Source organism: Sulfitobacter sp. M85 (assembly GCF_029285915.1).
GTDB classification, from domain to species: Bacteria; Pseudomonadota; Alphaproteobacteria; order Rhodobacterales; family Rhodobacteraceae; genus Sulfitobacter; species Sulfitobacter faviae.
The window spans coordinates 1-55468 of the sequence record NZ_JABECQ010000011.1 but is presented as its reverse complement, the minus strand read 5'-3'; the positions used below and the strand labels follow the sequence as shown (position 1 = coordinate 55468).

The window sequence follows — 55468 nt, the reverse complement described above, 5'->3', positions numbered from 1 at the left end:
AAGCGGCGCAAGCGCCATCGAAAACACGCTTTCCCAATTGGGCATTTGCTGAGAATTCAGCAGGCACAACCACGTCTGCAATCGGCGCGCCCTCTTCCGTCTGCGAAAGATCAGGCGTTGTCATTGTGTGGCCGGGCATCGAAGACGATGGCTGCAATTGCTGCCAGATCACAACCGCGCCACCGACGACAAAAAACGCCGCAATCAGGATGCCGGACTTCGACATCAGATTAATCGTACCTGCGTGCCGACCGGTGTCCTTTCGAACACCTCGATGATTTGCTCGTTGTAGAGACCGATACACCCGCTTGAAGAGCGTCTTCCGATCTTGCGCGTATCATGGGTGCCGTGAATCCTGTAGTACGTCCAACTCAGGTGCAGGGCACGGACGCCCAACGGGTTATCCGGCCCGGGCGGCATATAGGCTGGCAAAGACGGGTCACGTTCGCGCATGGAGGGTGTAGGGGTCCAGTCAGGTTCGGGGTCCTTGAACGTGACTGTCGTGTAGCCGCGCTTTGTCAGCTCGTCAGACAAGGGAACCGATGTCGGATAAATGCGCATTTCGCCATCGGCCGTCCAGTGTTGCATCACGCGGGTAACGGTGTCTGCGATGATGATACCCTTGTCCAAAGCGTCAAAGTGGTCTTGCCAAGCGTGTGTACGAAACGATGAGATATTCCTTCGGACACTGGTTTGATCCACCTGCGCACGCAGGATGGACGGGGCCGCGAAAGCTGCCGATGCGGCACCTGCCGTGAATGCTCGACGCGTTACACGTGTTTGCTTGCGGGTCATCATATGGCCTCATGTTGTTGTCTGCCTATCCACTAGACTACCCGCCTGGTCGCATTTCATGAACAGTCCGGGGCCTGATATTATGTAACGATATGTATCCCGGCCAACGGACACGTCTTCGCGCTGCTGCCTCAAACCTCGATGGGTTTCAGGACAACACGCGTGTCGAGCGGGACCTTCTCATAGAGTTCGATGATCTGATTATTGGTAAGCCTTGCACAGCCGTTTGAGACACGTCGACCAATCGTCTTCGGATCCGTTGTGCCGTGAATTCTCAGGTAGGTGTCCCCACGCCCTGGCTGGTAAAGATACAAGGCGCGGGCACCGAGTGGATTGTTCAGCCCACCGGGCACACCGCCCGCAAAACGAAGATATCGGTCAGGATCTCTGGCTATCATGGCGGGTGTGGGCGTCCACCGCGGCCACTTTTGCTTGCGCGCGACATAGAACTCGCCGGATTCATAGAGCCCCTCCCGGCCAATTCCGACGGTATACCTGATTGCCCGATTGTTCGGCAAAGTCCAAAATAAAGCGAACTGGTTCGGATCGACATGTATTTCTCCCGGTTTGTCTGCCTCGGTGAACGGAACCTGGCGCGGCAACTGCTCCGGGGGCACCACAGATGGCCCGACGCGCCGGTCGTGCTCTGCGTCACTATGCGCGAATGCTGTTTTTCCACTCACCGAAAGAGCTGCAACAGAAGTCAGGAAATATCTTCGTTTCATATACTTGCCTCACTAAACTAGTCGGGTTTGAGGTGACGAACAACCCGCGCCATATGTGGCGAGCCTTCCTCTTTCGGGGCTGACTCGGCGCTTTGTTTGACGGGCAGCGTGATTTCAGCGCGCAGACCCCCATCAGTGCGGTTTTTCAGTTCGATAGAACCACCGTGCTCAAGGATGATGCTGCGCGCAATCGACAGCCCCAGGCCATGACCGCCGGTATCCTGTGATCGCGACGTCTCGAGCCTGACATAGGGTCCGAAAACAGCCTCCAGCTGATTGTCGGGAATACCGGGCCCCTGATCGTCGATGGCGACCACTACCTCACTGCCCATGCGTTGCCACGAAACCCTGGCCTCACTCCCGTAGCGGATCGCGTTCTCAATCAGGTTTCTCAACGCGCGCCCCATCGCGCTTGGTTTCACGGATACGATGAGTGGACCTTGGCTGGTCACCTGAACCTTGTCCAAGCCCATACCAGTGATCAGATCGTGCAAATCAACCGATTGGACCTCTTCATGCTGTCCGACGCCCTTCGCGAAATCGAGGGTCGCATCGACCATCCGTTGCATCTCTTCACTTGACGCCACCAAGGACGTGCGCGTGTCTTCGTCGTCCACCATTTCGGCCCGCACCCTAAGCGCCGTCAAAGGCGAGCGCAGATCATGCGCAAGCGCTGCAAGCATCTGGGTCCGGTCACTGACAAATCGCGTCAGGCGATCCTGCATGATGTTGAATGATCGGGTCAGATCCCGAACTTCCTTCGGCCCTACGACCGGCAGATCGCCCTTGGCGGCGCCGCGACCCAGACGTTCGGACGCAGTCGCGAGATCGTTGAGTGGTCCGGTCAATCGGGACAGGAGAAACCAGAAACTTGCAACCAGCAGAAGTCCCGCAGTCAGTGCAAAGGATATGTTGGACGCCAGCGACCTTTGCAGAGGCGGCCGTTCGAACCGCGTCTCGATGTTGAGCCAATTCCCACCGGACAGCGCAATGGACAGCTCCATCTCGATGGCCGCAAGGCTGCCCTGCATCATTTCGGCGTGCATTTGCGCCATTTCCGGTGACAGGTTCGGAAGGGGCAGCAGACCTCCCTCGATTTCATGAACCTCAACCCGGATATCCCGGCTGTAGCTTTCCTGAAGCAGTGCCCGTATCCGCGCTTCGACCGCTCCACCGTCATCGTGTTGTCCGTGTGCAACCGACGGCTCGTCTGTAAGGTCGAACCGTACGAGCGGAGACGTTGCCGCGCGGACGATCTGGGCATGCAATTCCGGGGGTGCGCCTTCAATCAACTGTGCGACATTTGCGGCCCTTCCGGCGGCTTCGGCACCGATGGCGGCCTGAATGGCTAACGAGCGTTCATCAACGAAAAACCAAAGACTCAGAGCTTGCGCGAGGATCAAGACACCGAGGACCAGAAGGGCAATCTGTGCACGCAACGTCCGCGGAAGCAGCTTCATTCGCAAATCTCGACATCGCAGGAAAGACTATACCCCCCATGCCGGACAGTCGCGATGATCTTCGGGCGCAAAACGTCCTCTTCCATCTTCCGGCGCAACCGGCTCACCTGATTGTCGATGGTTCGGTCCAATGGACCGGCGACCCGGCCGGTGCTCAATTTGAGCAGCTCGTCGCGGCCAATGACCGTCCTTGGCCTTTGCAGGAACAGGGTCAGGAGTTTGAGTTCACCGGATGTAAGTTGCGTACGCGAACCGCCTTGGTCAATCAGTGTGCGGCCATCGAAATCCAGCTTTAGGTGTGCAAACTTCAACGTTTTCCCCGCAAAACCATTCGGTTTTGGGATCAGCTGCGTCCGACGCAATATCGCGTTGATCCGCGCCACCAGTTCCTTGGGATTAAACGGCTTGGCGAGATAATCGTCTGCCCCGCCATCCAGACCCGCGATGCGGTCTTCGTCGTCACCCAATGCGGTCAGCATCAGGATCGGAATATGCCCTTCCTTGCGCAATCGCCTGCACGCGGACAGCCCGTCTTCCCCCGGCATCATCACATCGAGGACAATCAGATCGAAATGCGCTTCCGCCAGCCTTGCGTCCATCTCAACTGCATTTTCCGCCGCTGAAGCACGCATGCCGTTGCGTTCCAGATAACTGGTGACGGATTTCCGAATCTCTGAATGGTCATCGACGACAAGGATGCGTGGCAGATCGCTCATGCCGCCAACATAGTCATTTTCACCAAGGGACGCCCATCCCGTGTTTGTAGCCAAATGTAACAGCGCGGGCAGTCGACTTCGGGATACCGAGCAACTATTTAAGGAAGAACATCGAGGAGTTTTAAGTGAACCGACGTGAATTTGGCCTTACGGCACTCAGCCTGGCCTTGGCCGGGCCTGCTTTGTCGCAAACCGCCGCACCCACGTTGCAGGTGACAAAGACACCGACCTGCGGCTGCTGCGGCGCTTGGGTAAATGAGATGATCGCTGCCGGTTTCAAGGCATCGGTCGAGGACGTGGATTACGACACGCTTCAGGTTCTGAAGCAGAAACACGGCATCGCGCCGGAACTGGCAGGATGTCACACTACGTCCGTGGGCGGATATTTCGTCGAGGGTCACGTGCCTGCGGCTGACATCGGGCGGTTGCTGAGCGAAAAACCTGTCGCGCGCGGACTGACAGCACCGGGAATGCCCATGGGTTCGCCCGGCATGGGCCCCCAAGGTGATCCCTATGATGTGCTGCTTGTACTGATGGATGGGTCGACGCAAGTCTTCGCAACCCACGGCTGACGTGTTTGCCCGCGATACGTTCCGACAAAGTTTTTCGCCGACCTTACCATTCGGCAGATTTTGTTGGAACGTATCCGTTCTGAGCTTGGCAAGCATATTGCCGTTCCTGCTTGTCTACATCCTCGCAACGCCTGGTTTTGCGACGCTGCTGCTGACGAATGGGACCGCGCTCTCGCGCTTCCTCCGGCAGGTCTTTACCAATGGGTTTGTGGTCGTTTTCCTCGTGAATTACTTGGGGTTCGTTTCCGCATCGGTCGCGCTGAAGCAGTACCAGCATCGGCCGATTGTTTACCTGGTTTTAGATGGCCTGCTGCGGAGTGTCGCATTCATTGGGGTTCACATTGCCGTCTATGTGATGTCGGCCGATCTGTTCGGCTCGTTCAACGGCAGCCGTGCAACAGCTTTGAGCGTGGTCGGACCAACGCTCGAGCGGTCGTTCATGTTTGGGAACATCTCGGGCGTATATCTCTATGCCCTGGTGCCCGGCACCTTCATCGCGCTTCTGGTGGTTCTGACAGAACCTTCTGGCGAGGCATCGAAGCCTACCATGTTCAGGACAATGAGCATGGCCTTGCTGTTCAGCCTGACCCCGATCCCCCTCGTCACATTCCTGTCCTATGCGTTGGATCTGGCAACCTGACGGGCCAACTTGGTCAACGACCCGCAGGCTGTCATCTGATCAAATTGTATCCGAATGTACCCTTGACCTTGCCTCACTGGAATGTCGCAGAAGAACACGAGCATATTCTGGAGAGCTACATGTCTGACAATCAAAGTCAAAAATCCACCGGTTCATCGAAACTGATGCAGTATGGTATGATGGCCTGTTGTGCCGTTATGTTGTTTCCAGTCGCCGCATTCTTTATTGCAGGCGGCACGATCGCGGGTCTGTGGGGCAACGTCGGCCTTTTTGCGCCGCTCGCACTTTGTCTTGGTGCGCATGTCGTCATGCACAGGATGATGGGAAAGTCGTGTCACGGGTCAAGAGTTGAACAGGCGAACGAGGCGACTGTGGATGCAGAATTTGAAGATGGCCAAGCTCCCGAACGAGAACTGGTACGCGCCCGCTAGAACGCGGCTGACAATCGGAATTCCGATTGCAGGTATTCTGGCCCTCGGCGGTTGTGCCCAGTCGGCCTCGGGCAAGCTTTGCCCACTTGAGCCCCCTTCCGTGACACGGGATGCGGCACACGACGTCATGCTTCCCGTAGGATGTCGCTTGGTCGGTCAGTCTGAAGGTACTACCCACGAAATAGTCTGTGACGACGGCCGGACCGGATGGGCTTTCGATTAAGCGCCAAACCTTGATCCTGCCTCACATTCACCTGCACAGCGACGGTCGCCCACGCCACTACGGGCGCAACCGTTCCAACGCGCTTTGCACGGCTTGACGGCGCGGGTCATCTCCCGGCACCTCCGACAACAGGATTTCAGCGTGTTCAAACGCCGCGATTGCCGGCGCGGTATCACCCAGAACCGAATAGGCATTGCCAAGCCGCATCCATCCATCAAGATCGTCAGGCTCATCTTCCAGCCGCGTGGCCAGCCGTTCGACCATCGAGCGGATGAAATCCTGTCGTTCCTCCACACTCATGTCCTGCGCGTTTTCGATGTCTTCCTGTGTCGGGCCGGACGCACTGGTCTTCGGGGCATAGTCGGCCAGCGAGATCGGAGCCTTGCCGATCTTCGCGCCAATCCGGTTGGCTTCGCCAACAAAGCTTTCCATCCACGGGAAAAACCTATCCGCATCGTCCAGCCGGGCCACCAGCGTTTCGTGAGCCCGAGCCTCATCGCCCTTCTGCTCGAGCGAGACTGCCTTGAAAAAGGCAGCACCGGGATTGGAAGGATCCAGTTCGTACGCCCGATCAATCGCGGTGTCCGCTTCAGGTGTCACCACACCTTGCTCTGCGTAGATCAGAACCTCGGCCAACATGGAGAAGACGGCGGAATCGGCCTCCGGTCGTTGTGCGACAACTCTATATGCATCGGCTGCATCCGCATACCGGCCCATTTTCGAATAGGTTTGCCCCAGCAGCATCCAGCCTTCCGAAGGCCCGCCTTCGGGGTCTGAACTGAGCCGGACGTACAGACGATCTGTCAATTCGGCGATTTCCGCCGCTTCCTGCCGTTCAGTGGCACGTTCGGCAAAGGCGACACCTGGGATCTCTGGCGAGCCCATTGCGGAGTAATATCCAAAAGCGAAGACCGGCACGAACACTGCGCTCAGAACGACCATCAAGCGGCCCCCTGCCGCCGGTTTCCCATCTGACAGAACGGACCGGCGCGACTGCACGAGGATCCGTCTCTTGATCTCCTGCTCCGCCGCCGTGGCCTCGGTGTCGGAAATGACACCGCGCTCAAGATCCCGCCGAACCTCATCCAACTGATCCATGAGGACCGCATCCGTGGCGTCAGCCGGGACGGGTGTCCGCGACGACCGATGGCGCAGCGGCAGGCCCATGAAAAGCAGACCTACAACGGATAACAGGGCGAAAACCAACCAGATCATGAACCGTCCTTTGAAGCGTTCTCTTCAATGAAACGCGCAATTTCCGCTTTTTCGTCATCGGAAAATCCCGTTGCGGCAGCCCTGCGCCGGCTTCTCGAAATGACGGTCCAGCCGACAAGCAGCGAAACAAGCGCAAACACGAAGGGCGCCATCCAGAGCGCGAGAGTGGCGCGATTCAGGGGCGGGCGCATCAGGACATAATCGCCATACCGGGCGTGGATGTACGCGATGACCTCCTTGTCGCTGTCACCGGCAACAAGCCTTTCGCGCACCAGTATGCGCAGGTCCCGCGCAACCCCGGCGTTGGAGCTGTCGATGTCCTGATTCTGGCAGACAACGCAGCGCAGTTCCCGTGATATTTCACGGGCGCGTTGCTCCAGTACAGGATCCTGCAACATCTCGTCTGGCTCGACCGCCAAGGCCGTCACCGGAAGCAGCAGGAGGAAAGCAAATGCGATATACCTCATCCGTTCTGGCCCCTTGCTAACGCGCCAGCCTGGATCAATGCTTCCCTGAATGTGGAAATCGCCGTTTCGCCCACGACGGGGCCGACATATCTGAACAACACCGTCCCGTCAGAGCCGACAATGAATGTTTCAGGTACGCCCGAAAGGCCCCATTCAATCCCCACTCTGCCGCTCAGATCAGACCCGATCCTTTCGTAGGGATTGCCAAGCTCAGCAAGCCATTTAGTCGCATCCTCCGGCTTGTCCTTGTAATTGATCCCGAACAACGTCAGCCCGTCCTTTTCGACCATCTGGGTCAGAACCCCGTGTTCGGCCCGGCAGGGCACGCACCACGAGGCAAACACGTTCACGATGACCGGTCGCGGGTTCCCGACCAGATCGGCGCGGGAAAGCCCTGGCGTCTCCAACCCGTCGACAGCGGCCAGATCGAATTCGGGTGCCGGCTGCGAGATCAGAACCGAAGGAATGTTGTTCGGGTCCCGGTCCGGGTTCAAGCCCCACAGAAAAAACCCCCCGAAAATGGCCGCGATTGCCAGCGGAATGAATGCCAGTATACGTCCCATGCCTACTCCGCAGGAAGTGCTGCGGGCGCTGTCGCCTTGCGACGGGGTGCCCCGACGCGCAACCGCCGGTCAGACAGCGAAAGACCCCCACCAAGCACAAGCATCGCCGATCCGATCCAGATAAAGTTGACCAGAGGTTCATACAGGATGCGCAGGGTCCAAGCCCCTTGCGTGCTCTCGTCCTCGGCGGCCGGATTTGCGATGGACGCATAGAGATCACCGGCCATTGTCGATCTGATGGCGCTCTCTGTGGTGGTGGTTTGCGCGACCGGATAGGTACGCCGCTCCGGGAAGAGATCGGTGACATAGTTCCCCTCCCGGGCCACACGAAGCGTGCCACGATCCGCGAAGTAATTTGGCCCACGCACACGTTCGGCCCCCTCAAAGGTGACATCGAACCCACCAATGCTGACCTCTGTACCGGGCCGGACAAAGATGATTTCCTCGGATTTCCAGACCGTCGAGCCGATAAATCCGAACATCGCCATCGCGAGCCCCGCATGAGCCAGTGTCATCCCATGAGAGGATCTGGGCAGGTTGCGTGCACGGCGCACCGATTCCGGGAACGGTGCCTCAAACAGCTTTATGCGCATCGCCCATTCCCGCAGGGTTGAGAAAAACAGCCAGAATGCAAGCATCAGCGACAGATACCCCAACACCGGACCGCCCTCGGCGAGATACCAGGTCACCAATGTCGCGAGCACGGCCAGAACGACCACGAAACGCAACCGCTGCAGAACGCCCGCCAGATCGGCACGTTTCCAGGACAGGTAAGGCCCCAGCCCCATCGCAAAGACGAGCGGCAGCATCACGGGAATAAAGGACGCATTGAAGAAGGGCGGCCCCACCGACAGTTTTTCACCGCCCGTCGCGGCTTCGTAGAAGAGCGGGTACAAGGTGCCGAACAGCACAATGCCGGTGGCCGTGGCCAGCAGCAGGTTGTTCACCAATAGCCCCGCTTCCCGGCTGATCGGCTTAAACAGGCCGCCGGGCTCCATTGTCGGCGCGCGCCAGGCAAACAGAGCAAGGGAACCGCCGATCGAAACGGCCAGCAATCCAAGGATATAAAGTCCCCTTTCCGGGTCGACCGCGAATGCATGCACAGAGGTCAGCAGGCCCGATCGGACAATGAACGTGCCCAAGAGCGATAGGGAAAAAGTCAGGATCGCCAGAAGGATTGTCCAGCTTTTGAACGCATCCCGTTTCTCCGTCACGATTGCGGAATGCAGCAGTGCCGTGCCCATCAGCCATGGCATGAAACTGACGTTCTCAACGGGATCCCAGAACCACCAGCCGCCCCAGCCAAGCTCATAATAGGCCCACCAGGATCCCAGCGCGATGCCTGCGGTCAGGCTCATCCAGGCAGCCAGCGTCCACGGACGTACCCACCGTGCCCAGGCCGCGTCCACCCGCCCTTCGATCAGGGCGGCAACCGCGAACGAAAAGACAATCGAGAACCCGACATACCCGAAGTAGAGAAGCGGCGGGTGCATGGCGAGACCGACATCCTGCAATAATGGGTTGAGGTCCTGACCGTCGTCTGCCGGAGGGAAAACGCGGTCGAAGGGATTGGACGTCAGCAGCATGAAAGTCAGGAAACCGACACTGATCCAGGCCTGCACCGACAGCGTTCTTGCCTTCAGCGACAGAGGAATGTTCGATCCGAAGAGGGCGACCGCCGCACCAAACACCGTCAGGATAAGGGTCCACAGCAACAGGGATCCTTCGTGACTGCCCCAGGTGCCTGCCACCTTGAACAGCATCGGTTTGAGTGAATTGGAATTCTCCACCACGTTCTTGACCGTGAAGTCGCTTGTGACGAAGGCTTGCATCAGCGCCAGAAACGCGATGCCGACAAAGAAAACCTGACCGAACGAGGACCATCTGGCAGACTGCATCCACAGGATGTTTCCGCGCCCCGCACCGAGGATGGGCAGCACACTTTGAACAAGCGCCATGGCCAAGGCCAGTGCCAGCGCGAAATGACCGATTTCAGGTGTCAAAGGATCATCAGCCTCTTCAATGAATTCACTGGATCGACGTCTGTCTAGCAAATCGTCCGGCGAACTGTGAGTGGTTGCTTTGTCACCGTTTGTAACAGGATGCTGTGACAAATGATTACAAAACGGCCCGCGCTTGGCCTTTAATCAAAGCGCTATAACGCCAATGTATCTAGGGTAAGTCTGAAAGGAATGAGAAATGAAAAAACAAGAAATTATTGCGCTTGGCGTGGTGATCGCGGTTGGCATGGCGCAAACAGCATTTGCGGAATCCGACGGGGCTGCCGACAGCAAGCCTGACAGCGGGAATATGTCCGGCATGGCGATGGGCGATGGCGACAATCAGATGGGCATGATGGGCGGGGACATGATGCCGATGATGCGAAAAATGATGAAGATGCATGCCGCTATGATGGGTGGCCAGGGCAACATGATGGGAATGATGGATCGGGACATGATGTCGACAATGATGTCCGGTGGACAGCCTCATGAAATGGCCGCGCAGATGTCCGAAAAAATGCGGGAGTTCGATGCGAATTCCGATGGAGCGTTGACACTTGACGAGTTCGAAGCCTTGCATATGGACGCAATGCGCGCGCGCATGGTAGATCGCTTTCAGCATCTCGATGCGGACGGTAACGGCCAGATCTCTCAGGACGAGATGGAAGATGCCGGTACACGGATGAGCAAAATGAACGGTACTTCCACCGGAACGGACATGGAAGGTCATCATGACAGCGAATAAGGGTCAAGCCTGCGGCACTCAGCTTGATGGGGGCAAATTATGGCCTTCTTTCTGACGCGCCGCGGCGCAAGCCTTGCGATGTTGGCCAGTTCCGTTGCACCTTTCTCGGCTGTCGCCCAGACCGCCGAGGTCTGGTCGGCGGACATGGCAGCAGATGCGCTGCAACAGGACCTGATCCGGATGATCGACGTTCGGTCGCGACCGGAATGGACCGACACCGGCGTTGCCGACGGTACCTGGCCCATCAGCCTGCATGAGGACCGTTTCGCCGAGCGGCTTTTTGCCGCCCGGGAACGGGCCGAAGGGCGGCCTGTCGCGCTCATCTGTGCGACAGGCGGGCGGTCTGGCCGCGTCATGCGAAGTCTTCGGCAGGCTGGCTACAGCGGCTTTCTTGACGTATCCGAAGGCATGCTCGGTTCTGCCGCCGGACCGGGCTGGATCGCGGGCGGTTATCCGGTCGTCAGTGTCGATATGGCTCTGGCGGCGCTGCCAGAGGAATTGAGTTGAAGTGAAACTGTTGAACCGTCGAGAACTGTTGGGCCATGCCGCAGGCTTTGGGGCTGCATTTGCCCTGCCATCGGCTGCATTCGCGGCATCGGACAAGAGGCTCGCGTATCCTCCCCTTCTCGATGCGACGACATCCCGGCTTTTTCAGCTGGAAGCCCGCACGGGCGAGACCCGTTTTGACGACGGTGCCGCCAGCGAAACGTTCGGCTACAACCAGGGATACCTTGGCCCGACGATCCGGGTGCAGGCCGGGGTCGAGACACGGGCAGAGGTGCACAACACGCTTGGCGAGCCGATGTCGGCGCATTGGCACGGGTTGGTTGTTGCCGGTGAGTTCGATGGCGGACCACATCAGGCCATCGCACCGGGAGACACCTGGAAGCCGGTGCTGGACCTTGACCAGCCCCCGGCAACGGCCTGGTATCACAGCCACATTCACGGCGCGACGGCACGGCAGGTCATGCTGGGGCTGGCGGGTGTTCTGCAGGTGACGGATGACGCGGATGACGCCCGTGGATTGCCATCCGCCTACGGGGTCGATGATCTGACCCTTGTATTGCAGGACCGTCAGTTCAACTGGCGCGGACGCCTGAAATACGATCCCGGCATGCACCAGTCCATGAACGGGTTTCAGGGCGACACAATGGTTGTGAACGGTCAAATCGGCGCGTCGGCAGCGGTTCCGAAGGGGATCGTGCGGTGCCGTGTCGTCAACGGCTCGAATGCGCGGGTTTACCGCCTGTCCATGTCTGACAGCCGGTCGCTTCATCTCATCGCGACAGATGCCGGATTTCTGGATCGACCGATTGCGCTGAACCGCCTGACCCTTGCACCAGGAGAGCGCGCAGAAGTGCTTGTGGATTTCACAAGCGGGCGGGACAGTGTTTTGAAGTCCGACGATATCATTAATTCGGCCATGGGCGGAATGATGGGCGGCGGCGGTTCCGGCAGTCCATTCACCGTGCTGCCTTTCGCTGTCGACACAACCCTTCCGGTTCGCATCGACGCCCTGCCCGGCTCTCTGGACGGGCAGTTGCCTGATCTTGCGGTCAAGGACGCGCCAGTCCGACGTCTGTCACTGGATATGTCGATGGGCATGGGGATGATGTTCTCGCGGTCCGGTAACCGATTTTCGATCAACGGCGCGTCATACGATTCGGGAACGCTCAATTTTTCCACCAAACTCAACAGCATCGAGCGTTGGATTGTGCGTGGGGCCATGATGATGCACCCGTTCCATGTTCACGGCGTCCGGTTTCAGGTCCTGTCGGAAAACGGTACGGCACCGCGTGCAGAGAACAGGGGTTGGAAGGATACGGTACTGGTGGATGGTGAAGTGGAGCTTGCGATGAAATTCGAAAAACCTGCCTCAGCGGCTGCGCCCTACATGTATCACTGCCACATTCTGGAACACGAAGACGGCGGCATGATGGGGCAATTCAGTGTTGCTTAGCGCAGAAATCCCTTTACCCTCCGCTGACAGGAACCTTTAGGGGAATCCTATTCCTCGATAGAGGTTTGAGATGAAAACCGAATTGCACATCAAGCGGCTGACCCTCGCCGGCGGGCTGTTGATCGTCATCTCTGCGCCTATGCATTTCATCTTGCCCGAGCAAAGGCCAATTGTCTTCGCAGCTCTCTTTCTTTTGGTGCTCCATGCCGCTTAGCAAACCGCGCCTGCATCGGGTTGGGCTATGGTTGGTGGTTGCGCTTGGCGTACTTTTGATAGCCATATGGGCAATGGGATATGGCCCGGCGATAGCCCGCGAGACTATCGAGGTCTGGATAGAGCGGGCCGGCGCTTTGGGACCGTTGCTCATCATCGTGCTCATGATGGTTTCGATCGTGGCAAGCCCCATTCCAAGTGCACCGGTCGCACTGGTGGCAGGCGCGGCGTATGGTCATGTTGCCGGAGCTGTCTATGTCGCCATCGGGTCGGAACTGGGTGCACTCGTGGCATTCATCATCGCCCGCTATATCGGGCGCGACCACGTTGAGCGCTGGCTTGGGGATAAGGCCGGTTTCGGGTTATTGGGCTCTCAAAATCTGTTGATGTTGACGGTGTTCGCGTCTCGCCTCTTGCCCTTCATCTCGTTTGACGCAATGAGCTACGCTGCCGGTCTCAGCCGCCTGCGCCTTTGGCGGTTCCTGATCGCAACTCTGGCAGGCATTCTTCCAGCCGGTTTCCTGCTCGCGCATTTCGGAGCAGAGGCCATGTCGGGAGATTTCGGCACTGCTGAGTGGATCATCATCGGTCTTGGATTGATGACTGCCGCACCGTTGCTGGTCGCAGCGCTCTGGCGAACAAATCGGTCAACCAACGCTTCCTAAGTCTGAGTATGTCAGCAAAAATGAAAACCGTGATTGCCTACTTTACCATTGACCTTCCCCCACAGGAAGCTGCGACCGTGAATCGCTATGGATACACAAACACCACAACTCCGCCGGGATTTCCTGTACTACGCCACCGCCGGAACGGGCGCGGTTGCCGTAGGGGCTGCGGTCTGGCCATTGCTCAATCAGATGAACCCATCCGCCGATGTCCGCGCGCTGTCCCAGATCCGCGTCGATATCTCCGGTGTGGAACCCGGAACGCAATTGACTGTCAGTTTTCTCGGCAAGCCGGTGTTCATCCGGCACAGGACCGACGCGGAAATCGCGCAGGCCCGTTCGGAAGATGTGCTTTCCCTTCCTGATACCGTCGCCAGAAATCCCAACATATCCGGAGATGACCTGGCCACCGATGCAAACAGGGCAGTGGCGGGAAATGAGAATTTCTTGGTCATGATAGGCGTTTGCACGCATCTGGGATGTGTACCACTTGGTGACGGAGCCGGCGATTTTGGTGGTTGGTTCTGTCCCTGTCATGGCTCCCATTATGATACAGCAGGACGCATTCGAAAGGGTCCGGCACCGGAGAACCTGCATATTCCCACGATGTCCGTTTCGGAAGACATGATACTGACCCTGGGCTGACAGGAGCTTCGCGCATCGCGAAGGCCCATAAAATTCATACGCAGCGTTGTCGGAAGAGTCTTGACCCTCCAGTAACTGGAAGGGTTATGTGTTCAATTGTCTTGAAAACGGGAATTAGAAGATGGCCACGGACCAAGAACATCATCACGACATGACGCGCACCTCGACCGCATCAGACCCAGATACAGCGACCGACCCGGTGTGCGGCATGACCGTCGAGATAGACGAAGACACGCGCAGTGCCGAGTATGATGGAGAGGTCTTTCATTTCTGCTCGGAAAACTGCGAAACCAAGTTTGGCAAAGACCCATTTTACTATGCGTCGGGAAACGCCCAAAAGACACCAGCACATGGCGAGGCCGGTACGCAATGGACCTGCCCGATGCATCCGCAAATCCTGAAGGATGAGCCCGGGTCCTGTCCGATCTGCGGCATGGCGCTTGAACCGATGCTTCCATCGGACGAGCCGTCAGAAGAGTTGTCCGATTTCACAACACGCATGTGGATCAGCGCGGCAGCCGCCGTTCCGCTGGTTATCCTGACGATGGGTGAACTGGTCGGCCTACCTGTGCGGGAATGGATCGGACATCAGACGGCTGTCTACATCGAATTCGTCCTCGCAACCCCGATCATTCTCTGGGCGGCTCTTCCCTTCTTCAAAAGGGGGTGGGAATCGATCAGGAATATATCGCCGAACATGTGGACCCTGATCGCGCTTGGCGTCGGGGCTGCCTATATCTATTCGCTTGCCGCAACATTCCTGCCCGGCATTTTCCCCGAAGCGTATCGAAACGGCCAAAGCGTCGGGACATATTACGAAGCTGCGGTTGTGATCGTTGCGCTGATCTTTGTCGGTCAGGTGCTCGAGTTGCGCGCCCGCGAACGGACGGGTGATGCCATCCGTGCATTGCTCGATCTCGCACCAAAAACGGCGCGGCGGATCCTGCCGGACGGGACGGAATATGACGCACCTCTCGAACACATTGTTGAGGGTGACAGGTTGCGGGTACGCCCCGGCGACAGCATACCCGTCGATGCCGAGGTCCTCGAAGGGCATTCATCTATCGACGAAAGTATGATCACCGGAGAGCCGTTGCCGGTCGAGAAAACACAAGGCGACCGGGTCACAGGCGGCACGATCAACAAGAACGGCACATTGGCGATCCGGGCCACACAGGTCGGTGCGGACACGGTCCTGTCCCAGATCGTGGACATGGTGGCAGGTGCAAAGCGGTCGCGCGCGCCGATTCAGGGTCTGGCGGACCGGGTATCGTCCGTCTTTGTTCCGACGGTTGTCGTCATTGCGATCATATCCTTCGTTGTCTGGCTGTTCTTAGGGCCCGATCCCGCGCTCGCCTTCGCTGTTACTGCAGCCGTATCCGTTCTTATCATTGCTTGCCCCTGTGCCTTGGGCCTTGCGACGCCCATTTCGATCACAACGGCGGCGGGCCGCGGGGCACAGGCTGGCGTTCTGATCAAAGACGCCGAAGCACTGGAACGCATGGCGCGTGTCGATACCGTCATCGTTGACAAGACCGGAACACTCACCGAAGGGCGCCCCAAGCTGACAGACGTGGTGCCCACGGGGGACAAGGCTGAAAATGACCTGCTGACAATGGCTGCGGCCCTCGAACGGGGCTCCGAACATCCGCTGGCCGAAGCAATAGTCGAGGGTGCGCTGGCACGGGGGCTGACGCTTCCGAACGCAACGGAATTCGAAGCCGTGACTGGCAAGGGCGTGAAAGGCATGGTCGATGGCCAGGTCGTGGCACTTGGGAATCCCGCCATGATGGCAGAGATCAACGTTGACGCTTCGATTGCGGAATTTGCTGCGGACGACCTTCGTGAATCTGGAAAGACAGCAATGCTTGTGGCGATAGATGGCACTTTTGCCGGCATTGTCGCTGTTGCCGATCCCATCAAGGAGTCCACGGCAGACGCCATCGATGACCTTCATCGCCTCGGTCTCAGGGTCATAATGGCAACCGGTGACAATCAGAAAACCGCCGAAGCCGTCGCCGCAAAGCTGGGTATTGATGAAGTCCACGCAGGCGTCTTGCCCGAAGACAAGAAGGCATTGGTGGACTCCCTCAGACAAGAAGGGGCCCGGATCGCCATGGCAGGAGACGGCGTGAACGATGCCCCTGCCCTGGCGGCGGCTGATGTGGGCATTGCGATGGGCACCGGTGCCGACGTTGCCGTGGAAAGCGCAGGCATCACCCTTCTGGGTGGTGATCTTGTCGGCATCGTGCGTGCGCGCCGATTGGCAAAGGCAACGGTGCGAAACATCAAGCAGAACCTGTTTTTTGCCTTCGCCTACAATACCGCAGGTGTGCCCATCGCGGCTGGTATTCTCTACCCGTTTTTCGGCCTTCTTCTGTCGCCGATGATCGCCGCCGCCGCGATGAGCCTGTCTTCGGTCTCCGTCATTAGCAATGCACTGCGGCTGCGACGGGTACGGCTTTAGTCGCAAACTAAGGAGATAGATGATGGCAGGCGGACATCAGGGGCATATGCCGTCCGGCGGCAAGGGGCTGGCGATATCAGCCTAGTTGACCGGCATCTATTTTGTGATTGAACTGGCGATTGGCCTATGGACAGGGTCAATCGCGGTCATCTCCGACGCGTTCCATACCTTTTCGGCCGTGGGCGGTGTGCTGGTCGCCATTGTCGCGGCGCGTATGGCGTTGCGTCCGGCGGATGAAGAGCGGAGCTTTGGCTGGGCGCGCGCCGAAATCATCGGCGCCCTTGTGAATGGCGGCTTCTTGCTGGCCATGGCGGTTGTTGTCATCGCGATGGCTGCCATGCGCATGTCTGCGCCAATTGATCTTCCAACGGGTCCGATGCTGATTGCGGCTGCCGGGGGGCTCTTTACGGAGTTCATTTCGCTTGCGCTGATCTGGAAGCAAAGCAAGGAAGATCTGAACACGAAGGGAGCGTTCTGGCATATCATCCAGACCTTTGTTGGCAGTCTGTTGATCATCGTGACCGCCCTCGCAATCGAATTCACCGGGTTTCTGCTGATCGACCCGCTGCTTGGCATGGCGTTCGGGTTTGTCCTGCTATGGGCGAGCTGGGGATTGCTGAAAGAAGCGGCGCATCTTTTGATGGAAGGCACGCCTCCCGAAGTGAGTCTGCCTGAAATCAAACGTACCCTTGAAGAACTGCACGAGGTTTCCGATGTTCACCATATTCATGCCTGGGCGCTGACAAGTGGCAAGCATGTCTTCTCCGCGCATCTGCGTGTCACAGATCAAGAAGAGGTCCTGCAAACCGCCTACGACATGCTGCGTAAGGACTTCGGGTTCTTTTTCGCAACCCTGCAGATCGAAACACGGTGCTTCGACGAAAGCGGCGCTGAGGCAATCGACCTTTCAGCGGCGAGCAGTAAGACAGGGCATAACGGCGATCTTTGAAAACAGGTCATCGTCGCGGGCAGCAATTCTCATTGTTATCGGGCAAGCGAAATACCCGCCAAGCTTTGCTACCGCACCTTTTGTTATCTCGAACCGGGCATGGTCCGGCTGATCCATTCAGGGGCGCAAATGATACGTTCCCCGGGTCGGATTTGCGATCCGGCCATCATTCACAAGCTTTCGCAAGGCCCGATAGGTGGCCTCGTGCGAAAGGTGCAGCGCGCTGGCAAAATCGACAACGGAGCTTTCAAGCAGGCCCGCCACCATACCGGCATAGACCCGTTCTTCTGCGCGGCGGATGCCTACGATCTCAAGCGCCTGACGTTGCGCTTGTATCTGCTGTGCCGCTTGCCGCGCATAGGCGCGTGCAAAATCCGGATCTGCAAAGGCAGACAAGACCGCCGCTTTGTCGATCTGTACAAACGCCCCAGCCTCCGCCACGACCGCATCGCAGTGGTATCTATCCGAAAACACCGATGCTTCGGCAAGGCTCATCCCGGGCTCGGCACGGTAGATGATAAATCGTTCGCCATCCGGGCCGACACGCTCAAGATGAACGCGCCCGCACTTAACAACATAAAGGCCGCAGGTCCGCGCGCCCTGACGAAAGACCGTATCCCCTGCGGCCCTCGTCAGCGGACGCAAGGCGGAGGGCGGTATGAGATTATAGGGTTCAGGCATCATATGATCCAAATCATATTTCAGGGTCCGATCAGGTACTAGGCTGAATCCGAATACACTCAGGAAAGGCTGGTCCATGCGACTGATACCCGTTCTCTTCGCTGTCTTGCTTGCGACACCCGTTACGCCGCAACAAATGCATTCATCCATGGGTCACGCGTCCGACGCCCCAGGAAACCGGCCAGTCCGCCTTCGCCGCATTGGCCGAAATAGTTGTGCTGCTCCAGGCCGATCCCGAAACCGATTGGGGCGCCGTCAATATCGACAAACTGAGGGACCATCTGGTCGATATGGACCTTTTGACACGAAAGGCAGAGGTCACCCGCATTCTGCGGCCCGACGGGGCACGGTTCGAAGTGCGTGGCAGCCCGCGTGTCCTGTCGGCCATCAACACAATGGTTCCCGCCCATGCACCGTTCCTTGCCGGTGAAACAGGCTGGAGTGTTGCGTCAGAAGAAATGGAGGATGGTGTCGCACTGATCGTGGGTGGCGATGGTGAACAAATACAGGGCCTTGGTTTCTTTGGTCTGATGACAATCGGTGTACATCATCAAGAGCACCATCTGATGATTGCGAAAGGACGCAAGCCGCATCATTGAGCACGCGCCCAAGGCTCATATGCGGACCCAGGCCGCAATGGTCACTTCGCCAACACTACGCTCGGATATTCACAAAGAATCTGATGTCGACACCAGATCCGCAGAATTAACCGTCACACGCCTGCGGGACCATACGATCAGGGCCGCGCCAAGGATAATCATCGGCAACGACAGCAGTTGGCCCATTGTCAGCCCATAGCCCGCCCAATGAACCGCATGTCCAATCGGGTTGTCCTGCGTGACGAACTGCATATCAGGCTGCCGGAAGAACTCGACAAGGAACCTTGCGCTTCCGTATCCCGCCAGGAACAGGCCAGTAAGGCTTCCGGGAAAGCGCAGCCAACCGCGTTTCCAGGCCAGAAAGATCAGGACCGAGCCAAGCAGGATACCCTCCAGAAGAGCCTCATAAAGCTGGGACGGATGGCGGCCACACAGGCCCACGACGCCCGCACAGGACTGGGCCGCCTCGCCGGGGAATGCCACCGCCCAGGGCACATCGGTCGGACGGCCCCAAAGCTCGTTATTGGTGAAGTTGGCCAGCCGACCGAGGAAAAGACCCGGTGGTGTTGCAACAGCGAGCAGATCCGCCGTTGATAGAACGGGTGCGCCGTTGCGATAGCAAAAAAGCAAGGTGGCCACGACCACGCCGAAAAAGCCGCCATGAAATGACATACCACCCTGCCAGACCATGAAGATTTCGACGGGGTTCTGAAAATAGTACTGAGGTTGATAGAAAAGCACGAACCCCAGCCTGCCCCCCACGATCACGCCCAGAATGATCCATGTCAGCAGGTCTTCCAGTTGCTTGGGTTGCAGCGGCGGCGCCCCGGCCCCCCAGACTGACGAAGAGCGGACCAATGCGACACAGATGCGCCAGCCGATAAGGAGGCCAACAATATAGGCCAGCGCATACCAACGCAGGGCAAAGCGGAACGATCCGATATCAACGGCAAAAATCTCTGTTCCGATGTCAGGAAATTGGATAATCGAAGTCAGCATTCTTTGTTACCTTTGCCTGTTTCACACAAGGCCACATTTTGTTTCCCGCAACGGACGTTGGCGCGTTCAACCCTGTTGTCCCCAGCCCAAAGCGCTGTGGTGAATGTGCCATCCTTGCGTGCGGGAGTCGGTTCCGTTGAACCAGAGATGACGCACATCGGCACCCGCGTCCATGTGTTCAGGCGCTTGTATCCCATGAGTTTTGTACTTGTTTGTAACGGTTGGAAGCTCCGCCGCCTACTGGATCCGTCCGTCGCGGGAAATCAGCCGATCAAGGTCGCGCTCCATGATCTGAATTCGTTCCCGCGTCCTGCAACGACCATTGCGCAACCACATCTATGATCACGGATATGTTCATTGAAGTTGCGCGCGCCCGGCACAATTCAACGGATCATGACGGCACATAATGGTGATAACCGGGATCAAAGCAGGACCAGCGGCATCGCAAAAGGAGTTCAGATGTTTATACGGTCCCTCGCAGCGACACTTTTCATCGCTTTTGTTGCATTAGCTGCAAACGCCCCGCCCCTCTATGCGCAAGGAAAGACAATTCCATTCGATGGAAGCTGGAAAGAACAGGGCCTCTTGCGGCTCTTTTCGAACGAGTACGGCCTGCAAGGTCGGCGGCTGGACGTGATTTCCGATGGCACGGTTTCGGTTCTCTGGCGTCCGGTCAGCGCAGCCCTTGGCACCGCAAAGGCAGCAATGTGGGAATGGTCCGTCACGCAGGGTGTTAAGGGAACCGACCTCACACGGCGCGGCGGCGATGATCGCAATCTTGCTTTGTACTTCATATTCGTCGATCCGCAGACCGCAAGCACGCTTGGCCGAACAACGGCGCGCAAATTGCTGCGTGATCCCAATACGCGGGCGCTGGTTTATGTCTGGGGTGGCAATCATGCGAAAGGCGCATTGCTGAACAGCCCCTACTCGACGGGTCTCAAATCGAAAATTCTGCAAACGGCACAAACCGGCAACTTCACCGAGAATGTGAACCTGGATCGCGATTTCGTGCGTGCGTTCGGGGACATGCCAAAGGTTCTGGTCGGTCTTGCGGTGACAGCCGACAGCGATGATACCGACGGAAAGATCCTTGCGGCCATTCAGGACCTGCAGATACGTTAGGTGCTCTCCGGTATTCCGCCAAACCTGGGCGCCGATCTGCAATGTATCAATATATCTCGCCGGGACGCCCTTCCGCAACGGTGGGGGATGTGGGTTGCAGGCCCCAGAAACGGAATACACGGAAACCCATGCTTAAGCGTCTTCAGATGATGGTTGCGCTTGGCGCAGCCACGCTCCCCCTGCCCCTGAGTGCGGCTTCGGTGCCTGTCACCCTGACGCCCGGCCTTCACCCGGATCGGGTCGCGGGACATTGCAATGCTTGGATTCAATGGCACCTGTCCCGGCCCCGAAATCAGACAGCGCCAGAACGATATTCTGCGGGCGCGGGTGGAAAACGGGCTGGAGGACGGGACCCTCGTACACTGGCATGGCATTCGGTTGCCCAACGCGATGGACGGCGTAAACGTGCTGACACAGGATGTCATCATCCCGAATGAGGGTTACGAGTACCGGTTTCCGGTTTCCGGTTCCCGATGCCGGAACCTACTGGTATCACTCCCACTACCTTTCCTACGAACAGGTCGCCCGCGGACTGTTCGGCCCCTGATCGTCGAAGAACCTGCCCCGCCAGACGTGGATCAGGACATCACGGCCATCCTCTTCGACATTCGGCTTGATGACACCGGCCAGTTCGACATGGAATTCGACCGCGCTGATTTCATAACAGCAGGTAGGCTGGGGAACTTGATGACCACCTTCCTGTCGTCTGAGCAGGCGCGGCTGGGGGATCACATCCGGTTGCGTCTGATCAATCCGACACCGGATCGCATTTTCGAGATACGTATCGACGGGCTGACGGGCTTTTGTGTGGCCTATGACGGGATGCCGCTGCCCGAGCTGGTTTCGCTGGGCAATCTAAAACTCGCACCGGCGCAGCGCATCGACATCATCGCAGATGTGACGGGTGATGTGATCCTAAGAGAAACCGTGCCTTCGGGTGGCGAGGAACTGGGGGGCATTATGTTGAACGGTCAGCGACAAATCCGGTCTGCGCCGATAGCTCCCCTCCCCGCGAACCTCGTGCCCGCGCCCGGAGAGATCACGCAAACGGCAGATCTCTTCATGCAAGGCGGTGCCGGGGACGGCGCGCACGGCGGGTTCGGGGGCTGGGCCTTCAACGACGTGAGCGGTCTGCCGAACAAACCGCTGATTTCGGCAAGACGTGATGAAGCAGTGCAGGTGCGGATGGTGAACGACACTGCTTTTCCGCACGGTATCCACCTGCATGGCCACCATTTCTGGGAAACCGATCAGAATGGTGCGCGAACCCACCTTCGCGACACGACCCTCGTAGCGCCGGGCGAGACGATGACGATTCAGACAGGCAGTTTGGGAGGGAATGGATCAAGCGACGGATTCGTGCCGAGTGAGATCAGAGGTTCGGCACCCCGGACGGCAGTACCAAAAGGCCTCGTGAGCCGCGCTGACGGCATCTTGGCAAGGAGGCCAGAAGTACCGCTGGAGGCGCAAGGAACAGGACACCCACCTTCACAGGCAGTGCCCTCAGCAAATGCGGTGGGATCGCACCCGCCGCAACGGCCATCCGCGCTTTCGGTGGGTTCCATCTGCGCCATAGCCGTGATTGACATACTGGCCGACGACATATCCGGCGCAGTCACTGCACCGAAGGTCAGCATGAGAATCAAAACAAGGCGAAAAACGCAGGTCATACAGTTACTGCTACAACCTTCCAGCAAGGGGAGGTCAAGTGACATTCTGTAACTTGGACGTGATACCCCTGTAGTGTATCCGCCTCAGACCTTCCCTACTGCCCTTCGCAGCCAGTTGCTCATGCAAAGGTTCATCAGTCCACTTGACGTTGGTCGACGTCAACTTGCCGTCGCAAATGAGGAAATGATATCCTCATGCTCGGTCAGCTTTTTTCGTGAGTATGAGTTTCCTCCCCATCTCTCGAATTACCGTGACCATAGAGATCGGCGTTCTGATGAGCGCGATCCTCGTGCTCGAATTCGAGGCTGGAATGGCTGATGCCGAATTCTCCCTTCAGCCGCTTCTTGATCGCGCTCTTGATCTCTTCAATCTTCGACCACCCCTCGGCTGCCACGACGACATGGCAGTCGAGCGCAGCCTCGTGCTCTTGCATTTGCCAGAGATGGACGTGGTGGACGTCGGCGACGCCTTCGACTTTCCGCATCGCTTCGACGACGGCCTCGTTGTCGATGTCCGGCGGGCTCCCGAGCATCAGGGTTCGGATTGGGCCGCCTATTTCAGTGAAAGACAGATACAGGATGTAGATGGCGATGCCGATGGTGATGGCAGGATCGACCCAACGCATGTCGTAAAGGATGATCAGCGACCCAGCGACGATAACCGCGACCGAAGCAAGCGCGTCCGACAGGTTATGCAGGAAAAGCGCGCGGATGTTCACGCTGCCCTTCTGCATCGAATAGGTCAGCATTGCGGTCAGCGTGTCGACCACAAGCGCAATTCCACCGAGAATGACGACGGTCCAACCCATGACTTCGGGTGGATCAATCATGCGCATGCCACCTTCGTAGATCAGTTAGAAGCCGATCAAAATCAGGGTGGTGTAGTTAACCAGGGCTGCGACGATTTCGACCCGACCATAGCCGAAGGTCATGCGCTCATCGGCTGGGCGGCGCGCGATCTTGCGTGCGGCGAAGGCAATGACAAGCGAAGCCATATCGGAAAAGTTGTGCAGCGCATCGGCGATCAGTGCCAGGCTGCCCGACAATATGCCCCCGACGATTTGCGCAACGGTAAGAAGCCCGTTCGCCCAGATCGCGATGGCAACCCGCCGATCGCCAGAATCCGGATCGATATGCGCGTGCCCGTGGTCATGTAGCATTGGCAGGCTCCTCATGCGCGTGTGTCGCGCGTCGGTCAGTCTTGAGGCGGTCGCTGCGGAAACCACGAACGCGCGCATTCATCCAGTGGCGTATGATATGACGGTAAAGGGCACCACGCAGCCATCCAAAGGATTGCTCATGGGAAAAATAGAAGGCGTCCGGCGTATCAAACACGCCGAAATCCTGCACGATGCCGGTTTTCTGAATGTAGGTATCTTCTCCGTTCCAGGCGACGGGAGGCGCGCCAAGGCAATCCGTGCCCGCGCCATAACCGCAGAGACTGTCCGTGTCCGAGAAAGACGTTTGCAGGACTTTGAGGAAAGCGTCATCCAGGATGAAGCCTTCAAGGTTGATCCAGGCACCTTGAAATTCGATCTCGACCCATGAGTGGAGAATTTCCTGCGGAGCAAGCGGATACACCACCTCAGGTACAACACCGCGCTGCAAGCCTTTATGGATCGTAAACCCATGCAACCGGCAACGAATGCCGACACCACGCAGCAGCGCCATCAAGAGCGTGCCTTTGGTATTGCACTGCCCGTAGCCGTCGGAAAGCACTTCCGATGCGGGGATGTCGTCAGCTCGATTGTATCCGAACGCGATTTCATTCCGAACGAAATCATAGGCAGCTCCGATCCGATCGTATTCGGATAAGCCGCGCCAGCTGCGGTTCTCAATTAGATGCGCAAGAGGCGCGGCATCAAAATCCAGTAGTTTGGTGGGTACAAGTAGGGGGTCGGTCATATGCAACGGGTCGCTCCTCGAATGTAAGCGCTGTCTGCGCCCCACGCGGGATCAGCTTGACGTGGTGAAGTTCCAGGGCATCAGCTCGTCGATCCTGCTGGCGGGGTGACCGGCGGTGATCGCTTCGAGGGTCGCCTCGAGGTAGGCGAAGGGCTCCACGCCGTTGATCTTCGCGGTGGCGATCAGGGAGGCGATGCGGGCCCAGGTGCGGCCGCCCTCGTCGTGGCCGGCGAAGAGTGCGTTCTTTCTTGTCAGGGCGATCGGGCGGATCAGGTTTTCGACGGCGTTGGAGTCCATCTCGACGCGGCCGTCGTGGAGGAAGGTCTGCAGGCCGCCCCACTGGCGGTGGATGTAGGTCAGTTTCTCGCCGAGGCGCGACTTAACCGAGATACGCAGACGCTGTGCCTGCAGCCAATCACCGAACTCGGCCACGAGGGGCGCGCTGCGGGCCTGACGGGCCGACAGACGTTGGCCCGGGCCCATGCCCCGGATCTCGAGCTCGATGCGGTAGAGCTCAGCGATCCGGCGCAGGCCCTCGGCGGCGATTTCCGAGCCGTCGCGGTCGAAGACCTCCTTCAGCTTGCGCCGCGCATGCGCCCAGCAGTGGGCCACCGTGATCGGCGCGCCGCCCTTGCGGGAGGGGCGCGTCAGTCGATCGTAACCGGTATAGCCATCCAGTTGCAGGATGCCGTCGAAGCCCTGCAGGATCTGCTCGGCATGGGCGCCAGCACGGCTTGGACGATAGGTGAAGACCACGCCGGGCGGGTCATCGCCGCCCCATCCACGATCATCCCGGGCAAGCGCCCAGAGGTAGCCGGTCTTGGTTCGGCCACGGCCCGGATCCAACACCGGGGCGGTCGTCTCGTCCATGAACAACTTGCCGGAGGACTTGAGATGCTCGGTTAGCCTGTCGACCACGGGGCCGAGGTGGAAGGCCGCTGTGCCAGCCCAGTCCGCCAAGGTGCTGCGATCGATCTGGATGCCGGAGCGGGCAAGGATCTGGCTCTGTCTGTAAAACGGCAGGTGGTCCGCGAACTTGGACACCAGGACATGTGCGATGGACCCTTCGGTCGGCAGCCCGCCTTCAATCAGCCGGGGTGCGGCGACAGCCTGAATGACCCCATCCGAGCAGATGCCGCAGGCATACTTCGGCCGGATGTCGACCAGCACCCGAAGCTGCGCGGGCACGATGTCCAGCCGCTCGGTCCGATCCTCGCCGATCCGGTGCATGCGGCCGCACCCACACGGGCACTCAAGGCTCGCCGGTTCGATGACACGTTCGATGCGCGGCAGATCAGCGGGCAGATGGCCGAGATTGCGCTGCCGTCTCCGGCGCGGCGTCGTGGTGGATGGCGCGGCCTGCTCCTTGCGGGCCTCGACCTCCGTGACGGCGGTTTCCAGGTCTTCGAAGGCCAGCTGCCGGTCGTCTTCGCTCAGCTTCTCGGACCGTTTGCCATGCACGACATGGTTCAACTCGGCGACGAGATGCTCGAGGCGCCGGTTTGCGTCCTTCAGCGCACCATTCTCCTGCAGCAGCGCCAGAACGGCGGCGCGCTGGCTCTCGGGGATCGCGGACAGGTCGATGGGCGGGGCGTTGGACATGCGCAGATTATACCGCGCCAAATGCGTCGATGCCCTATCATTCCCTGGGGCGAGTCACTCTGCCACAGCTGGTCTGCGCACCTCCAGCGATCGCACACGGCGCCAGTCCAGGCCGGCAAACAGGGCCTCGAACTGTGCCCGGTTCAGCGTCATGGCCCCATCCCTGATCGCAGGCCAGGTGAAAGTGCTTTCTTCCAGCCGCTTGTAGGCCATCACGAGCCCGCTGCCGTCCCAGAATAGGATCTTCATTCGGTCGGCGCGCTTCGAGCGGAAGACGAAGACCGTTCCGGTAAACGGATCTTCCGCCAGAGTAGACTGGACCAGGGCCGCGAGGCCGTCATGGCTTTTGCGGAAGTCGACCGGCTTCGTCGCCACCAGAATCCGCACACCCTGCGAGGGCATCAGCATGGATGCGCCTCGAGCGCGTGGACGATCTCAGCGACCCGGGCGACGGGCATGTCATGCGCCAGTTCGATCACAACAGCCCCCGAATGATCCTGATCGGGGCCGCCTGCGATGTTACCTCCGGACGCGCTTCCTCCTCGGCGACCTCGCAGACGACGAGCGGCGCAAAGACAGGTTCCTCGACTTCGGCTGCAGGCAGCACCAGCTTGCCCTGTTTGGCCTCTCGTCGCCACGCCGAAAGTTGATTGGGCAGAATGCCAAACCGCTCCGCTACGGCATTTACAGTCGCTCCAGCTTCCAGGGTCATCGAGACGGCCAAGGCCTTTGCTTCATCCGGCCACCGACGATGACCCGACGCGTAGATCTCGACGCCCAGCGATTTGAGAAACGAATTTGTAGCGCACATTGCGAAACGCACTCCCCATCATGAGATGGAGATCACTTCGCAGCCGAAGCCATCAGCAGCAACGTGGGGTCGAGACGACGCTTACCCTCGAATCGTCTTGGAACAAAACTAATTTCTATAGTCACTGTAGCTTCAATCCTTTCTTTCAGAAAGAATCTCCCGCAACTATTTGTCCGTGTGAACCGCTTTGTGGTGTTCGCCGTGTGCGTCGCGCAGAATGTCGATACCTCCCCAGGCCGCGATCTCGGCGACAATCACGCCGACGACGAGGTCCGGCCAGTTGGTTCCTAGCCAGGCGACGAGGCCACCGGCCACGACGATCCCAAGGTTCGCGGCGAAATCGTTGTAACTGAAGGTGTTGGCCGCGCGGATGTTGACGTCCGGATTTTTGAGCTTAGCGAGCAGCCAGACGCAGACCGCGTTGATGGCTGCTGCGATCAGGGCCATGGCGATCATGATCGTCCCGAGCGGATCTGACCCACCGATGTAGCGGCGCCACGCATCGTAGAGGATGCCTGCAGCGAACAGGATCAGCAGCCCGCCGGAAACGTTCGCCGCCCCGCGTTTCCATTTGGCGGATCGGGACAAAGCGAAAAGGCTGATCGCGTAGACGAAGCTGTCGGAGAGGTTATCGAGCCCGTTGGCGATCAGGGCACTTGAGTCGCCGAAGGCGCCTGTTGCGAAAAAGGCCACGGCCAAACCAATATTGAGCGCCAGAACGATCCAAAGCGTCCGTCTCTCCATTGAATCTTGTCTAGCGGCCATTTTGTGGTTCCAGCTTGTGTTGTACGACACATTAACTTCTGCGGCTGATCTGCGTTCCAGCCGGATTGTTGGCTGAATTCCTTCAGGCCCCGATTTCCTCGTGTTCGGTCAAGCATTCCGAATGGTCCCGCAACACCTCAAGCACCTTGCAATCTCCCGTCCGCCCGCCGCTGCATTCGTGAACCATGCGTTTCAGTTCCGTGCGCAGCGCCTTCAGGCGGGCCATGCGCTGCTCCACCTGTTTGAGCTGGCGACGCGCGATGGCATCAGCCTCATCACAGGGCCGGTTGGGATGGTCGCTGAGGTCGAGCAGCTCGCGGATCGCATCGAGCGAGAAACCGAGTTGTCGCGAGTGGCGGATGAAGGACAGTCGATCAAGCTGTGCATTGTCGTAGCGCCTCTGTCCGCCTTCGGTCCTGCCAGGTTCGGGCATGAGTCCGATCTGTTCGTAGTACCGGATGGTCTGCACTTTTGTGCCAGTCTTCTTTGACAGAGTACCGATCGTGAGCATTTTCGCCTCCATGAAAAAGATACAGTCTGTGTAGGTTTTGCCGTCGGAATAAACAAGTGTCGGATTCACAGACGCGTGAGTTCAAGCTATACCATGATTTCGTGCTTGAACCTCTAGCGGCTAGAGGATGTATCCGCACAGGCAATAAGAATCAAAATCAGGCGAACAGGATTGTCCCTTACATCGGCACAGAAGTTTCTTTGGGTTTTGGCAGGCGTGGCAGCGCTTGCCTTCGTGTGGCTTCTGCTCTGGTCCGACTATCGTTCCGATAGCGCCCGAACCGACGCCGAACCGCCTTTTTTCGCTGAGTTCGAACTGACGGACCACCAGGGTATGGTTCGAACCGAGGAGGACTTTGCGGGGCGCTGGATGCTGGTTTTTTTCGGCTTTACCAACTGCCCCGACGTCTGCCCGACGACCCTATCCGAGGTCGCGGCGGTGATGGACGGTCTGGGCGACGATGCCGCCAAGGTCCAGCCGATTTTCATAACAATCGACCCTGAACGAGACACGCCCGCAGCACTCGCCGAATACGTCCCGCTGTTCGATGCGGGCATCATCGGGCTGACCGGCATGCCGGAACAGATCGCCGCCACATACGAGACCTTTCCGATCTTCTTCGAACGCGTCGAAGAGGCTGCGGCGCCGGATGGTTACACGATGGGCCACACGTCGCATCTGTTCCTCTTCGATCCCGACGCGGGCTTCGCCGACTCGTGGCCCTACGGCACCTCCGCCGAAGAGATCCTCGCCGACCTGGAAGAGAGGATCTGACCGACATGAACCGTATGTCCGGAGAAACAGCCCTCGGGCTGGCGTGGATCATCGCGCTCGTCGCCTCGCTTGCCGTGCTTTTCATCGGCGAGGTGCTGGGGCAGACGCCCTGTGTGCTGTGCTGGTTCCAGCGCGCCTTCATGTTCCCCTTGGCCATTATCCTCGGGCTGGGCCTTTGGTGGCGGGACGGCCGCGTGGGGCGCTATGGCATCGCATTGGCGCTTGGCGGCGGCGCAGTCGCCCTGTGGCACATGGGACTGTACGTCGGTCTTGTTCCCGAACGCATCCAGCCCTGCACGGCGACCGGCCCCTCTTGCACCGATGACAACCAACTGGTCTTAGGCATCCCTATCCCGCTGATGGCGCTCGCCGCCTTCGCGCTGATCGGGGCGCTTTCGGCCCTTTCATTGAAGGACACACGAACATGAACCGACGCGGCCTGATCCTGTCCGTTCTCGCCCTCGGCGTCGCCGGTTTCGGCGGAGCCACCTGGTTTGCAACCCGCCCCGGCCCGGTGGCCGAAGCGGAGCCTGTTGCGCCGGAACTCGCGGACGCGATGATCCGCCCCTACTCGCCCATCCTCGGGCCTGCGGAAGCGCCCGTCACGATCGTCGAATTCTTCGATCCGGCCTGCGAGGCCTGTCGCGCCTTTCATCCCATCGTGAAGGACATCATGGCCGAGCATGGGGATGCTGTCCGCGTCGTGATCCGCTACACGCCCTTCCACGGCGCGGCATCCGAGGAAGCGATCCGCGTGCTCGAGGCGGCGCGCATGCAGGACATTTACGTGCCGGTGCTCGAGGCCGTTTTGCGGGAACAGCCGAGATGGGCGTCGCACGGTGCCCCGGAGCCTGGTCTGATCCTTCAAATCGCCGCCACGGCCGGACTCGATGCCGAGGCCGCGCGCACGCAAATGCTGGCACCCGATGTCGTGGCGATCCTGAACCAGGATCGTGCTGACGTCGAGACCGTGGGAATTCGCCAGACGCCCACATTCTTCGTGAACGGCAAGCCGCTCGATCCGTTCGGGGAGGCAGAACTGCGGCGATTGGTGGCTGCCGAAGTCGCTGCCGCGTAAAGCTGAATGGAAAGGGCAGGATCAGAACGATGAAAAAGTATATTTTGACCGGCACACTGGCCGTGCTTTTGACCTTTGGAGGGCTCTCAGTGCCCGCGCTGGCCGGACCAGAGGATGTTGTCGTCGAGAACGCGTGGTCCCGCGCCTCCATCGGGATGAACCGCCCCGGGGCCGCCTACATGGCGATCCGCAACACTGGCGACGAACCGGTGACGCTGATCGGCCTTACAACACCGCTCGCGATGATGCCCGAAATTCACGAGACGAAGACCAATGCCGAAGGTGTGAGTTCCATGAGCCCGGCGGGGGAGATCGCGATCGCCCCTGGCGAAAGCGTCGCGCTCGAGCCGGGCGGCCTGCACGCGATGCTGATGCGGCTGAAAGAACCGATGACGGAAGGGGACACCTTTCCGCTGACCCTGCTTTTCGACGACGGAGGCGAAGTGACGGTCCATGTGCCGATCCTCGGCATCGCCGCGCGAGGGCCGGAGGACTGATGCGGCGACGGGCGATCCTGGGGTACGGCGCGGCTGGTGTCGGGGCGGTCGCCCTGATGCTCTTCGTCGGTTGGTGGCAGGTCGATGGACCCGGTGGACCCGAACCTGTCGGGCAGCGGCCTATGGCCCTGACCGAGATGGATTTCCGTCTGACGGATCATGAGGGCAACGCGGTCGGGCCGGAAACCCTGATCGGTCGCCCGACGATGGTGTTCTTCGGCTTCACCTACTGTCCCGATGTCTGCCCGACCACGCTCTCGGACATTTCGGGATGGCTCGACGATCTGGGAGACGAGGCCGACGAGATGAACGTGGTCTTCATTACGGTCGACCCCGAGCGCGATACCGTCGAGGCGATGGCGGAATATGTCGGCTACTTCCATCCTGGGATACGTGGCTGGACGGGACCGGAAGAGCAGATAGCGCGCGTCGCGGACGGCTTCCGCGCCACCTACGAGCGAGTACCGGCGGAGAGCGGCGATTACACGATGAACCACACCGCGAGCGTCTTCCTGTTCGCAGCCTCTGGGCGATTCGTCACCATGATCGACTATCACGAGCCCAAAGAATTCGCGGTGCCGAAGATCCGCCGCGCGCTGGAAGAAGAAATGGAGGGGGCGACATGAGGCTCAGATCTTTGGCGGCTTGTGTCGCAATTGCGGGGACGGTTTCGGGAGCGGCTATCGCCATCTCTGATTCCATGTCGAAAGAACCCGTGCCGCCGGAACTTGCCCAGGCAAGTAGCTGGATGCCCCAAGGTCCTGAAGCCCCCCAGAACGTTGACATCCCCGTGACGTTGCCCGCGGCGGCATGGGCAGACGATGCACCCGACCTCAGCCCGCTGCCCCTTCTGCAGGCCGCGTTTGCCGACAGGCCGGTGCAAGCGATCGAGCCACCCCTGTCGACGTGGTCGCGCGACATTGCTCCGGGCGAAACGCTCGATTTCTTGCTGTCAGAGGCCGGTCTTGCGGCACCTGACAGAGCCGAAGTTGCCCTCGCGCTTGGTGCGGAATACGATCTGCGACGGCTGCGGCCGGGGCACTCGGTCACTGTCGCTTCGACCGTGGACGGCAGCCCCCGCACCGTCTCACTCGCCGTCGAGGACGGGGTTCGGATCGAGGTGGTTTTCGGCGAGCAGTTGTCCACACAGGTCGTGGCTCCGGATCCGGAGATCGTAACCCTTGCCGGCGAAGCCGTGATCGACAGCTCGATCTTCGCGGCACTCGACGAAGCCGGCATACCCGCCCGTTTTTCCGTGGACCTTGCGCAGATGCTGGGTGGGACCGTGGATTTCCGCCGCGAGATGGCCGGTGGCGAAACACTAAGGCTTCTCTGGCGTGAGGCGCGGGTCGGAGAGGACAGGATCGGACAGCCCGAACTCGCCTTCGCCGCACTGGAGGTCGGCGGTTCGCTTTACGAGATCGTATGGCCGGACGACGGCAGCGGTCAGGCGACGATCTACGTCGATGGCGAGGTGCTGCGCGTCTTCGCACAGCCGGTCGAGGGTGCGCGCCTCAGCTCGGTGTTCGGACGCCGCACGCATCCGGTCTTTGGCAACGTCCGGATGCACACCGGCGTCGATTTCGCAGCGGCACGTGGGACACCGGTTCAATCGACGGCACCGGGGCGGGTTAGTTTCATTGGCTGGCGCGGTGGCTATGGCCGTGTGGTCGAAATCTCGCACGGCTCCGACACCATGACGCGCTACGCGCATCTGAGCGCCGTGCCGGAAGACCTGGCACAAGGCCAACGCGTTGCGGCGGGAGATGTGATCGGCCGCGTCGGCGCGACTGGCACGGCGACAGGTCCGAACCTGCACTACGAAGTCCTCGTGGATGGGCGCCCGACTGACCCCCTCACTGACGACCGGCTCGCCGAAGCAGCCGAGAGCGAAGCGGATGATACCGCCGCGCTCTCGCGTCTGGCCGAGGCGCGCGCGCTTCTGAATGAAAACCTCGGCAGCGAGATTGCCAAAACGACAACCGAAAGGCTCTGACCCATGAAACGCATGACCCAAGCTCTCGCCATCACGCTCGCCCTGTTCCCAGCGGCCCAGGCCCTCGCAGAGGCAACGGCGATCGACGTCCGCAAGACCAACGGATGCGGCTGCTGCCTCTCGTGGATGAAACATCTCGAAGAGAACGGGTTTGTGCCGACCGGCCAGGACATGTTCGGCGGGCTTCTCGTGCGCTTCAAGCTAGACAACGGCGTGCCGCAGCGCATGGTCTCCTGCCACACCGCGCTCATTGACGGCTACGTGATCGAGGGCCATGTACCGGCCGCTGACATCCGCCGCCTTCTCGAGGAGCGCCCGGACGCCGTCGGCCTCGCTGTTCCGGGGATGCCCTATGGCTCGCCCGGCATGGGGCCAGAAGACGACCGTGAAGCCTATGATGTCTTCCTCATCCGCAAGGACGGGTCGACGGAAGTCTTTTCGAGCTACGCCGAAGGATAATCTGGCCCGCCCATGGGAAATCTGTCTCCGATAATGCTCGGCTTTCTCGGAAGTCTTGCCGCCGGATCGCTCACAGCAGTCGGAGCAGTTCCCGTGCTGTTCGGGCGCATCCCGTCTCGGGCCACACGCGCTCTGTCGCTCGGCTTCGCTGCCGGTGTGATGCTCGCCGCTTCTTTCTTTTCGCTGATCATCCCGGCATTGGATGCGGCGGAGCCGATGTTCGAAAACGGCGCGATGCCTGCGGCCATCGTATGCGTTTCGATTCTTCTGGGCATGGGGGCTGTCGCCCTGATGAACGAAAAGCTGCCGCACGAGCACTTCAAGATGGGACGCGAAGGGCCCGAAGCGGCGTCTTTGCGGCGGGTCTGGTTGTTCATCATTGCGATCACGATCCACAACTTCCCCGAAGGCCTTGCCGTGGGGGTCGGCTTCGGATCCGGAGGTATGGAGGGCGGTTTGCCGCTTGCTGTCGGCATCGGGCTTCAGAATGCGCCCGAAGGATTGGCCGTCGCTGTATCTCTGCTGGGCGAGGGATATCCGAAGCTGCGCGCCTGGGGCATCGCGGCGCTGACGGGCATGGTCGAGCCGATTGGCGGCCTGCTCGGGGCCGGGATCATCACACTGTCGGAACCGCTGCTGCCATGGGGACTGGCCTTTGCCGCGGGCGCAATGCTCTACGTCATCAGCCACGAAATCATCCCCGAAACCCATCGCAGCGGCCATCAGAACAGGGCGACGCTCGGTCTCGCAGTCGGGCTCGTTCTGATGCTGTTTCTCGATGTCTGGTTGGGATGAGGCAATGTCACTAAACAAGGTATCTCCGGTGATCGGCGTCTTCGCGGCGCTTGCTGCGTTCGCGATTGATCAGATCACCAAAGCCATTGTTGTTGCGGATGCCGCCACTTTAAGCGCCGGGATTTCCGTGTTTCCGGGATTCAACCTCGTCTTTTATCGTAATGACGGCGTGACTTTCGGGATGCTGGGCGGCGCTCCGTGGTGGAGCCTAATCGCTCTCGCTCTTGCCATCTGTGTTTGGCTAGGGGTTATGCTGTTTCGCGCCGACAATGCGGTGGAAATGCTTGCCTACGGTGCGATCATTGGCGGAGCCCTGGGCAATGTCATCGATCGTGTGCGGTATCGGGCTGTAACAGACTTTCTCGATTTCTACATTGGCACAACACATTGGCCTGCCTTCAACTTGGCCGATGTATTTGTCGTCAGTGGCGTGGGGCTCTTGCTCGCCGCGCCATGGATCAGCGCGCGGCGTTCGATCAAGTCGTGAAGCCGGAAATTCTGAACCGCATCGCTCTGCGCCACCGTTTTCTTTCGCGGATGACGCTTGGTTTCGCCGCCGGGGCGATGACCGTTCTGACTTTCCCGCCTCTTTCGATTCTCCTGCTTGTTCCCGTTGCCTATTCCGCGTTGTTTGTCGGGCTTCGCGATCTCTCCTTCGGGCGTGCTTTCCTCGTCGGCTGGGCGTTTGGTCTCGGCCAGTTCGGTTTCGGGATTTGGTGGATCGCGGAAAGTTTCTACGTCGAGGCCGAGCGGTTTGGGACGATGGCGATTCCGGCGGTCGCGGGATTGTCCGCAGGTCTCGCGATTTTCCCAGCCATTGCCGCTGCGCTTTTTGCCGAAATCGCGCGGCGCGGAGCCATGGGCAGTCTCTTGGCCTGCCTCCTGTTCGCGACCTCCTGGACCGTGGCCGAGTGGTTGCGTGGTCACGTTCTGACAGGGTTTCCCTGGAATCTGGCCGGTTACGCACTTGTAGACTACGCCGCCCTTCGCCAGACCGCCGCCTGGGTCGGAAGCTATGGGCTAAGCTTTCTCACCGTGTTCGTCGCGGTACTCCCTGGCGCGGCTGCTATGGCGTCCGGGCGGCAACGATTGACCGTTTCGCTCATGGCGCTGGCCGGAATCGCGACGATGTGGGCTGTCGGCACGCTGCGCCTCCAGTCGGATGCACAACAGCCACCCGGTGTCGACCTGCGCATCGTCCAGGGCAACATTCCACAAGAGGAGAAATGGGCGCCCGAGAACCGCGAGGCGACATTCGCGCGCTATCTTGAGCTTTCAACCCGGCGCGGCGATTTCGACGTGCTTCTCTGGCCGGAAACCGCCTTTCCGGGTTTCCTCGACGAGGATACGGAGGCGCAGGCCCGCATTGCCGCTGCGCTCACAGAGGGCAGGGTGCTGCTCACCGGTGTGCCGGACCGTGTACCGAGCGAGGATGGCACCCGATATTTCAACACGGTCCAGGCTTTTGGCGCGACCGGCAGAATCCTGACCGGATACGCGAAACACCATCTCGTACCCTTCGGCGAATATGTGCCATTCCGTGGCTGGTTGCCCATCGAGCGGCTCACGGCGGGTCTGGGCGACTTTACGCCCGGACCGGGCCCGCGAACGCTTGCGCTTCCGGGTGTGCCGCTGGTCGCCGTGGCGATCTGCTATGAGATCATCTTCCCAAGCCATGTGGTCGACGATCTGTTCCGGCCGGACTGGATTTTCAATGCGACCAACGATGCTTGGTTCGGAACCAGCATTGGACCGGAGCAGCACCTCGCGTCCGCACGCATGCGCGCTGTCGAGGAAGGGCTTCCCATCGTCCGGGCCGCAAACACAGGGATCTCCGCGATCATCGACGCAAACGGTGACCTCGTCGCGCGGCTCGGCAACGGAGAAACCGGTGTCATAGATGCGGCTCTGCCCTCTGCTCATCCGTCAACGCTCTATGCGCGCTTCGGTGACTGGGCGCTGCTGGCTCTCATCTTCACTACTTGGGCCGTCGGACTGGCTGCAGGTCTGGTCGGCACACACCGGTGCAACAAGAGAACAAGAACGGAGAAAAAGTCATGCTGGTAATCGCGGGCATTGTCGCGGGTGCGATCTGGGGTGGATATCTGGCGCGACGCCGAAAAGGAAACCGGCTGGATATCCTCCAGTATGCGGCGAGTTCGGCGATCGCCTTCGGTCTTCTCACCTATTTCATATCGGTGGTCCTCTTGCGCATCTTTTTTTAAGAAGGGTTTCGAAACAGCACCGACATGAGACGGCTTTTCAACATATTGCTGTACGGGTTTCTGGCAATCTGCATCACGGTATCGGTTGGTTCCGGGTTGGTCTATTTTCTGCTGAGCGCATCCGTTCCCGACTACGACGAGGACTTCACGGTCGCAGGCTTAGGCGGACCGGTCGACATTCTGCGAGATTCTTCGGCAGTCCCGCACATCTCCGCGACTTCCGCTGCAGATGTCTACTTCGCGATCGGCTTCGTTCACGCCCAAGACAGGCTCGGTCAACTGTTAAGGGCAAGGCGAAAAGCGGAAGCTTCGTGGCCAGCCGATGGGACATTGTCCGTTGCGCCAGCGGTCTCAGACGCGCTCGCGTCCTATGCCGCGGGCGTCAATGCGTGGCTCGAGCTTGTGTCGGAAGGCGGGCGTGGCAGAGGCTCTCCGGAGCTGCTGATCGCAGACGAACGGTCGATCGCGGCCTGGACACCCGGCGATAGCCTGAGGATTGCCCGGTCTTTCCTGAATGGCCTGCGACCGGGAAGCGCACGGGAAGGAATGCCGAGTATATCAGGTGCCATTATACCGACGGATCGCCCGAGAGCGCCCGAACTACTGGCGACTGATCCGCAGCAGCGCCTCAATGCGTGGGCGATGGACGGTGACCGAACCGCTACCGGGACGCCAATTCTCGCCGCCGAAATCAGCGGTTCCCTGTCGCTTCCCTCGGAATGGTATCTCGCTGATCTTCAATTTTCGACGGGGCCGGCCATAGGGGCCACAATGCCGGGCGTACCTTTCGTTATTGTTGGTCGCAACGCGCGCGTCGCCTGGGCCTTCCGGTCACTTCCCGTGCCAGACGAGGAGGCGCCAGGGGGGCCATCACCCATGCAGACGGCAGGTTTCCTGACGATGCTGGAGCTGTTTGCGCGTTCAGCCGACGCGAACGATGCCACTAGAGTTGCCGCAGACATGTTGCCGAAGGGCATGGAGGCATTGGTAATTGATCGAGAGACCGTTGACCGTTGGCCAAAAGAGGAAGCCGTACGGGCGTCGTCATTTCGCGACATTCGACTGGCGGAGCTTGAAACGCGGCAATCGATCTTCTCGACAGAAGGCGTCATGGGTGTTCAAAGGGACACCGTAAGTTCCGTGGCGCGAACCCTCCTGCCCCTAATGGCGAAAGAGCTTTGGTTCGTGCAGTCCAGAGACAGCATCGAAGGCACCGATACGGACGACCTTCGTCGTGAGCTACTGGACAGGCTTGCGTCGTGGAATGGCGAAATGGATCGATATGCGCCGGAACCTCTGCTGTTTTGGACCTGGGTCTGGGCTTTGCAGCAGCGCATTTTGAAAGACGAGTTTCCGACAGCGAAGCAACTCTGGACCCGTCCGAACCCGGACTTTCTTTATGCGGTACTCAGCGATCGTCGCGGCAGCGCGATCTGGTGCGACATCCGTCCATCGTCACCTCGAGAGACATGTGAGGAGCAGGTTCGCGTGGCCTTGGATGATGCCCTTGGCTGGCTGGTCGATCGATATGGGCGCGATCTTTCGACCTGGACCTGGGGGGAGGAGCATACATTGGACATGCAGTGGTCGCCGATCAGTTCACGTGGGTTGCTGACCGACCTGCTGTCCCTTCAAGCGCCGATCTCAGGCGATCCCTTTACGCAATTCTTGACGTCATTTGGTGTTGAAGAAGACCGTCCATTCCTTGTAAGTGCCGGAAGCAATTTTCAGGCGGTCATGTCGATATCGGGAGCAGCGGGATCATACTACATCTCGCCCGCCGGACAGTCGGGACATCCGCTATCTCGATTCTACGACAATCTTTTTCCCTCGTGGATACAAGGCGAATACCTCGCCATGTCGACCGATCTGTCACTAGCCCGTGGCGGCGCTTCCGGGATATCGCGGCTCACACCGGCTACCTCCGACAACCCTCGGATGAGCGAGGGCCAGAGCGAATGATCACGAACTTCTTCTTCCTTTACGACCCTTTCGGCTATGTGCTGTCACCGGTGTCGCTCATTGTTGTCGGTCTTACAGCATGGCTGTTTTTGCGTGGGCTCAAAATACACGCTCGCTGTCTCGGAAGGGTTTCTGGCTGGCGTCGAGCCGTCTTCTTTGTCGGCCTCGCGGCCGTCCTCGTCGCGACGAATGGGCCGCTCCCGCCATTGGGGCACAGTCTGTTTTCGGTACACCAGGCCGAGCATCTTCTTCTGCGACTGGCAGGACCCATTCTCATTGCGGTTTCTCAACCCTGGCTTGTCCTTCAAGCCGGATTGAAAAGGGAATGGCGCCGACGCCTTGCCGCGATTGGGCGTGCGCGCATCCCGCGATTCTTGGCGCTTCCTGCATCTGCCACCTCCTTGTTGATTGGTGCGCTTTTCGTCTGGCAGATCCCGATGATCTACGCCCTTACACAACGTATTGCGGCGATGGAAGCGCTAGCACATCTGTCTATGGTGCTGGCTGGGCTTTGGTACTTTGCTATGCTGTTCGATCTGCGTGATCCGCCTGAAGGAGCGCGGCGCGGTGCTCGGCTGATGTCAGGGTTCGTGGTGATCGTTTCCAACATCTTTCTGGGCTCCCTGACAACGCTCAAAGAGGTGCCTCTCTATGGATCAGAAATCATCGCAGCGAGCGGTGGCCGACTTCGCGCCCTGGCTGACGAGACAATCGGTGGCTACGTAATCTGGGTCCCGTCGTCGATGGTTCTCATCGCGGCAATCATTCTGGTGCTGAACGGCTGGAACGCGGCGGAGGAACGGCGCTGGACGTCCCGCTACGACCTGATGCGCCAATCGAATGCGGCGGCGCTCGAGTTTCCGGAAACCGCGGAGGAACTGCGTCTGAAAGTAGGGAAGCCGAACCGAGACATGGGCCGTACGCTCGCCCTTGGCGCATTCTCCATGTTCATGGTTGTCATGGTTACCGTCGTGACCATCGTCTATGCCCTCGGATAGATTGAATTCGACATGAGACCAGACGTATTCTTCTCCGCTAGGGCCCGCCTGTCTCGCCACTGCCACGGCTGGACACATATTGTAGTGTCCTTACGCGTACCGGGTGCTTGCGCTGGCCCACGGCGGCAAGTGTCACTTTGGCCGTGATCGCCATCGAAGCGATCAACGTGGCCCTGTGCCGACGATTTGCCTGATCTGACGGAAGATCATCTCCTCCCATCAGGCGTAGATGTCGATCGGTGTTCCGTCTTTCACCATTGCATAGATGTCCTCGATCTGCCGATCTGTGACCGCGATGCAGCCAGCTGTCCAGTCGCGGACGTCCGTTGGGTCGATGCCTGGGCGTGGACCACCATGGATGAAGATGTCGCCGCCGGGGGAAAGGCCCTGCGCTTCAGCAAAGGCGATGTCGGCCTCATTCGGATAGGAGATGCCAACCGAAAGATGATACGTACTGTCGGGGTTGCGCTTATCGACTACGTAAGCGCCCTCAGGGGTCCGGCCGTCTCCCTCGAATTGCTTGTGACCCTCAGGAGCGAAACCCAGCCCGACCGGATAGGTTTGCAATACGCGATCGGCTCCGTCCAGAACAAGCAAACGCTGCCCCTTGTAAAGCCGAACACGGGTCACTTCGGGTCCGCCATAGCTGCGGAACTTGCTGGCACAGCCAGACAAAAACGCTGCCAATCCGCCCAACAGGACGGCGCGGCGGGGAAATCGGATGGTTTTCACTGCTCGATGCCTCTTTCGTGAGGTCTGATATGGACATTACGTTACCTTGCAAATGCTGCGTGATCAATGTCCGTGGGCAAGCGCGGCCTTTGCCATCTCTGGACCAACCTGCTCACCGCTGAATGCCTTGCGGGCCTACCGCAGCGCCTTGAGGGCGACCGGCAGGGAGACCACGGCAAGCCTTAATCGAACAACTCGTGAAGCCAGGATTTGCGTCGATAGCCGTGCTTGCGGTCGCCGCCGCCGTGCTTTCCGCGCCGGTAGCCGCGATCATCGTCGTAGCCGCGCGGCTCAGGCACCCGCTGAGGCGCCACATCGGGTGCCGAACGCTCGATGATCTTGTCCAGTTCACCCCGGTCGAGCCAGACACCCCGGCAATCGGGACAGAAGTCGATCTCGATCCCCTGGCGGTCGGTCATGCTCAAGGGCACCTCGCAAACCGGACACATCATCCTGCCCTTCACGCTCATGTCTCGTCTCGGCTCCTTTCCGGGTTCTCCCAGTTCAATGACCATGTGCCAGCGCTCCTTTGGCCAAGCCTTCGCCAACCTGTTCACCGCCAGACGGCGGCGCCTTGGCCTCTTGGCTGTTCAGCAGGCGCAGGGCGTTGGCCACCACCAGCAATGACACTCCTACATCGGCTGCAATAGCGCCCCACATCGATGCCACTCCGAAAGCGGTAGCGACAACGAAAACGCCCTTGGTCGCCAAGGAAATACCGATGTTCTGATGGATAATCGACATTGTCCGGCGCGAATGACCGATCAGCCAAGGCACCTTCCCGAGGTCGTCTGTCATCAGGGCAATATCCGCCGTCTCGATTGCCGCGTCCGAACCAACGGCACCCATTGCGATGGCGTAATGCGCGCGCGCCATGGCCGGGGCGTCGTTGACCCCGTCGCCGATCATGGCCACCATGTCATGCGTTTCGACCAGTTCTTCGATAGCTGTCACCTTGTCTTCGGGCAGAAGCTCGGCACGGACCTCGTCGATGCCGACCTCGGCTGCAACAGCGCGCGCTGTCCGCTCGTTGTCGCCCGTCAGCATGACGATGGTCTTCACGCCCTGCGCGTGGAGCTGTGCCACGATGCCCTTGGCATCGGGGCGGATACGGTCGCGCAATTCCAGGATGCCGGTGACGCCGGTGTCGTCGCCCACGGCAACAAGGGTGCTGCCGGCCCCTTCGATGCGGTCGCGCAGATCCTTCGGAATGGCGTCGCCGAAACCCTTCTCCTCGGCAAACCGGTCGGACCCTAGCCAGATCGACCGGCCGTCTGTGCGTCCTTCAAGTCCCCTACCTGGAACGGTTCGGGTATCTTGCGCGGCGGACACATTGATGCCTTCGGCTTCTGCCCGCGCGAGAATGGCGCGCGCCAAGGGATGCGAGGAACGTGCCTCCAGCCCAGCGGCGAGGGTCATCAGATCTTGCGCCGATGCTTTGCCCAGCGGATGCACCGCCGCCACCTCCGGCTCGCCCATGGTGATCGTGCCGGTCTTGTCCATGGCCAGTGCAGTGGTCTTGCCCGGTGCCTCAACATATGCACCGCCCTTGATCAGCACCCCAGCCCGCGCTGAGGCGGTGAGTGCGGCGACGATGGAGACCGGTGTCGAGATGACCAGAGCACACGGGCAGGCGATCACCAGCAGCACGAGTGCATTGTAGAACCAATAATCCCAGGCCCCACCGAAAATGAGCGGCGGCAGCAGGGCAATTGCAATGGCGAGAGCCATGACGATAGGCGTGTAGATGCGGGCGAACTTCGCCACCCACTGCTCCACCGGCGCACGGCGGGCATGGGCGTCGCCGACCATGCGGATAATCTTGGCCAACACGGTGTCCGAGGCGGCCTTCGTGGCGCGCACCGTCAGTGTGCCTTCGCCGTTGATCGTACCGGCATAGACTTCGTCGCCCCGTTCCTTTGGGACCAGCGCACTCTCTCCGGTGATTGGCGCCTGATCGACGGCCCCTGCCCCATCGACAACCTCACCATCCAATGGGATGCGATCTCCGCCGCGCACGACGAAACGTGCGTTGATAGCAACCGCGGAAGCCGGTACGTCCGCTTCCGAACCGTCATCATAAAGAATTCTTGCCGTCGGCGGCGCCAGGTCCAGCAGAGCTGAAACCGCATTCCTCGCACGCCCGACGCTCCAGCTTTCGAGGAAAAGCGAGAGCGAGAAGAAGAACGCAACCGTCGCCGCCTCGAAAAATTCGCCGAGGCCAATTGCACCCGCGACTGCGACGACCATGAGCAGGTTCATGTCGGGCGACAGCCGCCGTGCGGACGACCATGCCTTGGGCGCCACGAGCCAAACACCGAACAGGATCGCGACCGCGAATAGCCCTGCCTCGACCAGTGGCATCGGCGCTTCGCCGTGCCCTGCGAAGAGGCCAAGTGCCCCCCCCATGCCGGTCTCGATGATGTGCCACAGAAATCCCGCGGCCCAGAAGCCACCACTGAGCGCCGTAAACAGCCGCTGGCGTGCAAGATGGGCCGCCTGGTCGACCGACGCGTTTTCGGCATCCCAGGGCTTGGCGGTCATGCCGGTGCTTGCGACCAGTTCTGCAATTTCGCCGTCCGATACACTCTTGGCGCTGTCGAGGATAGTCATCCGTCCATTGATCACGTCGAACGCAAGATGTTCGGCCCCGCCGATCTTCGGGCCGACCACCTTGTTCAGGATTGCTACCTCCTCGGCGCAATCGAGGCCGGACACCTGAAAACTGCGCCCGCCCGCTGGCGCGGGGGTCGCCGGAACGATGTCGCCGCACGTTCCGGCGCTCCCGCAGCAGCTGCCGCCGCTTGTCTGGGCATCTTCGGCGTGATCGTGGTCGTGACGATGGGTGTCGGACGGCATGAATGGACCTCTGGATTCGGGTGCTTTACCATGACATAGCCCCTACAGTGGCTAGAGCTTCAAGAGCAAAATACGGTGGTATTTCAGATTGTTTTATTGCTAGAGGATGCGGTGACTGGCTCTATCACGCCTTGAGGCATGAACAGCCGCTGCAAAGAAAAACAGTCACGAAAGGAAACTTAATGCGGGTTTTGATTCTGAAGCAAAAAATGATGGTTGCAGTGGCGCTGTCGCTCACGGCCGGGTGCGCAGTCCAGCCGACTGGACCGGGCGACGTGGCAAAACAGGGGGGCAACGTTCCCGAAGCCGTGATTGCAATGGCTGCCCCGGATCAGGATGTTGCAACTGCGCGCTTGGTACCGGAAGACGGGTGCTACTGGTACAAACACAGCGGCCCCGTAGAAACAACCTTGCTGCCGCTGCGCACGGCGAACGGCAATCGTATCTGCACCCCTCGCGAAACTTAATTGCGTTTGCCGTCCGCTGCTTGGCTTAGCTGCGGGCAGTCACGCTGTCCTCCGCCGAGTAAAGATAGGCCGTAGAGCCGGTCTCGACGTTCGGGTAAAGATCATTGATATGAGCCATGACCATCCGTACGCAGCCCGAACTTGCGCGGCCACCGATACTCCGTGGGCTCGGAGTGCCATGGATGCGCAAAAGGGTATCGCGATCCCCGACGTAGAGATACAGCGCCCTCGATCCAAGCGCGTTTTCCGGTCCCGGTTCCATGCCATCGGCAATGTCAGCATAAAGTTCGGGGTCGCGATTGATCATGCTCTGTGTCGGTTGCCAGTGCGGCCACCTGACCTTGCGCTTGATGGTATAGACACCCGGCTCGTAGAGGTTCCCCCGCGCGATGGCCACGCCGTAGCGCATCGCGGTTCCACCCTCTTCAATGTGGTAAAGATATCGTGCGACCGCGTCGACATGGATATCTCCCGGCACGAGACCGGCCTTCGCAAGGACTCGTTGCGGCAGGAACCGCGGGTGCAAATCCCAGGGATTGGAGGTTTCGGGGACATAATTTGGAGGCGTCACCTGTGCGTCCCATTCAGCCTTCTGCGCCTCGGTGGGCCAGCTATCGGCAAACGTCACGCCGGGAACGGTCGCAGAAAATAGCGCCGTTGTTGTTTGAATGAAGTGTCGTCTTGTCAGCATGTCGTACCCTTTCGGTTCCCACCGGCGATTGATGGCAAGAACGGTATGTGTTCTCCTTGAACAGATAGAACTTCTAGTGGCTAGAGGTTCAAGGGCAAATTTTCGTGAGTAAACATGCGATCCTTGCAGTTTCCAGTTTGCTTGGGAGGAGAAAACTGCTCGCACGATACCTGGTCCGAAGTTGCGCAGCGACAATTCGTTAGGGTCAGGATTCATAACCAGTAGATGACGGTTGCTGCGAGCGCGATGGCTGAGAGAAAGACCTTTGGACAGCGGTCATAGCGGGTTGCCACGCGCCTCCAGTCCTTGAGGCGCCCGAACATGATCTCGATGCGGTTTCGCCGCTTGTAGCGGCGCTTGTCGTATTTGACCTGGGTCTTGCGTTGCTTTCGGCCGGGAATGCAGGCGCGTATCCCCTTGTCTTGCAATGCTTCTCGGAACCAATCAGCGTCGTAGCCCCGATCCCCGAGCAGCCATTCGACATTTGGAAGGCTGCTGAGCAGCGCCCGTGCGCCGATGTAGTCGCTGACCTGTCCGGCGGTGACGAACAGGTTGAGCGGTCGTCCTTGGCTGTCGCAGATGGCATGCAGTTTTGTGTTCATGCCGCCCTTGGTTCGACCGATCAGGCGACCGCGCCCCCCTTTTTGGCGGCCATGCTGGTCGCGGTACGGTGTGCTTTCAGATAGGTCGCGTCGATCATCACGGTTTTTTCTTCGCGGTGTCCGGTAGCCAGGCCGACCATCATCCTGGCGAAGATGCCTTTCTCGCTCCAGCGCTTCCACCGGCTGTACAGCGTCTTATGCGGTCCATAGGCTTCAGGCGCGTCGCGCCAGCGCAAGCCATTGCGATTGATGAAGATTATCCCGCTCAAGACGCGTTTGTCGTCGACCCGAGGCTTGCCGTGGGACTTGGGAAAGAAAGGGGAAAGCTTGGCCATCTGCTCGTCGGTCAGCCAGAAAAGGTCGCTCATGTCACCGCTCCGTTTTCCGGGCCGTGAATCACGCAGCGCTTTGAAAATCAATGCATCCTGACCCTAGAAAGTTGCGGGGTACAGGATCACACGCGTGTCCAGCGGAACCATATCATACAACTGGACAATCTGATCGTTAACCAATCTGGCGCATCCGTTTGAAACGGCACTGCCAATAGTGCTTGGGTCATTTGTGCCATGCACACGTAAAAAGGTATCCCCGCGTCCCGGTTGAAAAAGGTAGAGGGCCCGCGCACCTAGAGGGTTGCTCAGACCGCCAGGCATTCCATTCCGAAACGGTCCATACTTTTTCGGTTCACGACGCAACATGCCCGGGGTCGGTGTCCAGCTGGGCCACTCCTTCTTTGCCCCCACATAGAATTCGCCTGCCTCGTAAAGGCCCGGGCGACCGATCCCGACAGCGTAGCGAATTGCAGTGTTATCGGGTTGGGTCCAGAACAGGGCAAACTGGCTTGGAACAACATGGATTTCGTATGGAGCGGAGCCCTCTGGAATGCTCACTACTTGAGGTAAATACTCCGGCGGTAAATCATACTTTGGCAGCACTACATGGGCTGAAACTGGCTGACTGGCCAAAGTGCCAACAGCCCCGGCGGCAAGGAGGAATTTTCTTCGATTCATGAAGCTGTGGCTTTCGAACGGTGAACGTTGAATGAACGCCGGTACACGAAAAAAGACTTTAACAAGTCATGCTAGGTGCGCGATCAGAACAATTTCACTTGTGTTCCTACCTCAGCCAAAGCGAACAGTTCTTTGATATGTTCGTTGTAAAGGCCGATGCATCCGTTCGACGATTGGCGGCCAATTTTCCGCGTGTCGCCCGTTCCGTGGACGCGGTAATATTGCCATGAAAGGTAGAGGGCGTGTGTACCCAAGGGGTTGTCTGGACCGGGTGGAAAATAGTCTGGCCAATCCGGATTGCGGATCTTCATCGAAGGCGTGGGGCGCCAGCTTGGTCCTTCCACTTTCTTGATAACGCTAGTGTATCCGCGTTTTGTCAGTTCTTCGGATTCCGGAACGCTCGACGGATACAGCTTATAAACACTTTCATCCTCTGACCAATATTGCACCGCTCGGGAATCAATGTCGCACAGGATTGCACCGTGGTTTAGATTATCGAAGTGATCCCGCCAGTTTGAGGTGCTGAAGGATGAAATATTGCGGCGCACTGGTGGCGTAGCAAGTGGTGCTGTGGTTTGCGCTGTTGCAACGCCTGCTCCTAGGAACACGCCACTTGCGGCCGCACCGAGCAGCGCTCCGCGACGTGAGATAAATGAGTCTTTAATTAGCTTCATGATCAATCCTTCGGTCGTGCCTCTTTCGCCTGGTTACAACCTTCACCCACTGGAGCTTCAAGCGATCAATTGTCACAAAAACGTGAGACGAATGGCTAACGAACGCTTTGGGCTGGAAAAGCCTTGTCGCATTCGAACGGAAAGTGGCTTAAACGATCATCTGGGGCGGCACTAAAGCGTGCCAGGTCAAGCCGGTGTCAGCCTCGACAAATGACCTATATTAGGTCAGCTTTCCACATGCGATACCTCCCGTGCCCCGTCACCTCGCGGATCAAACCGCTTGCCTCCATCCATGCGAGATTGCGCTGAACGGCGGCGCGGCTGGCTCCGGTCATGGCCTCAGCCATCGGGGCGGAGACCAAGGGCCATTCCGTGAAAACCTTTCGCAAGGCAACCGGCGTGCGGCCAGATAATTGCGCCATGACGTTTTCTGCCCGCCCGATCCACACTTCAATATCATCAAGTGTTCGCATCGCCGTTAGAATTGCGCTGTTCATCCCATCCAACCAGCGGGCCAAACGCTCGGGTGGCAAGCCCGAAACGCGCAGCCCCCCGGCCCCGGCCATAGCGAGCGGCGCGAAGATGGCACCGCTTCCATCGCTGGTCGCGATCCTGGACGCGGTGACGGCAGCTTCGATCTGGTCGCCGTGGCGTCCGAGGCCCGCCAAGCTCCACAGGTGATACCCCATGCACGCCCGCGTGATCGGGTGGAGACCCTTTGCGGCTGCCATGACGTCCAGCCACCCACCCGCGCGATCCTCGAAACGCTCAGCGCTGTCTTCAATGTTCTCGGGATCGCGGCGATCCAGGAAGGCGGCCAAGTCAGCTTTCGGTCCAGGACCGCCTGTTAGGCGCCGAACAGCCCATCCAACTCTTGCCAGTGCATTTGGGTCATCCTGTGCACCTGACAGCCGCATCGATATCCAGAGCGCCAGACGATCAGAACTCACCCGATCCCCTGCGAACCAGCTGAGATCCGCTGCCTCGATAAGAGCGAGGCGATGCCGCCAGCCTTCCGGGCCACGCAGCAGCCGGTCATCCAGAGCTCCCAGGCGTCCAGCCACTCTTGCCAGTCGCGCAGCGTGAACGCCTTCTGCTTTTGCCCAGTCTTCGACGACAGCAGTGTCGGGCGGTTCCGCCCGTGGCCCTGGAGGCAAATCATCCGGTTCTTCTTCAAGTGACCTAGGTAGAAACCAGAGATCGTCTTCGTGAGCCTCTTCATCCTCCTCGATGGTGATAAGGAGGTCGCCGTAATCATCAGTCAAAGAAGAGGCTTGCGTCATCTTGTGTGCAAAATACTGATTTTTTGCACATTGCCCAGGCGTTTTCGTGGCCGCTGCCTGCGCCATTTATATAGTACGCGCGCGCGACTGCAGGTGAAACCTCTCAGATCGCTTTCAGCGCAAGGAAACCAAAGGTTTTTGGACGAGCACGACGAGAGAGCACCTACTTGCATTTGGTTACAAACGGTCGTTTATTAGTAATACCCTAAATTGCAAACGGCCCGATTTCATGCCCTTGATAGGCTACGCTCGAGTTTCCACGGAGGATCAGACCCCCCTGCCCCAGTCTGAGGCCCTTCAATCTGCTGGCTGCGCCGAAATCTTCGAAGAACACGCTTCCGGCGGCAATCGCGCGCGTCCAGTGCTTGCGCGCGTGCTCGAACGTGTCCAGAACGGCGACACGCTGGTCGTCGTGCGGATCGACCGGCTTGCGCGGTCTTTGTCGCACTTGCTGGAGGTGATCGAACGTCTGGAGGCCAAGGGCGCGTTCTTTCGCTCGATCCAGGACCCGATAGACACTGGATCCCCGCAGGGCAAGTTCACGTTGCAGGTCTTGGGCGCTGCGGCCGAGTTCGAGCGTGCCCTGATCCGGGAACGCACCAAGGCCGGCCTTGCCAGCGCACGCACAAAGGGCCGCGTGGGCGGGAACCCTGGGCTGCGGGCCAAAGACCCTGCCGCTCTTCGCAAGGTGCGGCTCGCGCGGCAAGACGGCTACATGGAGCGGCTGAACGAGACGGCTCAAGACTGGGTGCCCCAAGTGCGCCGGTTGCGCCCCGACTTGGCCTGGGAAGACGTTGTGCGCATCATCAACGGCCCCCTGCCCGAGGCGCGTCGCTGGACCCAAAGCCGTCTCTTGCGCGCTGTGAAGGCCTATGTCCGCGACGGCTTCCTACCTGCCGAGGTGCTGGCCCGCGCCGGGCGCCGCGAAAAGGACGACCGCCTGCCCGCCATTATTGCTGGCATCAAGAGCACCGATCCCGACATCACGCTTCAAGCGATCTGTGAATGGCTGAAAGCGATGCGCGAACGCACGCCCCGCGGGCGGACAAGCTGGCAGCCTTCGTCGGTGAAGATGCTGTTGGAGCGAGCGGAACGACTTGGCCTCATGCCGTACGAATCGAGCCAAGATCCGATGTAGCTTCTGACCCGAATCCAAAAAATTTCACCGGGAGAAAACTCCGCAGGAGGCAGAAAGTGCCATTGGTTGCTTGGGGTTAGCTGCTAATGTGCCAACTCAACAGAGCAGCGGCTCGATTCGGTTAGATCTGCATTTAATATATCTATATCAATGACTTGCTGAGTTTTTTATACGACAACACCTATAGGTGTTGTGGATAACTTTCACACTACATTTAGATTCTTCTTGCCGGACTCACTGGATCGTGGCATTCCCATTCTGACGGCAAAACGCGTCAGACGCGCTGCACACCGTCAGAATGACTAAGAGCCTCAACAGAGGCCGAGAGTGGGCGGCAGGACATGGATGATCGTAACATTGGGTACACGCAAGGCATAGGCTCTTCCGATATCGGAGCATTTGCCGACAATCTGGCTGAGTCTTTGGATCGCCAGATGAAGATCGCTTTCGAACCCGAAGAACGAAAGTCCCTACGCCGCTTCAGTTCCACCGAAGTCGCCGGCCTCCTGCGCGTAAGCACATCTAACCTGCGCAACCGGCACAAGGACGGCAGCTTCCCGGAAGTGCATACAGACAACCGCGGACACCGTTTCTACACAGCCCAAGAGATTGATGAGTTGCGCGATGTTCTTGGACGCACTGGAAAGAACGCAGAAAGCTACCGCCCAGGTCGACGTGATGGCGATCGTCTCCAGGTGATATCCGTCGTCAACTTCAAAGGCGGTTCATCAAAGACTACTGCAACGATTCATCTTGCGCAAAGGTATGCCTTGCGCGGTTACCGCGTGCTGGTCCTGGACCTCGATCCGCAAGCAAGTTTGACCACGTTTTTCGGCTTTCGGCCCGAGCTTGAGTTCGCCGATGGCGGCACAATCTATGATGCTTTGAGATATGAGGACCAAGTTCCTCTCTCGAATGTCATCCAAAAGACCTACTTCCATAAGCTCGACATGGTGCCCGCCGGTTTGATGCTCTCGGAGTACGAAACCGAGACCGCAAACGCTCTCGCCCGTCGCGTACAACCCATCTTTGCAGAGCGCCTCGCCTTGGCGCTTGAAGAGGTTGAGGCAAACTACGACATCGTCCTGATCGACTGCCCGCCTCAGCTTGGGTTTCTAACCCTGACTGCGCTGGCAGCCTCGACGGGGCTTTTGGTTACCGTGGTACCTGGCATGCTTGACATCGCATCCATGAGCCAATTCCTGAAGCTTGCTTCAGAAACGGTCAAGGCGGTGGAGGAAGCCATCGGTCGGCGTGTCACATGGGATTTTGTCAAGTTCCTGATTACCAGATATGAACCGTCGGACGGTCCGCAGACCCAAATGGCAGGCTACCTGAGATCAATTCTGGCAGGTCAGGTCATGACAGAGCCGATGCTGAAGTCTACGGCGATCTCCGACGCGGGGATGACCCAGCAGACCGTCTACGAAGTCGATCCAAGCCAATTCATCAGAAAGACAATTGATCGTGCCCTGACCAGCGTGAATGGCGTTGGCGATGAGCTAGAGCAGACGATCCAAATGGCATGGGGGCGTCGCTAATGGCCCGAAACATCTTCAACCAGCCTCCAAGGAATGAGACGGAGAGCGGAGCCCCCTCCCCTACCCCGCCAAAAGCGGCAAAGCTGCCGGGATCTGTTGGAGGACTGCGCGACTCGTTGCGCGAGATTACAGCAAACTCGATCCGCGACATCGAGCCCGATCAGATTGATATGGATGGGCTGCGCGATCGGTTGGTGCTGGAAGATTCCAGCATCGATGAATTGGCCGAGAGTATCGCCAAGCATGGCCAACAAGTGCCAATCATGGTCCGTCCATCTGCCCAACCGGACAGATACCGCATCATCTACGGCCGCCGCAGGCTTGCGGCGATCCGCAAGGTCGGTGGAACGGTCAAGGCAATTGTTCGAACCTTGGATGATGACGCATCTCTGATCGCTCAAGGCCAGGAGAACAACCTCAGGCTTGATCCATCTTTCATAGAAAAATCACTGTTTATCAAGGAGATGCAGGAATCTGGCTACAAACCCGGTGTCATCCAGGATGCTCTGGGTCTGACCCGGCAAGGCGTATCCAACCACAGGGTCGTCATAGAACAACTGCCAGACGGCCTTGTTCAACTCATCGGGCCAGCACATGGGATCGGACGACGGCAGTGGAGTGATCTGGCTGCCTTATCGGTGAAGGTAGATTTGGTGGACGTCGCCAAAGAGGCGCTCGCCACTCTGCCCGACGGCACACCTAGTTCCGAAAAGTTCCAAGCGGTCTATTCGGCTTGCTCGAGCAAAGCACGTAGCGACAAGAAGCCGCCCAATCGTGGCCTGACTTCGGTCATCAAAGATGAGAACGGCAGTTCATTGGGCACGCTGACAGTCGATGAGAAGGCGATCGCTATCAAGGTCACCAAAAAGGACAATCCAGAATTCGGCCAATGGCTCGAAGAGCGCGTGGAAGCCACGCTTTTGCAGCTCTTTGAACAATGGCGGAATGAGAGAGGCTCTGGGTCCTAACCCAGGCCACACAGAGCAACACGAGCAGAGGAGAAAAGCGAAGACCCGAAAGAAAAGAGCCCCCCAAAGTTTCCCCTGGAGAGCCCTCATCATTCGATTAGCACTCATGATGTAGCAACCTCCAGCAAACCGGTCAAGAGTCACCGATTCGGTGGACGGATTTTTATTGCCTTTTTCTGAGAGAAATCTCGGGAAGAGACTGGGAAGTTGTGGGCCGAACGGTCGTCGTGAACAAACCATGGCATTTACAAAACTCTCGATCGAAGCCGCAGGTGCTGATGCAACCCGCGGCTCATCTCCCCCATCTGAAACCGACGTTTGGACCATCTTCAGAGCCCTGAGGGATGCACGCAGCGTGTTTGGTCTACGTCCTGGCCACATACAGACACTTCAAGCAATGCTCAGTTTTCTGAAACCGGGCCAAGGCGAAACGGTTTTTGCATCTAACAATTCACTTTGCCAACGCGTCGGAGGAATCGACGAACGAACACTCCGGAGACACATCAACCGCTTCGTTGAACTCGGATTCATCACGCGCAATGACAGCTCGAATCGAAAGCGCTACCGCGTTCGCTCATCCGGCGGAGAGTGCATCAGTTATGGACTGTCTCTCACCCCCCTGCTCCAACGTGCGAGCGAGCTTATAGCCATCGCGCAAGAGATGGAGAATAACCGGCGAGATCGGATATTTGTCCGCAAACAGATCCTTACAAAGCTCGCCCATTTGGAAGAGTACGATCCTAGCAACGCATTCATCAACCACGCACGGAAAGCTCTACGCAGAAAGCTGAGCCTCCCCGAATACCACGCTCTGCTCGCCAATACAGACGCAGAATGCCAGAGTTTGACTACCCCGGATGACCCGCCTGAAACTATGCAATTGCCCGCCAATGACGGACAAACTGTCCGGCATCAATCTAAGTCTGAAGAAGAAAAAAAAGATTTAGATAGCAATATAGCCGATGAGGCCCTGAAACCAGACTTGCTGACCTCAGTCTGCGATCAGGCGACATCGTTCTCCACAGAGAGACTTAGAAACTGGTTGGACATTGAAAACCATGCGCGAACACTTGCACCCATGATGGGCATCCACCCAGAAACCTTCGAGAAAGCCAAGAATGCTGTGGGAGCTCAGCAAGCGTCATGCGCGATCTTTATCATGTTACAACTTGGAAAACGCATCAGGGATTTTGGAGCGTATTTTCACAGTATCACCCTGGGTCAAAGGCAAAACCAATTTGATCCATTAGCTTTGATCAAGCGACTGTCCGAAGCCAATGAGCGAACTGTCTAATGTCCACCGCGGTGGACTTCGAACGAGAAGCGGCGCTTGTGGTAACCACAACTGTCCAAACTCACCTGGAGGCGCGTGGTGGTTCTTCAGTTTATCTCAGACCAGCAGATGTCCACCGCGGTGGACAAGTAACGCACGAGCGAACCTTGATGGAAATCTCGCCGCCCATGGAAGAAATCCGCGGCCAGGCATCAAAAACTAAATTCCTAAAGTTATTGTGGGAGGTCACCATCTCCAAAGAGGTTTGGAAAGAGCCGCTCACGATAATCCAACGGGAACGCCAACCGAACTGGCGTCTTCGGCGAGGCGGAAGTCAGGTATCCGGCGGCGGTCAATTTACTCAACGTGTTGCGGGCAGTACGCTCGGACGTCTTGAGCACTATCTGGGCGTCGCCTCGTTCCAGTGCGCCATGCCGAAGAACCGCCGAGATTAGTTCCGGTGCTCGCTTGTCATCGATGGTATCTGCAACAAGACGACGATACCGTTGGTCCAATCCGCCGAGATCGAACAATCTTGCTGAGAAGGTGATCTGGTCGAGCGTCACCTTTAGGAACCATTCACTGAACGTCTTCAGTGCCGCTTCTGACAGGTTCCCACGCCCGTCGCGGTCTCCGCGGCGAGGACTGTCGGCCAGATCCATCATCCGTTTGTACTCGCCCCGATCGGTCAGTCCGCGGGCCAGCCCTCGCGATACGGACCAGAGCCCCTGGCCACCGATCCCCGCTGTGAGGGCCATGGCATGAGACACCAGTCTGCTGACACGGCCGTTACCATCCGGGAAAGGGTGGATGTAGTTCAGCCGGTGATGTGCCGACGCGATCGCGATGATCCGTCCGCTCGAAGACCGCGCCGCAATCTGAAACCGTTTGTCGAAATGGTCCATGAATGCCGCGATGCGCGACGATGAAGGAGGTAGGTGGCGCCCGACCGCAACTTCCCGATCGTCATCTTGGCGCATGCGTCCCGGAACGATGGGCTCTTGTGTGCCGTCGGGATGTTCGATGACCCGAAACTCATCCGGCATCTCGTCGTAGAAGCTCTTATGGACCCAAGTCAGGAATTCGACGGATGTGGGGCGGGGCAGGGTGCCTATGCGATGCATCTCATCGATGGCCCGTTGAACGATGACGTGCGCTCGGGCCTCAAGGGCGAGAGGACGGGTTTCTTCCTCAAGCTCGGCACCAGCCAGCGCCCTTTCGATGTCGCGGGGGCGCGTGTTGTGTCCTTCGATCAGGTTGGAGTAGTAGCAGTTCATCACACGGACGAGATCGGCAAGTTCGGCTGCGCTGTCAGGATGCAACCCTTGTCCCAGCCCGGTGGCTTCCCTCTGGATGTCGACCGAAAGGTCTGCCAATTCTGTAGGAATATGCTCCTCGAAGAAGCAGGGTTCGATTCTGGCGGGTGTTTCCAGCATTTTGCCGATCTTTCATATTTACAAAGTAGTTGAAAAATAAACACATTTCGTACTTTCAAGCAAGGTTTTGCCGATATGCGTTGCCGATCTAGAATTGCTGCATGAAATCAATGGCATCGGCAGATGCGCCGGGCTTTTCGGTTTTGTTGTGTGCCCAAAGGGGCCGGAAAAAGAGAAAGTGTTCTTCGGGTTTTGTGACTGACGGATGAGGGCCTTTGGGGGCCCTCAGATGGGTCCGGGCCGGATTCCGGTCTGTCTTTCCTGATGAAGGGCATTCCCATGCAAACAGGTGTCTTGCGCGTGTTGCGCGCCACCGCTGCCTCGTGGTGGCGACACAAGGAACTACGCCGAGCCGGCCAGACGGGGCAGGCACAACGGCTCGAGCGCGAGACTGTCCTGCGTGACCTCGGCTATCTGAAGCAGGCGGCGTCATTACCAAACGCGCATGTGATCTGCGGAGAGGGAGGGACATTCATCCATCTTGGTTGGACTATCGTTTCGACTCTCGCGCCGATCGAGCGCTTTCCCTTGGCCACTCTTGCGGTCGCACGAGGGACGCCCTTCATCGATATCCGACCCGTCATCGATGTGATTGCCTTCGCGAACCTGCCGCGGGTGACGCGGGACGGATCGGACGACTCTGAACCTTGGGGTCCCGGCAGGTCCGTCTTGCTGTCCACCTACATCGACATGGTCGAAGCCCTCGGTGCCAGGATCGCCAACGATCCGCGGCCCCGTCAGTCAATCTGATCACCATTCCCTCTCACCAAAACTCGAAAGGACGCCAGTCATGGCTCGATCCCGCACGCCCAAATTCGATGCCTCCGAGGTCATCACAAACGAAATCATCCGCATCATCGAGCGCGGCGTCCTGCCGTGGCGCAAGCCATGGACCGCAGGTGGCAGCTCTCGTCCGCTGCGCGTAGGCGGGGAACCCTACCAGGGGGTGAACAACTTCCTGTTGACGATGCGGACCGTGATGGCGGGCCACAGCTCGCCCTTCTGGATGACGTTGCCGCAGGCCAATGCGTTGGACGCAAAGGTCCGCAAGGGCGAGAAATCCTCTGTCGTCGTTTATTACGGTCAAAGCCGGAAAGATGCGGGCGGCGAGGACGACCGCAACGGCGGGGATGATCACTCCGAGGAAGCTCGCATCTTCCGCTTCCAGAAATCCTACCGCGTGTTCAATGCCTGCCAGATCGAGGGATTGCCTGACAGTTTCTACCCCGACCCGGAGCCCGTGCCCGAGCATCCGCCGTCCGAGCCCATCCCGCACATGCAGGCGTTTTTTGACGCCATCGACATCACGACCGTCTTCACAGGAACGGAAGCGTATTATTTGCCGCCCGTGGACAAGGTCTACATGCCGTCCATCACGCGGTTCCAGGACCCGCGCAATTTCTACGGGGTCTGGGCCCATGAGCTGGCCCATGCCACAAAGGCCCCCCATCGACTGAACCGTGATTTCGGGTTCTCGAAGTTTGGCAACACGTCCTATGCGCGCGAGGAGATCGTCGCGGAATTGGCCTCGGTGTTCCTGGGTCAGTCGCTCGGCTTCACGGCGCATACGCTCGAGATGAATGCCGCCTATCTCCACAACTGGTTGCGCGTTCTTCGGTCGGACAAGGGCGCGATCTTCAAGCACGCCGTAGATGCGCAGCGCGCCTGCGACTACCTGATCGCCAGATCGGAGGCGGGTAGGGCAGGGGGCAGCGCCGAGGCCGCCTGACTATGCTTTGCTGCGAAGCAGAAAATGGCAGCTTAGAGCCCATACCTCCCAATTGCTGCGCGAAGCACAAACGGGTTGGAAGCGCTGAAAGCCGACATCAACCGAGCCGCGAGCATGCCTCAGCTGCCAATTAGCCACCTCAGCTGACACCCCTTGAACCGG

At 59.0% G+C, this 55468-nt stretch carries 61 protein-coding genes and 2 pseudogenes (1 of these 63 cut by a window edge); 36 read left to right on the top strand and 27 right to left on the bottom strand.

The window, feature by feature from the left end; translation table 11 throughout:
• The 5 genes from HKX24_RS16450 to HKX24_RS16430 form a co-directional block, all read right to left on the bottom strand.
• Positions 1–226, bottom strand: partial view of a cytochrome c gene (locus HKX24_RS16450; RefSeq protein WP_005619178.1) — the 5' end (the start) only. 233 nt of this gene lie to the left of the window's left edge; 226 of the gene's 459 nt are visible here — the first part of the coding sequence; its start codon is at positions 224–226; its stop codon lies off the left edge, out of view.
• Positions 226–798, bottom strand: a complete 573-nt coding sequence (locus HKX24_RS16445; RefSeq protein ID WP_043847205.1) for a L,D-transpeptidase — start codon at positions 796–798, stop codon at positions 226–228. Before HKX24_RS16445 ends, HKX24_RS16450 begins: the two co-directional genes overlap by 1 nt.
• Before the next feature lie 128 nt (positions 799–926).
• Positions 927–1520, bottom strand: a complete 594-nt coding sequence (locus HKX24_RS16440; protein ID WP_005619183.1) for a L,D-transpeptidase — start codon at positions 1518–1520, stop codon at positions 927–929.
• Positions 1521–1537: 17 nt separating this feature from the next.
• Entirely contained in the window at positions 1538–2980 is a 1443-nt protein-coding gene (locus HKX24_RS16435) for an ATP-binding protein (protein WP_050672446.1), read from the bottom strand.
• Positions 2977–3696 (bottom strand): response regulator, encoded by a 720-nt coding sequence (locus HKX24_RS16430; protein WP_050672447.1) that lies wholly within the window; start codon positions 3694–3696, stop codon positions 2977–2979. Before HKX24_RS16430 ends, HKX24_RS16435 begins: the two co-directional genes overlap by 4 nt.
• Positions 3697–3821: 125 nt before the next feature.
• On the opposite strand from HKX24_RS16430, the gene HKX24_RS16425 reads away from it, so the two are divergent.
• The 3 genes from HKX24_RS16425 (at position 3822) to HKX24_RS16415 (ending at position 5339) form a co-directional block, all read left to right on the top strand.
• A complete protein-coding gene (locus HKX24_RS16425; protein WP_043847208.1) occupies positions 3822–4268 on the top strand; it encodes a DUF411 domain-containing protein in 447 nt (148 codons plus the stop codon).
• 97 nt (positions 4269–4365) lie between these two features.
• Entirely contained in the window at positions 4366–4908 is a 543-nt protein-coding gene (locus HKX24_RS16420; protein ID WP_271694194.1) for a hypothetical protein, read from the top strand.
• 119 nt (positions 4909–5027) lie between these two features.
• Entirely contained in the window at positions 5028–5339 is a 312-nt protein-coding gene (locus tag HKX24_RS16415; RefSeq protein WP_037953520.1) for a DUF2933 domain-containing protein, read from the top strand.
• Positions 5340–5619: 280 nt separating this feature from the next.
• On the opposite strand, the gene ccmI is transcribed toward HKX24_RS16415, so the two are convergent.
• Genes ccmI through HKX24_RS16395 form a run of 4 tightly spaced genes read right to left on the bottom strand, consistent with a single transcriptional unit; the run spans position 5620 to position 9810 of the window.
• Positions 5620–6777, bottom strand: coding sequence for a c-type cytochrome biogenesis protein CcmI (gene ccmI, locus HKX24_RS16410; RefSeq protein WP_043847209.1), 1158 nt, complete (start codon positions 6775–6777; stop codon positions 5620–5622).
• On the bottom strand, positions 6774–7244 hold the full coding sequence (locus tag HKX24_RS16405) for a cytochrome c-type biogenesis protein (RefSeq protein ID WP_009824475.1): 471 nt from the start codon (positions 7242–7244) through the stop codon (positions 6774–6776). Before HKX24_RS16405 ends, ccmI begins: the two co-directional genes overlap by 4 nt.
• The gene (locus HKX24_RS16400) at positions 7241–7807 is read right to left on the bottom strand and encodes a DsbE family thiol:disulfide interchange protein (protein ID WP_009824474.1); all 567 of its coding nucleotides are present in this window, start codon (positions 7805–7807) and stop codon (positions 7241–7243) included. Before HKX24_RS16400 ends, HKX24_RS16405 begins: the two co-directional genes overlap by 4 nt.
• A gap of 2 nt (positions 7808–7809) precedes the next feature.
• Positions 7810–9810, bottom strand: coding sequence for a heme lyase CcmF/NrfE family subunit (locus HKX24_RS16395; RefSeq protein ID WP_043847210.1), 2001 nt, complete (start codon positions 9808–9810; stop codon positions 7810–7812).
• A 196-nt stretch (positions 9811–10006) separates the two neighbouring features.
• Here HKX24_RS16395 and HKX24_RS16390 point away from each other — a divergent pair, with 196 nt between their 5' ends.
• From HKX24_RS16390 to HKX24_RS16355, 8 genes are all read left to right on the top strand, one after another.
• On the top strand, positions 10007–10552 hold the full coding sequence (locus HKX24_RS16390) for a calcium-binding protein (protein ID WP_043847211.1): 546 nt from the start codon (positions 10007–10009) through the stop codon (positions 10550–10552).
• A gap of 39 nt (positions 10553–10591) precedes the next feature.
• Positions 10592–11059 carry a rhodanese-like domain-containing protein gene (locus tag HKX24_RS16385; RefSeq protein ID WP_043847215.1) on the top strand — a complete coding sequence of 156 codons (468 nt, stop codon included), beginning with the start codon at positions 10592–10594 and terminating at the stop codon, positions 11057–11059.
• Between the two features lies 1 nt (position 11060).
• On the top strand, positions 11061–12512 hold the full coding sequence (locus tag HKX24_RS16380; protein WP_043847217.1) for a multicopper oxidase domain-containing protein: 1452 nt from the start codon (positions 11061–11063) through the stop codon (positions 12510–12512).
• Between the two features lie 70 nt (positions 12513–12582).
• Complete coding sequence (locus HKX24_RS16375; protein ID WP_009824469.1) at positions 12583–12726, top strand: hypothetical protein; 144 nt, start codon at positions 12583–12585, stop codon at positions 12724–12726.
• The gene (locus tag HKX24_RS16370; protein WP_276154113.1) at positions 12716–13390 is read left to right on the top strand and encodes a TVP38/TMEM64 family protein; all 675 of its coding nucleotides are present in this window, start codon (positions 12716–12718) and stop codon (positions 13388–13390) included. The genes HKX24_RS16375 and HKX24_RS16370 overlap by 11 nt, the downstream gene beginning before the upstream one ends.
• 87 nt (positions 13391–13477) lie before the next feature.
• Positions 13478–14035 carry a ubiquinol-cytochrome c reductase iron-sulfur subunit gene (petA, locus tag HKX24_RS16365; RefSeq protein ID WP_009824465.1) on the top strand — a complete coding sequence of 186 codons (558 nt, stop codon included), beginning with the start codon at positions 13478–13480 and terminating at the stop codon, positions 14033–14035.
• Between the two features lie 121 nt (positions 14036–14156).
• Positions 14157–16502 carry a heavy metal translocating P-type ATPase gene (locus HKX24_RS16360; RefSeq protein ID WP_043847221.1) on the top strand — a complete coding sequence of 782 codons (2346 nt, stop codon included), beginning with the start codon at positions 14157–14159 and terminating at the stop codon, positions 16500–16502.
• 85 nt (positions 16503–16587) lie between these two features.
• Positions 16588–17451 carry a cation diffusion facilitator family transporter gene (locus HKX24_RS16355; RefSeq protein ID WP_227512169.1) on the top strand — a complete coding sequence of 288 codons (864 nt, stop codon included), beginning with the start codon at positions 16588–16590 and terminating at the stop codon, positions 17449–17451.
• A 117-nt stretch (positions 17452–17568) separates the two neighbouring features.
• Here HKX24_RS16355 and HKX24_RS16350 read toward each other — a convergent pair whose 3' ends face one another.
• Positions 17569–18210: a Crp/Fnr family transcriptional regulator gene (locus HKX24_RS16350; RefSeq protein ID WP_108895363.1), complete on the bottom strand. Its 642-nt coding sequence runs from the start codon at positions 18208–18210 to the stop codon at positions 17569–17571.
• Between the two features lie 137 nt (positions 18211–18347).
• Here HKX24_RS16350 and HKX24_RS16345 point away from each other — a divergent pair, with 137 nt between their 5' ends.
• A complete protein-coding gene (locus HKX24_RS16345; protein ID WP_009824461.1) occupies positions 18348–18731 on the top strand; it encodes a hypothetical protein in 384 nt (127 codons plus the stop codon).
• A 69-nt stretch (positions 18732–18800) separates the two neighbouring features.
• Here the strand turns inward: HKX24_RS16345 and lgt are convergent, their stop codons facing one another.
• On the bottom strand, positions 18801–19730 hold the full coding sequence (lgt, locus tag HKX24_RS16340) for a prolipoprotein diacylglyceryl transferase (protein ID WP_050672452.1): 930 nt from the start codon (positions 19728–19730) through the stop codon (positions 18801–18803).
• Between the two features lie 357 nt (positions 19731–20087).
• Between lgt and HKX24_RS16335 the strand changes: the two genes are divergently transcribed.
• The 4 genes and pseudogenes from HKX24_RS16335 (at position 20088) to HKX24_RS17630 (ending at position 22577) form a co-directional block, all read left to right on the top strand.
• Complete coding sequence (locus HKX24_RS16335; protein ID WP_231886351.1) at positions 20088–20855, top strand: DUF3047 domain-containing protein; 768 nt, start codon at positions 20088–20090, stop codon at positions 20853–20855.
• A 255-nt stretch (positions 20856–21110) separates the two neighbouring features.
• Positions 21111–21266: pseudogene (locus HKX24_RS16330) on the top strand (multicopper oxidase domain-containing protein); the annotation flags it as partial.
• A 7-nt stretch (positions 21267–21273) separates the two neighbouring features.
• Positions 21274–21402, top strand: a complete 129-nt coding sequence (locus HKX24_RS16325) for a multicopper oxidase domain-containing protein (RefSeq protein ID WP_306419543.1) — start codon at positions 21274–21276, stop codon at positions 21400–21402.
• 89 nt (positions 21403–21491) lie between these two features.
• Positions 21492–22577 (top strand): multicopper oxidase domain-containing protein, encoded by a 1086-nt coding sequence (locus tag HKX24_RS17630; RefSeq protein WP_346428856.1) that lies wholly within the window; start codon positions 21492–21494, stop codon positions 22575–22577.
• A 151-nt stretch (positions 22578–22728) separates the two neighbouring features.
• Here HKX24_RS17630 and HKX24_RS16315 read toward each other — a convergent pair.
• From HKX24_RS16315 to HKX24_RS16285, 7 genes and pseudogenes are all read right to left on the bottom strand, one after another.
• Positions 22729–23685, bottom strand: a pseudogene (locus HKX24_RS16315) (cation diffusion facilitator family transporter).
• Positions 23675–24430, bottom strand: a complete 756-nt coding sequence (locus HKX24_RS16310; RefSeq protein WP_276154112.1) for a transglutaminase family protein — start codon at positions 24428–24430, stop codon at positions 23675–23677. Before HKX24_RS16310 ends, HKX24_RS16315 begins: the two are co-directional and overlap by 11 nt.
• Positions 24431–24481: 51 nt before the next feature.
• Positions 24482–26032 carry an IS66 family transposase gene (locus tag HKX24_RS16305; protein WP_271690355.1) on the bottom strand — a complete coding sequence of 517 codons (1551 nt, stop codon included), beginning with the start codon at positions 26030–26032 and terminating at the stop codon, positions 24482–24484.
• Between the two features lie 54 nt (positions 26033–26086).
• Positions 26087–26440, bottom strand: coding sequence for an IS66 family insertion sequence element accessory protein TnpB (gene tnpB / locus HKX24_RS16300; RefSeq protein ID WP_271690354.1), 354 nt, complete (start codon positions 26438–26440; stop codon positions 26087–26089).
• 67 nt (positions 26441–26507) lie between these two features.
• Positions 26508–26843: a transposase gene (locus HKX24_RS16295; protein ID WP_276154111.1), complete on the bottom strand. Its 336-nt coding sequence runs from the start codon at positions 26841–26843 to the stop codon at positions 26508–26510.
• Positions 26844–27008: 165 nt separating this feature from the next.
• On the bottom strand, positions 27009–27587 hold the full coding sequence (locus HKX24_RS16290; RefSeq protein WP_271690428.1) for a cation transporter: 579 nt from the start codon (positions 27585–27587) through the stop codon (positions 27009–27011).
• A 103-nt stretch (positions 27588–27690) separates the two neighbouring features.
• Positions 27691–28119 carry a helix-turn-helix domain-containing protein gene (locus tag HKX24_RS16285; RefSeq protein WP_013959865.1) on the bottom strand — a complete coding sequence of 143 codons (429 nt, stop codon included), beginning with the start codon at positions 28117–28119 and terminating at the stop codon, positions 27691–27693.
• 207 nt (positions 28120–28326) lie between these two features.
• Between HKX24_RS16285 and HKX24_RS16280 the strand changes: the two genes are divergently transcribed.
• Genes HKX24_RS16280 through HKX24_RS16220 form a run of 13 tightly spaced genes read left to right on the top strand, consistent with a single transcriptional unit; the run spans position 28327 to position 38903 of the window.
• Positions 28327–28893, top strand: coding sequence for an SCO family protein (locus HKX24_RS16280; protein WP_276154114.1), 567 nt, complete (start codon positions 28327–28329; stop codon positions 28891–28893).
• Between the two features lie 5 nt (positions 28894–28898).
• Positions 28899–29321: a disulfide bond formation protein B gene (locus HKX24_RS16275; RefSeq protein ID WP_088635910.1), complete on the top strand. Its 423-nt coding sequence runs from the start codon at positions 28899–28901 to the stop codon at positions 29319–29321.
• Entirely contained in the window at positions 29318–29971 is a 654-nt protein-coding gene (locus tag HKX24_RS16270; protein WP_088635911.1) for a thioredoxin domain-containing protein, read from the top strand. Before HKX24_RS16275 ends, HKX24_RS16270 begins: the two co-directional genes overlap by 4 nt.
• 29 nt (positions 29972–30000) lie before the next feature.
• Positions 30001–30468, top strand: a complete 468-nt coding sequence (locus HKX24_RS16265) for a copper chaperone PCu(A)C (protein ID WP_088635912.1) — start codon at positions 30001–30003, stop codon at positions 30466–30468.
• Positions 30468–31094 (top strand): SCO family protein, encoded by a 627-nt coding sequence (locus HKX24_RS16260; RefSeq protein WP_088635913.1) that lies wholly within the window; start codon positions 30468–30470, stop codon positions 31092–31094. The genes HKX24_RS16265 and HKX24_RS16260 overlap by 1 nt, the downstream gene beginning before the upstream one ends.
• Positions 31091–32464 (top strand): M23 family metallopeptidase, encoded by a 1374-nt coding sequence (locus HKX24_RS16255; protein WP_276154110.1) that lies wholly within the window; start codon positions 31091–31093, stop codon positions 32462–32464. Before HKX24_RS16260 ends, HKX24_RS16255 begins: the two co-directional genes overlap by 4 nt.
• 3 nt (positions 32465–32467) lie before the next feature.
• The gene (locus tag HKX24_RS16250) at positions 32468–32923 is read left to right on the top strand and encodes a DUF411 domain-containing protein (RefSeq protein ID WP_043772538.1); all 456 of its coding nucleotides are present in this window, start codon (positions 32468–32470) and stop codon (positions 32921–32923) included.
• A 12-nt stretch (positions 32924–32935) separates the two neighbouring features.
• Positions 32936–33718, top strand: coding sequence for a ZIP family metal transporter (locus tag HKX24_RS16245; protein ID WP_088635914.1), 783 nt, complete (start codon positions 32936–32938; stop codon positions 33716–33718).
• Positions 33719–33722: 4 nt separating this feature from the next.
• The gene (lspA, locus tag HKX24_RS16240) at positions 33723–34205 is read left to right on the top strand and encodes a signal peptidase II (protein ID WP_233145773.1); all 483 of its coding nucleotides are present in this window, start codon (positions 33723–33725) and stop codon (positions 34203–34205) included.
• Positions 34172–35785, top strand: a complete 1614-nt coding sequence (gene lnt / locus HKX24_RS16235; protein WP_088635916.1) for an apolipoprotein N-acyltransferase — start codon at positions 34172–34174, stop codon at positions 35783–35785. The genes lspA and lnt overlap by 34 nt, the downstream gene beginning before the upstream one ends.
• Positions 35776–35943, top strand: coding sequence for a hypothetical protein (locus HKX24_RS16230; RefSeq protein WP_009815492.1), 168 nt, complete (start codon positions 35776–35778; stop codon positions 35941–35943). The genes lnt and HKX24_RS16230 overlap by 10 nt, the downstream gene beginning before the upstream one ends.
• A 24-nt stretch (positions 35944–35967) precedes the next feature.
• Positions 35968–37905, top strand: coding sequence for a penicillin acylase family protein (locus HKX24_RS16225; RefSeq protein WP_088635917.1), 1938 nt, complete (start codon positions 35968–35970; stop codon positions 37903–37905).
• Positions 37902–38903, top strand: coding sequence for a cytochrome c oxidase assembly protein (locus tag HKX24_RS16220; RefSeq protein WP_088635918.1), 1002 nt, complete (start codon positions 37902–37904; stop codon positions 38901–38903). Before HKX24_RS16225 ends, HKX24_RS16220 begins: the two co-directional genes overlap by 4 nt.
• A 219-nt stretch (positions 38904–39122) precedes the next feature.
• Here HKX24_RS16220 and HKX24_RS16215 read toward each other — a convergent pair whose 3' ends face one another.
• The 3 genes from HKX24_RS16215 to HKX24_RS16205 all read right to left on the bottom strand — a co-directional run bounded on the left by HKX24_RS16215 (position 39123) and on the right by HKX24_RS16205 (position 42494).
• Complete coding sequence (locus tag HKX24_RS16215; RefSeq protein ID WP_035367119.1) at positions 39123–39635, bottom strand: L,D-transpeptidase family protein; 513 nt, start codon at positions 39633–39635, stop codon at positions 39123–39125.
• 182 nt (positions 39636–39817) lie between these two features.
• The gene (locus tag HKX24_RS16210; protein WP_198952378.1) at positions 39818–40087 is read right to left on the bottom strand and encodes a zf-TFIIB domain-containing protein; all 270 of its coding nucleotides are present in this window, start codon (positions 40085–40087) and stop codon (positions 39818–39820) included.
• 52 nt (positions 40088–40139) lie between these two features.
• Complete coding sequence (locus HKX24_RS16205) at positions 40140–42494, bottom strand: cation-translocating P-type ATPase (RefSeq protein ID WP_271690351.1); 2355 nt, start codon at positions 42492–42494, stop codon at positions 40140–40142.
• A gap of 182 nt (positions 42495–42676) precedes the next feature.
• On the opposite strand from HKX24_RS16205, the gene HKX24_RS16200 reads away from it, so the two are divergent.
• The gene (locus HKX24_RS16200) at positions 42677–42961 is read left to right on the top strand and encodes a hypothetical protein (protein ID WP_088635920.1); all 285 of its coding nucleotides are present in this window, start codon (positions 42677–42679) and stop codon (positions 42959–42961) included.
• Positions 42962–42986: 25 nt separating this feature from the next.
• Here HKX24_RS16200 and HKX24_RS16195 read toward each other — a convergent pair whose 3' ends face one another.
• The 5 genes from HKX24_RS16195 to HKX24_RS16175 all read right to left on the bottom strand — a co-directional run bounded on the left by HKX24_RS16195 (position 42987) and on the right by HKX24_RS16175 (position 47221).
• On the bottom strand, positions 42987–43652 hold the full coding sequence (locus HKX24_RS16195) for a L,D-transpeptidase (protein ID WP_088635921.1): 666 nt from the start codon (positions 43650–43652) through the stop codon (positions 42987–42989).
• A gap of 212 nt (positions 43653–43864) precedes the next feature.
• Positions 43865–44622 (bottom strand): IS5 family transposase gene (locus HKX24_RS16190; protein ID WP_088635922.1). Its coding sequence is split into 2 segments (ribosomal slippage): positions 43865–44298 and positions 44298–44622, totalling 759 coding nucleotides; the frame shifts between segments, so codons are not numbered across the junction.
• A gap of 63 nt (positions 44623–44685) precedes the next feature.
• The gene (locus HKX24_RS16185; protein ID WP_009815505.1) at positions 44686–45264 is read right to left on the bottom strand and encodes a L,D-transpeptidase; all 579 of its coding nucleotides are present in this window, start codon (positions 45262–45264) and stop codon (positions 44686–44688) included.
• A gap of 83 nt (positions 45265–45347) precedes the next feature.
• Positions 45348–45938: a L,D-transpeptidase gene (locus tag HKX24_RS16180; RefSeq protein ID WP_088635923.1), complete on the bottom strand. Its 591-nt coding sequence runs from the start codon at positions 45936–45938 to the stop codon at positions 45348–45350.
• A 215-nt stretch (positions 45939–46153) separates the two neighbouring features.
• Entirely contained in the window at positions 46154–47221 is a 1068-nt protein-coding gene (locus HKX24_RS16175; protein WP_088635931.1) for a hypothetical protein, read from the bottom strand.
• 229 nt (positions 47222–47450) lie between these two features.
• Between HKX24_RS16175 and HKX24_RS16170 the strand changes: the two genes are divergently transcribed.
• From HKX24_RS16170 to repC, 4 genes are all read left to right on the top strand, one after another.
• Complete coding sequence (locus tag HKX24_RS16170; RefSeq protein WP_271694203.1) at positions 47451–48359, top strand: recombinase family protein; 909 nt, start codon at positions 47451–47453, stop codon at positions 48357–48359.
• A gap of 341 nt (positions 48360–48700) precedes the next feature.
• Positions 48701–49900, top strand: a complete 1200-nt coding sequence (gene repA / locus HKX24_RS16165) for a plasmid partitioning protein RepA (protein ID WP_009807965.1) — start codon at positions 48701–48703, stop codon at positions 49898–49900.
• Positions 49900–50868, top strand: a complete 969-nt coding sequence (gene repB / locus HKX24_RS16160; RefSeq protein ID WP_271694205.1) for a plasmid partitioning protein RepB — start codon at positions 49900–49902, stop codon at positions 50866–50868. Before repA ends, repB begins: the two co-directional genes overlap by 1 nt.
• Positions 50869–51106: 238 nt before the next feature.
• Positions 51107–52162, top strand: a complete 1056-nt coding sequence (gene repC / locus HKX24_RS16155) for a plasmid replication protein RepC (protein ID WP_271694206.1) — start codon at positions 51107–51109, stop codon at positions 52160–52162.
• A 212-nt stretch (positions 52163–52374) separates the two neighbouring features.
• Here the strand turns inward: repC and HKX24_RS16150 are convergent, their stop codons facing one another.
• Positions 52375–53577: a Fic family protein gene (locus tag HKX24_RS16150; protein ID WP_271694207.1), complete on the bottom strand. Its 1203-nt coding sequence runs from the start codon at positions 53575–53577 to the stop codon at positions 52375–52377.
• A gap of 279 nt (positions 53578–53856) precedes the next feature.
• On the opposite strand from HKX24_RS16150, the gene HKX24_RS16145 reads away from it, so the two are divergent.
• On the top strand, positions 53857–54327 hold the full coding sequence (locus tag HKX24_RS16145; RefSeq protein ID WP_271694208.1) for a hypothetical protein: 471 nt from the start codon (positions 53857–53859) through the stop codon (positions 54325–54327).
• Between the two features lie 40 nt (positions 54328–54367).
• A complete protein-coding gene (locus tag HKX24_RS16140; RefSeq protein ID WP_276154109.1) occupies positions 54368–55306 on the top strand; it encodes a zincin-like metallopeptidase domain-containing protein in 939 nt (312 codons plus the stop codon).
• Positions 55307–55468 lie beyond the last annotated feature (162 nt).

Excerpts from the sequence above, each read along its gene's own strand:
- HKX24_RS16445 (WP_043847205.1), bottom strand. The coding sequence starts at position 798 with ATGATGACCCGCAAGCAAACACGTGTAACGCGTCGAGCATTCACGGCA.
- HKX24_RS16440 (WP_005619183.1), bottom strand. The coding sequence starts at position 1,520 with ATGAAACGAAGATATTTCCTGACTTCTGTTGCAGCTCTTTCGGTGAGT.
- HKX24_RS16435 (WP_050672446.1), bottom strand. The coding sequence starts at position 2,980 with ATGAAGCTGCTTCCGCGGACGTTGCGTGCACAGATTGCCCTTCTGGTC.
- HKX24_RS16430 (WP_050672447.1), bottom strand. The coding sequence starts at position 3,696 with ATGAGCGATCTGCCACGCATCCTTGTCGTCGATGACCATTCAGAGATT.
- HKX24_RS16415 (WP_037953520.1), top strand. The coding sequence starts at position 5,028 with ATGTCTGACAATCAAAGTCAAAAATCCACCGGTTCATCGAAACTGATG.
- ccmI (WP_043847209.1), bottom strand. The coding sequence starts at position 6,777 with ATGATCTGGTTGGTTTTCGCCCTGTTATCCGTTGTAGGTCTGCTTTTC.
- HKX24_RS16405 (WP_009824475.1), bottom strand. The coding sequence starts at position 7,244 with ATGAGGTATATCGCATTTGCTTTCCTCCTGCTGCTTCCGGTGACGGCC.
- HKX24_RS16400 (WP_009824474.1), bottom strand. The coding sequence starts at position 7,807 with ATGGGACGTATACTGGCATTCATTCCGCTGGCAATCGCGGCCATTTTC.
- HKX24_RS16390 (WP_043847211.1), top strand. The coding sequence starts at position 10,007 with ATGAAAAAACAAGAAATTATTGCGCTTGGCGTGGTGATCGCGGTTGGC.
- HKX24_RS16385 (WP_043847215.1), top strand. The coding sequence starts at position 10,592 with ATGGCCTTCTTTCTGACGCGCCGCGGCGCAAGCCTTGCGATGTTGGCC.
- HKX24_RS16375 (WP_009824469.1), top strand. The coding sequence starts at position 12,583 with ATGAAAACCGAATTGCACATCAAGCGGCTGACCCTCGCCGGCGGGCTG.
- HKX24_RS16370 (WP_276154113.1), top strand. The coding sequence starts at position 12,716 with ATGCCGCTTAGCAAACCGCGCCTGCATCGGGTTGGGCTATGGTTGGTG.
- petA (WP_009824465.1), top strand. The coding sequence starts at position 13,478 with ATGGATACACAAACACCACAACTCCGCCGGGATTTCCTGTACTACGCC.
- HKX24_RS16360 (WP_043847221.1), top strand. The coding sequence starts at position 14,157 with ATGGCCACGGACCAAGAACATCATCACGACATGACGCGCACCTCGACC.
- HKX24_RS16350 (WP_108895363.1), bottom strand. The coding sequence starts at position 18,210 with ATGGACCAGCCTTTCCTGAGTGTATTCGGATTCAGCCTAGTACCTGAT.
- lgt (WP_050672452.1), bottom strand. The coding sequence starts at position 19,730 with ATGCTGACTTCGATTATCCAATTTCCTGACATCGGAACAGAGATTTTT.
- HKX24_RS16325 (WP_306419543.1), top strand. The coding sequence starts at position 21,274 with ATGTCATCATCCCGAATGAGGGTTACGAGTACCGGTTTCCGGTTTCCG.
- HKX24_RS17630 (WP_346428856.1), top strand. The coding sequence starts at position 21,492 with ATGGAATTCGACCGCGCTGATTTCATAACAGCAGGTAGGCTGGGGAAC.
- HKX24_RS16310 (WP_276154112.1), bottom strand. The coding sequence starts at position 24,430 with ATGACCGACCCCCTACTTGTACCCACCAAACTACTGGATTTTGATGCC.
- HKX24_RS16305 (WP_271690355.1), bottom strand. The coding sequence starts at position 26,032 with ATGTCCAACGCCCCGCCCATCGACCTGTCCGCGATCCCCGAGAGCCAG.
- tnpB (WP_271690354.1), bottom strand. The coding sequence starts at position 26,440 with ATGCTGATGCCCTCGCAGGGTGTGCGGATTCTGGTGGCGACGAAGCCG.
- HKX24_RS16295 (WP_276154111.1), bottom strand. The coding sequence starts at position 26,843 with ATGTGCGCTACAAATTCGTTTCTCAAATCGCTGGGCGTCGAGATCTAC.
- HKX24_RS16290 (WP_271690428.1), bottom strand. The coding sequence starts at position 27,587 with ATGGAGAGACGGACGCTTTGGATCGTTCTGGCGCTCAATATTGGTTTG.
- HKX24_RS16285 (WP_013959865.1), bottom strand. The coding sequence starts at position 28,119 with ATGCTCACGATCGGTACTCTGTCAAAGAAGACTGGCACAAAAGTGCAG.
- HKX24_RS16275 (WP_088635910.1), top strand. The coding sequence starts at position 28,899 with ATGAACCGTATGTCCGGAGAAACAGCCCTCGGGCTGGCGTGGATCATC.
- HKX24_RS16270 (WP_088635911.1), top strand. The coding sequence starts at position 29,318 with ATGAACCGACGCGGCCTGATCCTGTCCGTTCTCGCCCTCGGCGTCGCC.
- HKX24_RS16265 (WP_088635912.1), top strand. The coding sequence starts at position 30,001 with ATGAAAAAGTATATTTTGACCGGCACACTGGCCGTGCTTTTGACCTTT.
- HKX24_RS16260 (WP_088635913.1), top strand. The coding sequence starts at position 30,468 with ATGCGGCGACGGGCGATCCTGGGGTACGGCGCGGCTGGTGTCGGGGCG.
- HKX24_RS16255 (WP_276154110.1), top strand. The coding sequence starts at position 31,091 with ATGAGGCTCAGATCTTTGGCGGCTTGTGTCGCAATTGCGGGGACGGTT.
- HKX24_RS16250 (WP_043772538.1), top strand. The coding sequence starts at position 32,468 with ATGAAACGCATGACCCAAGCTCTCGCCATCACGCTCGCCCTGTTCCCA.
- HKX24_RS16245 (WP_088635914.1), top strand. The coding sequence starts at position 32,936 with ATGGGAAATCTGTCTCCGATAATGCTCGGCTTTCTCGGAAGTCTTGCC.
- lspA (WP_233145773.1), top strand. The coding sequence starts at position 33,723 with ATGTCACTAAACAAGGTATCTCCGGTGATCGGCGTCTTCGCGGCGCTT.
- lnt (WP_088635916.1), top strand. The coding sequence starts at position 34,172 with ATGGATCAGCGCGCGGCGTTCGATCAAGTCGTGAAGCCGGAAATTCTG.
- HKX24_RS16230 (WP_009815492.1), top strand. The coding sequence starts at position 35,776 with ATGCTGGTAATCGCGGGCATTGTCGCGGGTGCGATCTGGGGTGGATAT.
- HKX24_RS16225 (WP_088635917.1), top strand. The coding sequence starts at position 35,968 with ATGAGACGGCTTTTCAACATATTGCTGTACGGGTTTCTGGCAATCTGC.
- HKX24_RS16220 (WP_088635918.1), top strand. The coding sequence starts at position 37,902 with ATGATCACGAACTTCTTCTTCCTTTACGACCCTTTCGGCTATGTGCTG.
- HKX24_RS16210 (WP_198952378.1), bottom strand. The coding sequence starts at position 40,087 with ATGATGTGTCCGGTTTGCGAGGTGCCCTTGAGCATGACCGACCGCCAG.
- HKX24_RS16205 (WP_271690351.1), bottom strand. The coding sequence starts at position 42,494 with ATGCCGTCCGACACCCATCGTCACGACCACGATCACGCCGAAGATGCC.
- HKX24_RS16200 (WP_088635920.1), top strand. The coding sequence starts at position 42,677 with ATGCGGGTTTTGATTCTGAAGCAAAAAATGATGGTTGCAGTGGCGCTG.
- HKX24_RS16195 (WP_088635921.1), bottom strand. The coding sequence starts at position 43,652 with ATGCTGACAAGACGACACTTCATTCAAACAACAACGGCGCTATTTTCT.
- HKX24_RS16185 (WP_009815505.1), bottom strand. The coding sequence starts at position 45,264 with ATGAATCGAAGAAAATTCCTCCTTGCCGCCGGGGCTGTTGGCACTTTG.
- HKX24_RS16180 (WP_088635923.1), bottom strand. The coding sequence starts at position 45,938 with ATGAAGCTAATTAAAGACTCATTTATCTCACGTCGCGGAGCGCTGCTC.
- HKX24_RS16175 (WP_088635931.1), bottom strand. The coding sequence starts at position 47,221 with ATGACGCAAGCCTCTTCTTTGACTGATGATTACGGCGACCTCCTTATC.
- HKX24_RS16170 (WP_271694203.1), top strand. The coding sequence starts at position 47,451 with ATGCCCTTGATAGGCTACGCTCGAGTTTCCACGGAGGATCAGACCCCC.
- repA (WP_009807965.1), top strand. The coding sequence starts at position 48,701 with ATGGATGATCGTAACATTGGGTACACGCAAGGCATAGGCTCTTCCGAT.
- repB (WP_271694205.1), top strand. The coding sequence starts at position 49,900 with ATGGCCCGAAACATCTTCAACCAGCCTCCAAGGAATGAGACGGAGAGC.
- repC (WP_271694206.1), top strand. The coding sequence starts at position 51,107 with ATGGCATTTACAAAACTCTCGATCGAAGCCGCAGGTGCTGATGCAACC.
- HKX24_RS16150 (WP_271694207.1), bottom strand. The coding sequence starts at position 53,577 with ATGCTGGAAACACCCGCCAGAATCGAACCCTGCTTCTTCGAGGAGCAT.
- HKX24_RS16145 (WP_271694208.1), top strand. The coding sequence starts at position 53,857 with ATGCAAACAGGTGTCTTGCGCGTGTTGCGCGCCACCGCTGCCTCGTGG.
- HKX24_RS16140 (WP_276154109.1), top strand. The coding sequence starts at position 54,368 with ATGGCTCGATCCCGCACGCCCAAATTCGATGCCTCCGAGGTCATCACA.